Here is a 57,671-nt window from a genome sequence, read left to right as displayed (position 1 = left end):
GAGACGCTGCCCGCGCTGATGAAGGGCCTGTGGTGGGCCCACATCGCGTGGATGTTCAACGAGGAGCAGACCTCGCAGGAGAAGTACGCGCCGGATCTGCTCAAGGACCCGGCGATCCGCCGGATCTCGCGCGACTTCGTGTACTGGACGATCCTCTCCCTGGCGATTCCGCCGATCGTGGGCGGTCTGGTGACGATGTCGTGGTGGGGCGCGTTCACCGCGTTCTTCTGGGGCTCGCTGGTGCGGGTCGCGCTGCTGCACCACGTGACGTGGTCGATCAACTCCATCTGCCACGCGGTGGGCAAGCGCCCGTTCAAGTCCCGTGACCGCTCCGGGAACGTGTGGTGGCTGGCGGTCCTGTCGTGCGGCGAGTCCTGGCACAACCTGCACCACGCCGACCCGACCTCGGCCCGGCACGGTGTGATGCGCGGCCAGATCGACTCCAGCGCGCGGATCATCCGCTGGTGCGAGCAGCTGGGCTGGGCGTACGACGTGCGCTGGCCCACCGAGGACCGCCTCGACGCCAAGCGCAGCGAGCCCGGCGCCCCCTCCCGGCGGGCCGAGAAGGCCCACGAGGAGAGCGCCCGTAAGGACAGGGCCACCGAGGCGGCATGATGGAGGACGTGGCGACCGACTCCAGCACCACCCGCGCGACCAGCAGTAACGGCTCGGCGGGCACCGAACGACCCCGGCGGACCCGACGTACCCGGATGACGGGCGCGGAGCGCCGGGAGCAGTTGCTGGACATCGGCCGCACGCTCTTCGCCGAGAAGGGCTTCGAAGGCACCTCGGTGGAGGAGATCGCGGCGAAGGCCGGCGTCTCCAAGCCGGTGGTGTACGAGCACTTCGGCGGCAAGGAGGGGCTGTACGCGGTGGTGGTCGACCGGGAGATGCGCTCGCTCCTGGACGGGGTGACGGGTGCGCTGACGGCCGGGCACCCGCGCGAGCTCCTGGAGCAGGCGGCGTTCGCGCTGCTCGACTACATCGAGAAGTACACGGACGGGTTCCGCATCCTGGTGCGGGACTCGCCCGTGGCGCAGTCGACGGGCACCTTCGCCTCGCTGATCTCCGACATCGCGACCCAGGTCGAGGACATCCTGGGCCTGGAGTTCAAGGCCCGCGGCTTCGACCCGAAGCTCGCCCCGCTGTACGCGCAGGCGCTGGTCGGAATGGTCGCGCTGACCGGGCAGTGGTGGCTGGACGCGCGCAAGCCGAAGAAGGCGGAGGTCGCCGCGCACCTGGTGAACCTGGCGTGGCACGGCCTGGACGGGCTGGAGCAGAAGCCCCGGCTGATAGGGCACCGCAGAAGCTGAGCGGGCGGAGCATAAAGATCTCGAATGGGCCGCGAGTTCTCTCGCGGCCCATTTTCCTCTTCAACCACACGAGTATCGGCTGTAGGCTTCACGCACATTCCCGGGGGGGATTCGAGCATTCCTTCGTGAGCGGCCCTGCGCGCCTCGACGCACCTCTCGACGCGCCGCGTGCGGGCCCCGCGAGGACTGTTCCCGCGTACGTGCGCTTTTCCGTGTGTTCCGCGCCGCATTCCTCCCGGTTCCACCCGCATATTCCCTGGGGGGAATTTTGTCTTCTGTGCGCACCTCGCGCCCGGGCCGTCTCGCGGCCTGCACCGCCCTCGCGCTCTCGGCCGGCATGCTCCTTTCCGGTACGGCCTCGGCCGACGAGGCGCCGAAGGCGCCGCACACGGCCGTGAAGCCGGCCGGGCCCCGCCTCACCACGCTGCCGTCGCTGTCGCTGCCGCAGCACGCCAAGCGGTCCGCCGCCGCCGCGGCCACCCCGCTCAAGCCCCGTCTGGACCTCGACAAGGACGGCTCGGGCGACCTGCTCTACCGGGCGATCAACGGCAAGACCTACATGGAGACGGGCAAGCTGAGCCAGGAGTTCGCCAACTCCTTCGGCGCGTACAAGGACCTGGTCGCCCCGGGCGACCTGGACGGCGACGGCTCCCCCGAGCTGCTGACCGTCTCCCCCACCGGGACCCTGTCGCTGTACGCGGGCGCGGGCACCGGCGGCGCGTCGTACGCCACCTGGACCGGCCAGGGCTGGAACGCGTACAACAAGCTCTTCGCCCCCGGTGACGTCAACGGCGACGGCAAGTACGACCTGCTGGCCCGCACGCCCGGCGGCGAGCTGTACCTGTACCTGGGCAACGGCAGCGCCACCGGCGACCCGTTCGCCTCCAAGGTCAGGGTCGGCGGCGGCTGGCAGGCCTACGACCAGCTGGTCGGCGCCAACGACATGAACGGCGACGGCGTCGGTGACGTCCTGGGCCGCACCCCCGGCGGCGACCTGTACTTCTACGCGGGCACCGGCAGCGCCGCCGACCCGCTGAAGTCGCGCGTGCGGGTCGGCGGCGGCTGGGACTCGTACAACCAGATCGTGCCCCTGGACGACACCGACAACGACGGTCTCGCCGACATCGCCACGCGCAGCCCCGGCGGCAGGCTCTACCTGTACCTCGCCGACGGCAAGGGCAACTTCAAGGACCGCATCACCGGCGGCCCGCAGTGGAACAGCTCCGTGGTGTTCGCCTCGCAGGGCGGCACCCCCGCGTACGGCAAGGGCGACCTGATGGGCCGGGACGCCAAGGGCACGCTGTACTACTACTACTCCCTGAACAACGGCACGCTGAGCGCCCGCCAGCAGGTGAGCGGCGAGGGCGGCTGGCTCGGCGCCCGCATGGGCTACGCGTCGTCCCTGGACGCCGACAACGACCCCGAGCTGTTCGAGGTCTACGAGAACAACCTGTACGCCGACAACGCCTACATCAGCGGCGGCTGGGGCGGCTACAACCTGGTCGTGGGCCCCGGCGACCTCAACAACGACGGCAAGGGCGACCTGCTCACCCGTGACGGCTCCGGCACCCTGTGGCTCCAGCGCGGCAACGGCGAGGCCACCGGTTTCGCCTCCCGCCTGAAGGTCGGCGGCGGCTGGAACGCGTACAACCGGATCGTCGGCGCGGGCGACCTCACCGGGGACGGCCTGACCGACATCGTCGCGCGCACCGGCGACGGCAAGCTGTACCTGTACGCGGGCACCGGCTCCTCCGCGTCCCCGTTCCGCGCGCGCGTCTACGTCGGCCCCGGCTGGCAGCAGTTCCGGAACATCGCGGCCCCCGGCGACCTCGACGGGGACGGCCGGACGGACCTGATCGCCACCAACTCCCGCGGCGAGGCGTTCCGTTACAGCTCCAACGGCTACGGCGGCTTCAAGTCCCGCGTGAAGCTGGGCGACGGCTGGAACACCTACAACGACCTGTTCTAGGAGTCCCGCCTCCGGTTCCCCGCGTCCCCGAGGGGGCGCGGGGAACCGGCGTTTGCGGGCGGCTACCCGGGCTCCGGGACCTCCGGCCGGCCGCCCGGGGCGGCGGACGTCAGCGGTCCTTCCTGCGGGCGACCGCGAAGATCCGGCGGAAGGGGAAGACCGTGCCGTGCGGGCCCGGCGGGTAGGCCCGGCGCAGCAGGTCGCGGTATTCGGCGAGGAAGGCCTCGGTGGCCTCCTCGTCGTCGGCGAGGGCGGTCAGGGCCGGGCGCAGGGCGGTGCCCTTGACCCAGTCCAGGACCGGGTCCTCGCCCGGCAGCAGCTGGGAGTACGTCGTCTCCCACACGTCCGCCTCGCAGCCCAGGCCGGTCAGGCGCAGCAGGTACTCGGCGGGGCTGAGGATGTGCACGTACCGGCGCCCGTGCTCACCGAGGCGTCCGCGCCAGCGCGGCGACTCGCAGAGATCGCCGAGCAGGGCGTGGCTGGGCGAGGTGAAGTTGCCGGGGACCTGGAAGGCGAGGGTGCCGCCGGGGGTGAGGCCCTCGATCCAGCAGGCGAAGGACTCGGGGTGGTTGGGGACCCACTGGAGGGCCGCGTTGGAGACGATCAGGTCGTACGGCTCCTCGGGGGTCCAGTGGGCGAGGTCGGCCGGGCGGAAGTCCAGCCAGCCGCCGCCCGGGGTGGTGCCCGCGTGGTCCTTGTCGGCCTGGGCGAGCATCTCGGGCGAGAGGTCGAAGCCGGTGACGCGGGCGTCGGGCCAGCGGTCGGCGAGCAGCGCGGTGACGTTGCCCGGGCCGCAGCCGAGGTCCGCGATCCGGACGGGCGGACGGGTGCCGGGCGCCGGGAGCGCGCCGGGGGTGCGCTGGGCGCCCACGCGGGGGGCGGCGGGCCCGCCGGCGACGGCCGTGTCGGCGGCGGCCGCGCCGGCGGAGCCCGGCAGCGCCGGGATCCTCGTGAGCAGGTCGAGGAACGGGCGGGTGCGGTGGCCGGAATGGTGCAGGTACTGCTGCGGATCCCAGACGGGAGCGGGCAGCGGGGCGGACGTCCGTGGGGACGCCCCGGTGGACTCCCGGGTCGGCGTCTCTACGGACTCCGGGACGAAATCGGAATGCATGTTCGAGCCCCCTTGCAGGTGCGGCTGACCGAAACGGAACAGGGTCCCGGGCCCTCCATGCCCAATGGTGGGGCTTTATATATCTTGACGTCAAGAGACTTCACGTCGACAGACCCTCTACACTGATCGACATGGAGGACGAGGTCGACCGACTGGTCTCAGCATGGCGCCGCGAGCGCCCGGACCTCGACGTGGAGCCCCTGGAGGTGCTCAGCCGCGTCAGCAGGCTGGCGCGCCACCTCGACCGGGCGCGCAGACTCGCCTTCTCCGAGCACCAGCTGGAGCCCTGGGAGTTCGACGTCCTGACGTCGCTGCGGCGCGCGGGCGCGCCCTACCAGCTCTCCCCCGGGCAGCTGCTCACCCAGACGCTGGTCACCTCGGGCACCATGACCAACCGGATCGACCGCCTCGCCAAGAAGGGCCTGGTCGAGCGGCTCCCGGACCCCAGCGACCGGCGCGGGGTGCTGGTGCGCCTGACCCCCGAGGGGCGCGACCGGGCGGACCAGGCACTGGCCGGGCTCCTGGAGCAGGAGCGGGCGATCCTGGCCCAGCTGTCGCGCACCCAGCGGGGGGAACTCGCGGCGCTGCTACGCCAGTTGACCGCCCCGTTCGACAACGTCCCCGGCTAGGTCGGCCGGGCCGACCCCGGCCCGGCGCGCCAGGGCGACGGCGGCGAGGGTGGAGTGCACCCCGAGCTTGCCCAGCACGTTCTGCATGTGCGTACGGACCGTGTGCGGGGAGAGGAAGAGGCGTTCGGCGACGGCCTTGCGGCCGAGTCCCGCGACCATGCAGCGCAGCACCTCCCGCTCGCGCGGGGTCAGCGACTCCACCAGCCGCTCGCTCTCGGTGCGGTGCTTGCGGGCGGCGGTGAGCTCGCGCAGGACGCCGGTGAGCAGCGCGGGCGGCAGATGCGTCTCGTCCCGCAGCACCCCTCTGATCACCGCGAGCAGTCGCTGGAGCGAACAGTCCTTGGCCACCCAGCCGGACGCCCCCGCCTGGAGGGCGAGCGCGGCGCGGCGCGGGTCGTCCTTCTCGGCGAGCACCACCGTCCGTACGGCGGGCTGGCCCGAGCGGACCCCGGCGACCAGCGAGATGCCGTCCACCAGGCCGTCGGCGCCGCCGCCGTCCGGCACGGCCCGGGCGACCGGCGCCCCGGCGAGCGCGCCGAGGTCGGCGTCGACGAGCATCACGTCGAAGCGGCGGCCCTCGGAGGCCCCGCGCTCCAGACAGCGCAGCGCCGCCGGGCCGCTGCCGGCGGCCGCGACGTCGACGTCGGGCTCGGCCGCCAGCGCGGCGGCCAGCGACTCCGCGAAGATTCGGTGGTCATCCACCACGAGAACCCGGATACGAACCACAGACACCCCCATGCGTCGGGGAACGGACCGGTCGGGGCACGGCGCCCGGAAGGGATCAGAGCGCAGTCGCGCGGCCGCCGCCGTGGACTGACCGATACCCCACCCCGGGCGTCGTACCCGACTGTCTCGCCCCCTGATCAACACCGGCCCCCACCGGTGCTGTGCTTCAGAGTAGGGCCGTGGGCCGGGAGCGGAAGGCAATTTGCAGAACTGATTGACCGGGTTGTTTAGGGTGTGACGCATGTTTCGTTTTGAGACGGAAGTGGACAAGGCGCGACGCATTCTGCTGGGTCAGCGACTCAAGGACACCAATACGGAACGCTCTTCGGCGCTGCGGGCCCTGCGCGGCACCCCGCACGAGAAGGAACGCCCGCTCCACGTCTGGGCGGTGGACGGCAGGGGCGACCTGGCGGGCGGTCTCACCGGCCGCGTCTGGGCCGCCTGGCTCATGGTGGACCTGCTGTGGGTGGACCCCGCCCACCGGGGCACGGGCCTGGGCGCCGAACTCCTCGCCCGCGCCGAGGAGTCGGCCCGCAACGACCACTCCTGCGCCCACGCGCGCGTGGAGACGTGGGACTTCCAGGCGCCGGGGTTCTATCGCCGGCAGGGGTACGAGGTGGTGGGCGAGGTGCCCGACTATCCGCCGGGCGTCACGGAGTTCATCCTCACCAAGCGGCTCCGATAGCCGCGCCACCACCCGCCGGTCGCGTACGTCCCCAGTCGGCCGCCGCGAGCCGGGGCGCGCCCCCTCCTCGTCAGCTCCTGCGGCGCGCCCCCGCCGACGGGAGCGCCTCGAAGACCCGGGGCGCGGTGTACCCGGCCGCCGCGAAGGCCTCCTCGACCGCCTTGGTGACCGTGCCGGCCTCGGCCGCCTCGGCGAGGACGACCGCGGACCCGCCGAAGCCGCCGCCCGTCATCCGCGCGCCCAGCGCCCCGGCCGCCACCGACGCGGCCACGACCAGGTCCAACTCGGCGCAGGAGACCCGCAGGTCGTCGCGGAGCGAGGCGTGTCCCTCGGTGAGGACCGGGCCGACCGCGCGCGGATCGCCCGCCGCCAGGTGCGCCGCGACCCGCTCCACCCGCTCGTTGTCGCTCACCACATGGCGTACGCACCGGCGGACGGTTTCGGAGTCGATCCTGGCCAGCGCGGCGTCGAGGCGCGCGTACGGAATCTCGCGCAGGGTCCGCACTCCGAGCGCCCGCGCACCCGCCTCGCAGGCGGCGCGCCGAGCGGCGTACGCGCCGTCTCCGAGCGCGTGCTTCACCCGGGTGTCGACGACGAGGAGCGCCAGTCCGTGCGCGGCGAGGTCGAAGGGGACCTGACGCAGCGAGAGGTCCCTGGTGTCGAGGTGGAGCGCATGGCCCTCGACGCAGCAGGCGGACGCGGTCTGGTCCATGATCCCGCAGGGGACGCCCACGAAGGCGTTCTCGGCGCGCTGGGCGATCCGCGCCAGGTCGGCCCGGCCGAGCCCCAGTCCGTACAGGTCGTTCAGGGCGAGGGCGGTGACGACCTCCAGGGCCGCCGACGAGGAGAGTCCCGCGCCGGTCGGCACCGTGGAGGAGAGGTGGATGTCGGCCCCGGTGACCGGGTGGCCCGCCTCGCGCAGCGCCCAGACCACCCCCGCCGGGTACGCGGCCCAGCCGCCGCCCCCCAGGGGCTCCAGGGCGTCCGCGTCGAGCTGGACGACCCCGCCGTCCACGTCGGCCGAGTGCAGCCTGAGCACCCCGTCGGTGCGCCGCGAGACCGCCGCGACGGCCGTGTGCGGCAGCGCCAGCGGCATCACGAAGCCGTCGTTGAAGTCCGTGTACTCCCCGATCAGGTTGACCCGCCCCGGCGCCTCCCAGACCCCCTCGGGCTCCGTGCCGTACAGCGCGCGGAACCGCTCCGCCACCTCAGTCATCGACGCCCTCCAGGCCCTTGAGCCGCCGGGCGAAGTCCCAGGCGTCCGCGACGATGTGGGCCAGGTCCGCGCGGGAGGGCTGCCAGCCGAGCCGCTCGTGGGCGCGGGCGGCGGAGGCCACCAGGACCGCCGGGTCGCCCGGCCGCCGCCCGGCCGTGACCTCCGGCACCGGATGCCCGGTGACCTTCCGTACGGTCTCGACGACCTCGCGGACGGAGAAGCCGTTGCCGTTGCCGAGGTTGCAGATCAGGTGCTCGCCCGGGGAGGCCGCCGCCAGCGCGAGCAGATGCGCCTCGGCGAGGTCGGCGACATGGATGTAGTCGCGCACACAGGTGCCGTCCGGCGTCGGGTAGTCGTCGCCGAACACCGAGATCGACTCCCGCTCGCCGAGGGCGACCTGGAGCAGCAGCGGGATCAGGTGCGACTCGGGGTCGTGGCGCTCGCCCGAGCTGCCGTAGGCCCCGGCCACGTTGAAGTACCGCAGCGAGACGGCCGCGAGGCCGTGGGCGGCGGCCTCCCCGCTGATCATGTGGTCGACGGCGAGCTTGGAGGCGCCGTAGGGGCTGGTGGGGGCGGTGGGGTCGGCCTCGGTGAGCAGCGCGGAGGCCGGTTCGCCGTAGGTGGCGGCGGTGGAGGAGAACACCAGCGTGCGCACGCCCGCGGTCCGCATGGCGTCCAGCAGGGCCATGGTGCCGCCGACGTTGTTCGACCAGTACTTCTCCGGGTGCGCCACCGACTCCCCGACCTGGGAGAACGCCGCGAAGTGCAGCACGGCGTCATAGGAGGCGTCGAGCCGGCGGGACGCCTCCTGGACGCGGCCCTCGACGAAGTCCGCGCCCTCGGGGACGGCCTCCCGGAAGCCCGTCGAGAGGTCGTCGAGGACGGTCACCGCGTGACCGGCCTCCAGCAGATGGCGCGCCACCACGCTGCCGACATAGCCGGCGCCGCCGGTGACCAGGTACTTCCCGCTCATGTGCTCGCTACCTCTCGCAGTCGCCGGGCCGCGGCCTCCGGCGGCACGTCGTTGATGAACACGCTCATGCCCGACTCCGAACCCGCGAGGAACTTCAGCTTGCCGGAAGTACGGCGGACGGTGAAAAGCTCCAGGTGCAGGGCGAAGTCCCGCCGGTCGGCGGAGCCGGAGAACGGGGCCTGGTGCCAGGCCGAGATGTACGGGGTGGGCGGTTCCGCCTCCCCGAAGATCCGGTCGAAGCGCCGCAGGAGTTCCAGATAGACCCGGGGGAACTCGGTGCGCGCCGCCTCCCCCAGCTCCCGCAGGTCGGGGACGCGGACGCGCGGATAGAGGTGCACCTCGTACGGCCAGTGCGCGGCGTACGGCACGAAGGCGACCCAGTGCTCGGCCTCCAGGACGACCCGGGCGCCCTCGGCGAGCTCGCGCGCCACCAGGTCGTCGAAGAGGTTGCGCCCGCCGGTGCGCTCGCGGTGCTCGGCCAGCGAGCGGAGCATCAGGGCGGTGCGGGGGGTGGTGAAGGGGTAGCCGTAGATCTGGCCGTGCGGGTGGCCGAGGGTGACGCCGATCTCGGCGCCCCGGTTCTCGAAGCAGAACACCTGCTCCACCTGCGGGAGTTCGGCGAGCTCCGCGGTCCGGTCGGTCCAGGCCTCCAGGACCAGCGCGGCCTGCTCCTCGGTGAGGTCGGCGAAGGAGGCGTCGTGGTCGGGGGTGAAGCAGACGACCTCGCAGCGGCCGGAGTCCCCGGCGAGGGAGGGGAAGCGGTTCTCGAAGACGGCCACGTCGTACCCGGCGGCCGGGATCTCGCTGTGCCGTCCGTCGCGCGAGGGGCACAGCGGGCAGTCGTCGGCGGGCGGGTGGTAGGTGCGGCCCTGGCGGTGGGAGGCGATGGCCACCGCGTCGCCGAGCAGGGGGTCGCGGCGGATCTCGGAGGCCGTGGAGACGGGATCGAGCGGCCGGGTGTCGGTCTCGTCCCGTACGACGTCGTCCCGCAAGTCGTAGTAGAGCAGCTCGCGGCCGTCGGCGAGCCGGGTCGACGTCTTCTTCACCTGCACCTCCACCTTCAAACAGAACCAAACATAAAGAACCACGAGCCAACACCATCAGTCAATGGGCGCGACGAAGACGGACCCTTTCGGCGCGGCCCACGGCCCGCGCGGACCGGCCCGGACACGGCTGTGGGCGCGACCGCCACGCGGTCGCGCCCACAACGTCCACGGCACCTGCGGCGCCTGTAGTGCCTACGGAGAAGAGCCCCCCGGATCAGCCCGCCGGGGGCACCGCCCGGTCGAGCAGCCCGGTGCGGGCGGCCAGCGCGGCCGCCTCCAGACGGGAGCCGACGCCCAGCTTCATGAGGACCCGCTGGACATGGGTGCGCGCGGTGGAGGGGGCGATGCCCATGCCCGCCGCGATCAGCCGGGTGTCCTCCCCGTCCGCGACCCTGACCAGCACCTCGATCTCGCGCGGGGTGAGCATCTGGAGCAGCCGCTGGCCCTCGTCGTCCGGCTGCGCGGCCGGGTTGAGCAGCTCCGCGAAGGCCCCCTGGAGCAGCTGCGGCGCCACCGCCGCCTCCCCCGCGCGCGCCTTGACCATGGCGCGCTCCACGCCTTCGATGCGCTCGTCGTGCCGTACGTACCCGGAAGCGCCCGCGGCGAAGGCGGCGGCGATCCCGCGCGGGCTCGGGACCGGCCCGAGCACCACCACGGCCACCTGCGGCCGCTCGCGCTTGATCCTGACGATCGGGTCGAACACCCCCGGCTCGGCGGGCGCGGCCGTACCGAGCAGACACACCTCCGGCGCCCGCGCCACCACCAGCTCGGCCGCCCCGGCGACCGGGGCCGCGGCGGCGAGCACCCGGTGCCCGCGGAGCTTGAGTGCCGAGGCGAGCGCCTCCGCGAGCAGGCGGTGGTCGTCGACCACCATGAGCCGCACGCCCATCGAGCAACCCCCCATCCCCCGGGGCACGTTGCCAACTGCCCTGGCCCGGCCCTCCCTGCCCCGGCAAGCTACACGCTTGTTCGACGTCGCGCGCCCCCTACCGGTGAGAAGACGCCCGGATTGCCGAAATCCCCGGCATTCAGGACTACTTGGCGAAGGAGTGTGTCCGCGCAGGTGAACGCGGCGGCCCCGGCCGCGGAGGGTGCTCCGCGGCCGGGGCCGCCGTGGTGGAGAAGTTGACGCCGCGCGCGAGGCCGGCGCCGCCGCCTCAGCCGGTGCCGAGGCCGATCAGCAGGTACTTCGTCTCGCTGGTCACCGTGCTCGGCTTCATGACCGAGGTGGCCGACATGAAGAGCTTGCCCTGGTTGTAGCGGATCTCGCCGTACTCGGGACCGAACTGCGAGAGCGCGCTGCGCACCGAGGTGTCCGCCGGGTTCTCCAGCAGGACCGTCTGCTTGAAGCTGCCGCCGTCGATGCTCACGATCTGGCTGCCCTTGTCGTACGGGGGCTTCTTGAACGCGATGACGTTGTTGCCGTCCATCCGCAGCGGGTACAGCGAGGAGCCGTCGCCCGCGTCGGCCTTGCCGGGCACGGGCTGCCCGGTGGCCAGGTCGAACGCCATGATCTCGTTGGTGCGGCCGGAGTAGCCGCTGCCGCCCGCGCCGTCGTGCTGCTCGGTCGGGACGTACAGCTTGCCGCCGCCCGCCGCGACCGAGGTGCACTTCTCCACGTCGGTGGAGTCGCAGTCGGCGGCGTACTTGTCGCCCGGCGCCGGGATGCGGGCCAGCAGCTTGCCGGTCTTGTCGTCGATGGAGAAGAAGTCCGAGATCCCGCTGCCGTCGCCCGCGGTGTCACCGACGTCGGCGGCCACCACCAGCGGCTTGGACGAGACGATGTGCGCGTACTGGACACCGGCCGGCATCTTGTACGAGGACAGCGGCGCGCCCGTCTTCGGGTTCAGCGGCTGGACGGTGACCGTGGGGTTGTCGTAGTCACCGCACTTGCGGACCGCGACCAGCGCCTCACCGCCGCCGTAACCGGCGTCCTTGCACTGGTCGGTGGTGACCTTCGGCTGCCACAACAGCTTGCCGGTGGCCAGGTCCCAGGCGGAGCCGCCGGAGGTGCCACCGGTGGCGACCGTGCCGGCGCCGATGGTGACCTCCTCGTACATGGTCTTGCGGTCGCCCTCCTTGACGGAGTTCGTCCAGGCCAGCTTGCCGGTGGTCAGGTCGAGCACGGCGACCTCGGTGCAGCGCGCGTACTTCTCGCCGGAGGCCTTGGGGCCCTCGTAGACGATCGCCGTCTTGCTGTCGGAGGTGATGTGCCGGGTGGCCGCGCAGACCGCGCCGGGCAGCGGGGTCTTCCACAGCTGGGTGCCCTTGGCGGGGTCGTAGCCGACGACCTCGTTGACGCCCGACTTGGCGTACACCTTGTCGGTCAGCCAGGAGCCGTCGACGTGGACCAGGTCGCTCACCTTGGGCTGCGGCACCTGGAAGAGCACCTTGGAGGTGACGTTGGCGGGGGGCTGCTCCTTGCCGCCGCCCCCGGTCGAGCCGCCCTCCTTGCCGCCGTTGGCGCCCTGCGTGGAGCCGGACTTGGACTCGTCCTTCTTGTCGCCGTCCTTGCTCTTGGCGTACCAGAGGCCGCCGCCGACGATCAGCGCGACCGCGACGACCGCCGAGATGATGATCGTCGTCTGGGCGCTGGGCTTCCTGCCGCCGCCGGGGCCGCCCGGGGCGCCCTGCGGCGCCATGGGCTGGGCGGGAGGCTGGCCCGGATAGCCGTAGCCCTGCTGCGGCTGGCCCGGGTAGCCGTAGCCCGGCTGGCCGGGGGGCGGGGTCTGCGGATAGCCGTACGCGGACGGCTGCCCGGGCGCGGGGGCCTGCGGGTAGCCGTACGCCGGGGCCGCGGGGGCCGTCGGCGGCTGGGCCGGCGGCGCGGGCGGCATCGCCGGGGGCGGCGGCGTGGGGGCGCCGAAACCGCCCGCCGGGGGCTCCTGCGGGGCGCCGAACCCCGGGACCGGGGGCTGCGGCGGCTCGCCCGGCGGCTGTTGGGGCGGCTGGGGAGGCTGGCTCATGACGTACGTACCTCTGCGGAAGGGAAGGGGACGGAAGCGGGCGCGTTCATCAGTTGCCGAACCCCATCAGGGCCTTCTCCTTGGTGTCGCCCTTGGGGCTGGAGACGCGGCCGTTGAGGATGAAGAGCCGGCCGTCGCGGTAGGCCACGTGCTTGGAGAAGAAGCCGTTCTCGATGGAGGCGGTGGACGCCGGGTTCTGGAGCACGATCTTCGGCTGGCCCGCGCCGGCCACCTCCGCGACCGCGCCGCCCTGCTCGGTGGTGGGCGCGATGTAGGCGAGGACCTTGCCGTTCTCGGCGTTCAGCGGCAGCATCGTGCGGTCGCTGCCCGCGCTCGAACGCCACTTCTCTTTGCCGGTGTTGAGGTCGAACGCCACGACCGCGTTGGTGCGCCCGAAGGTGTCGCCGGAGCTGCGCTTGGGCTCGGTCGGCAGATACAGCGTGTTGGCGTCGGCGGCGGCGCCCAGGCAGCCCTGGAGGTCACGGTCCATGATCGCCCAGCCGCACTCCGGCTGGAAGCTGTCCTTGCTGACCAGCTCGGAGCGGAGCGAACCGTCGGGCTTGTACGTCGAGATGTTGTACTGCTTCTTGTCCTTGTTGGTCACGTAGACCACCAGCGGGTCGACCGAGAAGACCCGGGCGACCTTCCAGCCCTTGGGGAACTGCTTGGTCCACTTGGGCTTGCCGGTGGTGGCGTCCAGCTCCTGGATCTGGTCGACCGCGAGCGTGTCGCCGCCGACCGTGCAGCTGCCCGCGGCGATCAGCCGGGAGCCGCCCGCGAAGGCGTCCGCACGGCAGTTGCCGTTGCGCTCCTGGCCGAAGATCTTCTTGCCGTCGAGGACCGAGAACCCGCTGACGCCGCCCATCCGGGCCACCGCCACGGTGTTGCCGCTGATCGCCAGGTCGAAGCTGGTCATGATGTCGAAGGCGTTCTCCGACGGGACCGCCACCTTCCAGCCCGCCTTGCCGGCCGCGAGGTCGACCTGCTGGAGCTGGTTGCACTTGGCGTTCTTGGTGTTGTTCTCCTGCACACCGAGGACGATCTTGCCGTCGGCGGTGGTCTGGTGCGGCGCTCCGCACAGCGGGGCGCTCAGCGGCACGCTCCACTTCTGCTTGCCGTCCGTCACCGAATAGCCGGTGACTTCCTTGTACATCGCCTTGACGACGGTGTCCCCGATCACCCAGGGGCCGGACTGCTCGGCGCCGTTCTGGGTCAGCTGGGTGGCGTTCTCCTGGAGCCAGACCTTCGCCTCGCCGTCCTTGCGGCCCGCGTTGAGGTCGTCGTTCCCGGTGCGGCCGTCGCCCTTGCCGTCACCCTTGCCGTCGCCCTGGTCGGTCGTGGGCGAGCCGCTGGGCTGCGCGCTCTGGCTCGCCTTCGCCTCGGACTTCTTGTCGCCGTCCCCGCCCTTGGTGGCGAAGTACACGCCGCCGCCGACCACGAGCAGACCGGCCACGGCCGCCGCCACGATCACGGCGGGCTTGCCCTTGAAGGGGTTGCGTCCCCCGCCCGGCGGCTCCGGCATCGGGGCGCCCGGGTACTGGGGCTGCGTCGGGTAACCGCCGTACGGGCCCGCCTGCTGGCCGTAGGGGCCGGGCTGCTGGCCGTACGGACCGGGCTGGCCGCCGGGCGCCTGCGGGTAGCCGTAGCCGGGCTGCGTCGGGGGCTGCGGGTAGCCGTAGCCGGGAGCCGGGGCGGGGCCGCCCTGCGGCGGGGCGGGCGGCATCGCGGGCGGCGGGCCCGCGGGCGGCGGCGGCGTCTGCGGCGGCTGGGCGGGCGGGGTGGGCGTCCCGGCGGGCGGGTTGCTGGGTGCCCCGAAGCCCCCCTGCGGCGGCTGCTGGCTGGGCGGCTGGGTCACAGCGTGTCTCCCCCTTCGTGCGGACCGCTGCCCGAACGGACTCCCCCGCGTTTCCGGAGCGGAATCGGACATGGTCCCGCACAGTTTGCGTCAGTCGAGCGGGGCTTCTTTGTATCACCCGAACCCCCTCGAACAGGGGGCCGGTCCGTCCCTGTTCCCAAGGGCGGACCGGCCTGTGATGCGCCTGTTATGGAGTTTGCACGTGCTCTTTACGACTCGTCACCCGTCCTCACGAGCCCCACGCGTCCCACCCGCCCCTAGGCGTCCTCGGCCAGTTCCAGCCAACGCATCTCCAGTTCGTCGCGCTCGCCGATGAGGGCGCGCAGCTCCGCGTCGAGCTTGGCGACCTTCTCGAAGTCGGTCGCGTTGTCGGCGATCTGGGCGTGCAGACTGCTCTCCCGGTCGGAGATCTTGTTCAGCTGCCGCTCGATGCGCTGGAGTTCCTTCTTCGCGGCCCGGGAGTCGGCGGACGAGGCCGCGCCCGAGGGCCTGGCGGCGGCCGGGGCGGGGACCGGGGCCGCCTCCTCGATCATCCGCCTGCGCCGCTCCAGGTACTCGTCGATGCCGCGCGGCAGCATCCGCAGGGCGGCGTCGCCGAGCAGCGCCCACACCCGGTCGGTGGTGCGCTCGATGAAGAACCGGTCGTGCGAGATGACGACCATCGAGCCGGGCCAGCCGTCGAGCAGGTCCTCCAGCTGGGTCAGCGTCTCGATGTCGAGGTCGTTGGTGGGCTCGTCGAGGAAGAGGACGTTCGGCTCGTCCATCAGCAGCCGCAGCAGCTGGAGCCTGCGCCGCTCACCACCGGACAGGTCCCCGACCGGCGTCCACTGCTTCTCCTTGCCGAACCCGAACTGCTCGCACAGCTGCCCGGCCGTCATCTCCCGGCCCGTGCCGAGGTCGACCCGGTCACGGATCTGCTGCACGGCCTCCAGGACGCGCAGTTCTGCGGGCAGTTCGGTGACGTCCTGCGAAAGATAGGCGAGCCGCACGGTCTTGCCGACCTTGATCTGTCCGGCCGCGGGCTGCGCCTCGCCGTCGGTACGGGCCGCGTCCGCCAGCGCGCGCAGGAGCGAGGTCTTGCCGGCGCCGTTCACCCCGACCAGGCCGATGCGGTCGCCCGGGCCGAGTTGCCAGGTCAGGTGCTTGAGCAGCACCTTGGGCCCGGCCTGCACGGTCACGTCCTCCAGGTCGAAGACGGTCTTGCCGAGCCGCGCGCCCGCGAACTTCATCAGCTCCGAGGTGTCGCGCGGCGGCGGCACGTCCGCGATCAGCTCGTTGGCGGCCTCGATGCGGTAGCGGGGCTTGGAGGTGCGGGCGGGGGCGCCGCGCCGCAGCCAGGCCAGCTCCTTGCGCATCAGGTTCTGCCGCTTGGCCTCCTCGGTCGCGGCGATCCGCTCCCGCTCGGCGCGGGCGAACACGTAGTCGCTGTAGCCGCCCTCGTACTCGTAGACGCTGCCGCGCTGGACGTCCCACATCCGGGTGCAGACCTGGTCCAGGAACCAGCGGTCGTGGGTGACGCAGACCAGCGCCGAGCGCCGGGCCCGCAGATGGGCGGCCAGCCAGGCGATGCCCTCCACGTCCAGGTGGTTGGTGGGCTCGTCCAGGATGATCAGGTCCGGGTCGGCGATGAGCAGCTTGGCGAGCGCGATACGGCGGCGCTCACCGCCGGAGAGGGGGCCGATGACCGTGTCCAGGCCGCTCTCGAAGCCGGGCAGGCCGAGGCCGCCGAAGAGGCCGGTGAGCACGTCACGGATCTTGGCGTTGCCCGCCCACTCGTGGTCGGCGAGGTCGCCGATCACCTCGTGGCGGACGGTGGCCTTCGGGTCCAGCGAGTCGTGCTGGGTGAGCACGCCGAGGCGGAGGCCGCCGACGTGGGTGACGCGGCCGGTGTCGGCCTCCTCCAGCTGCGCGAGCATCCGGATGAGGGTGGTCTTGCCGTCTCCGTTGCGGCCGACCACCCCGATCCGGTCCCCTTCGGAGACGCCGAGGGAGACGCCGTCGAGCAGGGCGCGGGTGCCGTATACCTTGCTGACTGCCTCGACATTGACCAGGTTGACGGCCATTTCACTCCTGAACAGGGGGCTTGGATCGTCCCCCAGGGTACTTCCCGGCGACCCGCACTCCGTGCGGTGCGGGTGCGCCCCGAAGGGGCGCGGGGAGTTCGCACTGCGTGCGGTGCGGTGTGCGCCCTGAAGGGGCGCGGGGAACTGCGCGAACGGCCCCCACCGGGCCGCGGACGGAGAACGACCTCTTGCGGGTGCAGACCGTGCGTGGCTGGTCGCGCAGTTCCCCGCGCCCCTTGGGGGCCGTGCCTCGGGCAGCCACGACCGTCGCCCGGGGCGGGGAGGCCCCGTGTTCAGGCCGGGACGACCGTTGCCCCGGGGGCCGGGGACGTTGCCGGGCGGGCGGTGCGGCAGGTGCCCGAGCTTCGCAGCGCTTCCGCGATCCTCGCGGCCGACGCCGCGTCCTCGGCCAGGAACGCCGTGGTCGGGCCGGAGCCCGAGACCAGGGCCGCCAGGGCCCCCGCCGCCGTGCCCGCCGCCAGCGTCTGCGTCAGGGACGGGCGCAGGGACAGGGCCGCGTCCTGGAGGTCGTTGGAGAGCGCGCCCGCCAACGCGAACGGGTCGCCCGCGCGCAGCGCGGCGAGCAGCGCCGGGTCCGCCTCCGGCGGCGCCGCGTCCGGAGTGAGGCGGTCGAACTCGCGGTACACCGCCGGGGTGGACAGCCCCCCGTCCGCCGCCGCGAACACCCAGTGGAAGGTGCCCCCGACCTCCAGCACGGACAGCCTCTCGCCGCGGCCCGTGCCCAGCGCCGCCCCGCCGACCAGGCTGAACGGCACGTCGCTGCCGAGCTCGGCGCAGATGTCGAGCAGCTCCTCGCGGGACGCGCCCGTACCCCACAGCGCGTCGCACGCCACCAGCGCCGCCGCGCCGTCCGCGCTGCCGCCGGCCATGCCGCCCGCGACGGGGATGTCCTTGGCGATGTGCAGGTGGACGTCGGGCGCAAGCCCGTACCGCGCGGCCAGCAGCTCGGCCGCCCGCGCCGCCAGGTTCGTACGGTCCAGGGGGACCTTGTCCGCGTCCGGGCCGGAGCAGGTGACGCGCAGCCCGTCGGCGGGCGCGGCCGTGACCTCGTCGTAGAGGCCGACCGCGAGGAACACGTTGGCGAGGTCGTGGAAGCCGTCGGGGCGGGCCGGGCCCACCGCGAGCTGGACGTTGACCTTGGCGGGGACCCGGACCGTCACGGCCTGCGCCGCCGGTACCGTCACGGCCCTCGGCGCCGTCACGGCCTGGCCTCCGCGATCCGGGCGAACTCCTCCACCGTCAGCGCCTCGCCGCGCGCCTGCGGCGAGATCCCGGCCGCGACCAGCGCCTGCTCGGCGGCGGGCGCGGAGCCCGCCCAGCCGGCGAGCGCGGCCCGCAGGGTCTTGCGGCGCTGGGCGAAGGCCGCGTCGACGACCGCGAAGACCTCCGCCTTGGTGGCGGTGGTCCGCACCGGCTCGGTGCGCCGGACCAGCGCGACCAGGCCGGAGTCGACGTTGGGGGCGGGCCAGAAGACGTTGCGGCCGATGGACCCGGCGCGCTTGACCTCCGCGTACCAGTTGGCCTTCACCGACGGCACGCCGTACACCTTGTTGCCGGGCCTGGCCGCGAGCCGGTCCGCGACCTCCGCCTGGACCATGACCAGGGTGCGCTCGATCGTGGGGAAGCGGTCCAGCATGTGCAGCAGCACGGGCACCGCGACGTTGTACGGCAGGTTCGCGACCAGGGCGGTCGGGGCGGGGCCGGGCAGCTCCTGGACCAGCATCGCGTCGGAGTGGACCAGCGCGAAGCGGTCCTTCCTCGCGGGCAGCCGGGCCTCGATGGTGGCGGGCAGCGCGCCCGCGAGCACGTCGTCGATCTCGACGGCCGTCACCCGGTCCGCCGCCTCCAGGAGCGCCAGGGTCAGCGAGCCGAGGCCGGGCCCGACCTCCACCACCACGTCGTCGGGCCGCACCTGCGCCGTCCGCACGATCCGGCGGACCGTATTGGCGTCGATGACGAAGTTCTGGCCGCGCTGCTTGGTGGGGCGTACGCCCAGCGCTGCGGCCAGTTCACGGATGTCGGCGGGGCCGAGGAGGGCATCGGGCTCAGTGGTGCTCACCGATACAGCCTACGGCCGCAGTGCGGCCACGGACTCGCCCCCCGCTGCACGTAGAGCTTCTTCGCCCGGAACGTCTGCTCGGCGGCGCTGGCGTGCTGCGGGAGGCCGCTGCCGCCGAGCGCGTGCCAGGTGCGGCCGTCGAACTGGTAGAGCCCGCCGTAGTTCCCCGTCGGGTCGACCGCGCCGGGGCGCCCGCCGGACTCGCAGTGGGCCAGTGCGCGCCAGTCGAGGTGGTCGGCGCCGCCGGCCGAGACGGGCAGCGGCTTGGTGCCGACCCGGACGCTCTGGGCGACCGGCGGGCGCACCACGTGCTCGGACACCTTCCGCGGCTTCTGCCGCACCCCGTCGACGGTCCGCAGCGCGTAGGTGACCTTGCGGAAGCCGCGCTGGCCCGGCCGGTCGACGACCTCGGTCCCGGCGAAGAGCGAGTCGTCCCTGGTCCTGACGACCCGGTACGGGATGGGCTCCTCGCGGACCACACGGCTGCCCGTGATCCGCATGACGGTGATCGTCTGGCCGTCGCGGGGGAAGGCGGAGGGCGGCACGGAGGTGGTGTCCTGGTCGCGCAGCGAGATCCCGGCCTCCTCGACGGCCTCGGCGACCGTCGCCGCGTTGGTGCGGATCGTGCGCTCGCGGCCGTCGGCGAGGAAGGTGACCTGGCGCTCGGTGCGCACGTCCAGGCCCATGCCGGTGCGGCCGATCGCCGAGGAGCGCGAGGCCGACAGATACGCGCCCTCGGCGCGCACCCCGAGCTGGCGCAGGGCCCCGTCCACGGTCTGCGCGGTGGTCCACACCTGGCGGCGCTGGCCGTCGAGGGAGAGGGCGACGGGGCGGCCGTAGCGGACGACGACCTCGTCGCCGCCGGTCAGCGCCTCGTACCGGCCGGGCGCGACGATGTCGTGGTCCCCGACGGCGACGTGCTGGTCCGCGAGGAGTTCGTCGACGTCGTCCGCGAAGGTGTGCAGGGTGCGCGGGACGCCGTCGACGGTGAGCCGTACGGCCTTGTCGTTGACGAGGAAGGCGGTCGTCCCGCCCGCGAGGAAGGCGACCACCAGCGCCTGCGGGATGAGCCGCCGCAGGGCCTCGGGGCCGGCGCCGAACAAGGCCCCGCCGCGGCGGCGGCGCCGGGCGGCCCGTCGCGCCCCGGCCCGCGGTCCCTCCTGCGGCCCGGCGCCCCGGCGCGGCCGGGGCACCTCGGCCGCCTGCGTCTCGAAGGCGTCGTACGGCGGCTCGGCGGGCGGCGGCGCGTCCTGCGCGTACGGCGGCTCGGCCGTTCTCGTCGCCGCGCGGCGGCCGCCGCGTGCGGCACGGTGACTGCCCTGCGAATTGCTCACGGCGCTCCAGAGTTCCGGCCTGTCGTCCCGTCGGGGGCGGGACATTAGCGGAGCCTTCGTCACCGTCCAAAGCGATTCGACTACGGAGCGTCGCCGCGCTACCCTGCACTCGCCCACCCGGGGCACCCGGGCCGTTATCCGTCAGTAATCGAAGGCGCGCGCCGTGTTCTCCGCGACCGCCGCGGCCAGCACGTCCTCGTGGACCGCCTTCACCGCCGCCATGGCGCGCACCGTAATCGGAATGAGATACGGCGCGTTGGGCCGTCCGCGGTACGGCGCCGGGGTGAGAAAGGGCGCGTCCGTCTCCACCAGAACGAGTTCGAGCGGGGCGACCGCGAGCGCGTCGCGCAGCGGCTGGGCGTTCTTGAACGTCATGTTCCCGGCGAAGGACATGAAGTAGCCCGCCCGCGCGCAGAGTTCCGCCATTTCCGCGTCCCCGGAATAGCAATGGAAGACGGTGCGCTCCGGGGCGCCCTCTTCCCGCAGAATGCGCAGCACGTCCGCGTGCGCCTCGCGATCGTGGATGACGAGCGCCTTGCCGTGCCGTTTGGCGATCTCGATGTGCGCCCGGAAGGACCGCTCCTGGGCGGCCATGCCGTCGGCGCCGGTGCGGAAGTAGTCCAGACCCGTCTCGCCGACGGCCTTGACGTGCGGGAGGGCGGCGAGCCGGTCGATCTCGGCGAGCGCGTCGTCGAGGGCGGCGTCACCGCCGGGCTGCCGCGCCCCCTGGCGCGACCAGCCGTCGGGGTCGCCCAGGACGATCCTGGGCGCCTCGTTCGGGTGCAGGGCGACGGCGGCGTGCACGTTCTCGTACGCCTCGGCCGTCTCCGCCGCCCACCGGGAGCCCTTGAGGTCGCAGCCCACCTGGACCACCGTGGTCACCCCGACGGCCGCGGCCCGGGTCAGGGCCTCCTCGACCGTCGTGGACTGCATGTCCAGGTGGGTGTGCGAGTCGGCCACCGCCACACCGAGCGGTTCGGGCAGGGGCGGCGGGGCATCCTTGGCGGCACTCATGGGGCCGATCCTATGAAAGGCCCCGGCCCGTCACTTCTTGTGGTGGTGCTGGAAGGGGTGCAGGAGGTCCGACAGGTGCCAGTGGTGGCCGGCCTCGGGCTCGGCCGCGGCCGTGGCGCCCGGCGCGGCCGCCGGGGTGTCCGGCTCCGGGTCGCCCCCGGACCCCACGGGCCCGGCCGGCGCCTGGTGGGTCGACTGGTGGGCGAGCCACTGCTGCACGCTGGAGACCCGGCCGGCGCGCAGGGTGCGCACGACGTGCCCGCCGCAGTTCATGCAGGTGGGCTGGGACAGCGGGGAGGGAACCCGCTCCCCGTCGGCCTTGTAGACCACGAACGACTGCCCCTTGCCGTCCACGTGGTGCTCTATCTCGTACGCCTGCTCCCAGCCATATCCACACCTCATGCACGCGAAGGCGTAAGCCTCGTGCGCCGTGGTCTCAGCGATCTCACTCATCTGCCGGCTCCCTTGTCCGCTGGACAAGCTCTTGCGAGCGCTCCTTGCGAGCGGAGGCGGGAAAGCGCCCCCGATCCATGGGACGCCTTTCGCCGCCGAAACGCATCAGGGGCTGTCGAGTGTTGGTGCCGATTTGGCCTTTCCTAGGCAAAAGCCCCGGTGCGCGGCCTGCGCTTTACTTTTTACGATAGTCCTTTGCCGTTCTCCGGTGCCTGTCGTGCCGCGTTCTTTGCCGCCACGACGGCGTCGAACACCTCGCGCTTGGGCAGGCCCGCGTCGAGAGCCACGGCGGCGATCGCCTCCTTGCGCCGCTCGCCCGCCTCCTCGCGCACCAGCACCCTGCGCACCAGCTCCTCGGCGTCCAGCTCGGCGGGGCCGGTCTCGGCCGCGCCCTCGACCACCACGGTGATCTCGCCGCGCACCCCCTCGGCGGCCCAGGCGGCGAGGTCGCCGAGGCTGCCGCGCTTGACCTCCTCGTACGTCTTGGTCAGCTCCCGGCAGACGGCGGCGCGGCGCTCGGCGCCGAAGACCTCGGCCATCGCGGCGAGCGTGTCGTCGAGGCGGTGCGGGGCCTCGAAGTAGACGAGGGTGCGGCGCTCGCCGGCCACCTCGCGCAGCCGGCCGAGCCGCTCGCCCGCCTTGCGCGGCAGGAAGCCCTCGAAGCAGAACCGGTCGACGGGCAGCCCGGACAGGGCGAGCGCGGTCAGCACCGCCGAGGGGCCGGGCACGGCCGTGACCTTGATGTCCTTCTCCACGGCGGCCGCCACGAGCCGGTAGCCGGGGTCGGAGACCGAGGGCATCCCGGCGTCGGTGACGAGCAGCACGCGCGCGCCGCCCTCCAGCGCCTCGACGAGTTCGGGCGTCCGGGCGGACTCGTTGCCCTCGAAGTAGGAGACGACCCGCCCCGAGGTGTGGATGCCCAGCGCCCGGGTCAGGCCGCGCAGCCGCCGGGTGTCCTCGGCGGCGACGACGTCGGCCCGCTCCAGCTCGGCGGCGAGGCGCGGCGGCGCGTCCGCGATGTCGCCGATGGGGGTGCCTGCGAGTACGAGTGTTCCGGTCACCCCGCCATCCTCCCAGCCTCCGGGCTCCGCCGTTCGCCCGGACCGGATCGGGCCCGGCCACGGGACTCGCACAGGCCCTTTCCCTACGATGGCGCGGTGACCAGTACTGCGCCGCAGACCCTTGAGGGCCATGACGCCGAAGATCCGCCGCCCGGCTGGCAGGACCGGCTGCGCCGCTTCGGCTACGCGGCCCGGCCGAGAACCGGCCTGCGCGAGCGGCTGGTGCCGCCCTACACCCGGCCGTCCGGCCGGCTCTGGGCGGTCCTGAACGTCCCCCCGGCGACCGCCGGGCGCCTGGTGCGCTGGTCGGGCTGGGGCGGCCCGCTGCTGGTCACGCTGGTGGCGGGGGTGCTGCGGTTCTGGCGGCTCGGCAGCCCGGACGCGGTGATATTCGACGAGACGTACTACGCCAAGGACGCCTGGGCGCTGATCAACCGCGGCTACGAGGGCGCCTGGCCCAAGGACGTCGACAAGGCGATCATCAAGGACCCCTCGTCGGTGCCGATCCCCACCGACCCGGGCTACGTGGTGCATCCGCCGGTCGGCAAGTACCTCATCGGCATCGGTGAGAAGTGGTTCGACTTCACCCCGTTCGGCTGGCGCTTCATGATGGCGGTGCTCGGCACGCTCTCGGTGCTGATGCTCTGCCGGATCGGGCGGCGGCTGTTCCGCTCGACGTTCCTGGGCTGCCTGGCGGGCGCGCTGCTCGCGGTGGACGGGCTGCACTTCGTGATGAGCCGCATGGCCCTGCTCGACCTGGTGGTCATGTTCTTCGTGCTCGCGGCCTTCGGCTGTCTGCTGATCGACCGGGACCGGGCGCGCGCCCGGCTCGCGGCGGCGCTCCCCGAGGGCGAGGGGGGCGACCTGCGCCCGGACACGGCCGTGGCGGAGGGCCTGCGCCTGGGGTGGCGCCCGTGGCGGATCGCGGCCGGGGTGATGCTGGGGCTGGCCTGCGGCACCAAGTGGAACGGCCTGTACGTCCTGGTGTTCTTCTGCGTCATGGCGGTGCTGTGGGACGCGGGCGCCCGCCGTACCGCGGGCGCGGTGCGGCCGTACCGCGCGGTGCTCCGCCGGGACGCCCTCCCCGCCTTCCTCTCCACGGTCCCGGTGGCGGTGGTGACGTATCTGGCCTCCTGGACCGGCTGGTTCATGACCGACAAGGGCTACTTCCGCACCTGGGCGCACGGCCGCGACGGGCTCTCCCCCGACCACGTCAAGCTGCCGCTGCTGGGCAGGGTGAGCCTGCCGCAGTTCGACATGGGCTGGATGCCGGAGTCGCTGCGCAGCCTGTGGCACTACGAGTCCGAGGTCTACAGCTTCCACGTCAACCTCACCGACCAGCACACCTACCAGTCCAACCCGTGGAGCTGGATCGTCCTGGGCCGCCCGGTCTCGTACTTCTACGAGAGCCCCTCCCCCGGCACCGACGGCTGCCCCTCCTCCACCACCGGCAAGTGCGCCCGCGAGGTGCTGGCGCTCGGCACGCCGCTGCTGTGGTGGGCGGCGTGCTTCGCGCTCCTGTACGTGCTGTGGCGCTGGGCGTTCCGGCGCGACTGGCGGGCGGGCGCGATCGTCTGCGGCGTCGCGGCGGGCTATCTGCCCTGGTTCCTCTACCAGGAGCGGACGATCTTCTTCTTCTACGCGGTCGTCTTCGTGCCGTTCCTGTGCCTGGCGGTGGCGATGATGATCGGCGCGATCCTCGGGCCCCCGGGCTCGGACGAGCGGCGCCGTGCGGTGGGAGCGATCGGCGCGGGCGTGCTGGTGCTGCTGATCGTCTGGAACTTCATCTACTTCTGGCCGCTGTACACGGGCACGTCGATTCCGCTCGATTCCTGGCGGAATCGGATGTGGCTGGATACGTGGGTGTGAGCCGCTGAGCGGGGTCCCGGTCCGGTAACGGGTGGGGCCGGTGTCACTGCTGTCACGTAATGTTCCTCCCAAGCAAACTCTTGAACACGTTCAAGAGACTCCTGGGGAGGGGCTGCGAGATGCGCAGTGGAGCCAAGGCCGCCATCGTCGGCGGTGTGTTCGTGGTCGTCGGCACCGGTGTGGTGTACGGCGGTTACCAGATGGTGGCCGGGGACAGCTCGTCCTCCGGTTCGCATACGCGGGCGGCGCCGGTACGGACCGGCCCGCCCAGCACCGACGAGATCACCAAGACCGCCCGGGCGTTCTTCGACGCCTGGACCACGGGGGACGCGGCGGCGGCCTCGGCCCTGACCAACAACAACGCCGCCGCCCAGACCGTGCTCACCGCCTTCCACGACGAGGCGCACGTGGGCAAGGTGACGATCACGCCGGGGGCGGCCACGGGGGCGACCGTTCCGTACACGGTGAAGGCGGAGGTCTCCTACGAGGGGAAGACCGCGCCGCTCGACTACAGCTCCCGGCTCACCGTTGTGCGGGGCGTGAGCACCGGCAAGGCGCTGGTGGACTGGCAGCCGGCCGTCGTCCACCCGAAGCTGAAGCCGGGCGGGAAGCTGGTGACGGGGGCCGCCAAGAACCCCGAGATCGAGGCCGTGGACCACCGGGGGCGGGTGCTGACCAAGGAGAAGTACCCCTCGCTCGGGTTCGTCCTGGACGCGCTGCGGCAGAAGTACGGCGACAAGGTCAACGGCACACCGGGCGTGGAGACCTGGATCGAGGGCGGCGCCGAGGGCACCCCGAACCAGACGCTGCTCACCCTGGCCAAGGGCAAGCCCGGCAAGCTGACGACGACGCTCGACGCGGACGTCCAGGCGGCGGCCGAGCAGGCCGTGAAGCAGTTCGCCGAGTCGTCGGTGGTGGCGATCGAGCCGACGAGCGGGGAGATCCGGGCCGTCGCGGACAACCGCAGGGACGGGTTCCCCGCCTCCCTCCAGGCGTCCGTGGCCCCCGGCTCCACCATGAAGATCGTCACCGGCGCGATGATCATCGCGAACGGCGTGGGCGGGGCGGACCAGCCGGCCGAGTGCCCGGCGACGGTTCCGTGGGAGGGCTACGTCTTCCACAACCTGAACGACTTCACCATCGCGCACGGCACCCTGACCGACGCGTTCGCGCGGTCCTGCAACACCGCCTTCATCAAGCCGGTCAGGCCCCTCGCCGACAAGCGCATCGCCGGCACCGCGCTCGGCCAGACCGCCCGGGACTACTTCGGGCTCGGCCAGAACAACTGGAAGCTCGGCGGTGTGAAGTCCTTCGACGGCCGCGTCCCGGACTCCTCCGGCGTGGAGACCGCCGCCTCCTACATAGGCCAGGGCAAGGTCCAGATGAGCCCGCTCGACATGGCGTCCGTCTCGGCCACCGTCATCGCGGGCGGGTTCCACCAGCCGGTGATCGTGCCGAAGTCCCTGGACGACCGGGAACTGGCCACCGCCAAGCCCCTGCCCGGCCCGGTCGCCTCGCAGTTGCAGCAGATGATGCACGCGGCGACCACCGGCAGCGGGACGGCCGTCAAGGCGATGGCGGGGGTGCCGGGGCCCAAGGGCGCCAAGACCGGCTCGGCCGAGGTGGACCAACAGGGCACCTCCAACAGCTGGTTCACCGGGTACGGCAACGGGCTCGCCGCTGCGGCCCTCGTCCAGTCCGGCGGCCACGGCGGGGACGCGGCGGGGCCGATCGTGGCGCGGGTGCTGCGGGCGGGGTGAGCGGGGAGGGGCCCGGGGGGCGCCCCGGGGCGGGGGCGCCGACCCCGTGCGGGCGGGTCCCGATGCGGGCGGCAACCCGACGCGGGCGGGGGGCGCGAGGCCGGGGCGCGGGCACGGAGCACGGGGCGCAGAGGCCCGGCGCAGAGACCGAAGCCCGGGGCACGGGGCACGGGGCACAGAGCCGGGGCGCGGAGCCCGGGGCGTGGGGAAACGCCCTCGCACGCGGCCTGGGGCTCCTACTAGCCTGCGGGGGCATGAGCGCTCAAGAATCCCCCGCCCACCCCCGGTTCGCCGAGGCGCTGCGCGCCCTCGGGCTCGACGTGGAGGTACGCCGCTTCCCGGACGCCACCAGGACCGCCGCCGAGGCGGCCGCCGCCATCGGCTGCGATGTCAGCGAGATCGTGAAGTCGCTGGTCTTCGAGGCGGACGGGGTCCCGGTGATCGTCCTGATGGACGGCTCGTCACGGGTGGACGTGGAACTCGTACGGCGTGAGCTGGGCGCGCGGAAGGTGCGGCGGGCCGGGGCCGAACTCGTCCGGGAGACCACCGGTTACGCGATCGGAGGCGTCCCGCCCTTCGGCCATGTGCGCCGCACCCGGGTCCTCGCCGACCGCGCGCTCCTCGACCACGCGGTGGTCTGGGCGGCGGCCGGCACGCCCCACACCGTCTTCCCGCTCGACCCCAAGACGCTCATCGAGTACGCGGGCGGGGCGCTGGTCGACGTACGCGAGCGCACGGCGTGAGCCTGGCGGTCGCGCTGGCCGTCCTGCTCGCCGCCGTCACCCACGCGTCCTGGAACGCGATGGCGCACACGATCAGGGACCAGCTCATCGCGTTCACCCTCATCGGCGGCGGGGCCACGGTGATCGGCGCGGTGCTCGCGGTGTTCGCCCCGCTGCCCGCGTCCGGCGCCTGGCCGTACCTCGCCGCGTCGGCGGCGCTGCACACCGGCTACCAGACCCTGCTCATGCGGTCGTTCACCCTGGGCGACTTCGGCCAGATGTACCCGATCGCCCGGGGGACGGCGCCGCTGGTGGTGACCGTGCTGGCGGTGGTGTTCGTCGGCGAGAGCCTCAACGCGTGGCAGGCGGCCGGGGTGGCGGTCGCCTCGGCGGGGCTGGTCGGGGTCGCCCTGTGGGGCATCCGGGGCTCGGGCGCGCGCCCGCACTGGCCGGCGCTGCTGGCCGCGCTGGCGACGGGGCTGTCCATCGCGGCGTACACGGTGGTGGACGGGGTCGGCGTCCGCGCGTCCGGTACGCCGCTCGGCTACATCGCGTGGCTGATGATCCTGGAGGGGCTGCTGATCCCCGGGTACGCGCTGTACCGCCGCCGCGGTGAACTGCTGGAGCAGGTGCGGCCGTACGCCGTTCGTGGCCTGCTGGGGGCGGCGCTGTCCATGACGGCGTACGGCCTGGTCCTGTGGGCCCAGACCCGCGCGCCCCTGGCGCCCGTGGCGGCCCTGCGCGAGTCGAGCATCATCGTGGGGGCGGCGATCGGGGCGGTGTTCTTCAAGGAGCGGTTCGGGGGGGTGCGGATCGTGGCGGCGGGGGTGTTGGTGGTGGGGATCGGGCTGATGCTGCGAGCGGGCTGACCCCGGGCTGCCCCCACCCCGCCCCTTCCCTAAACCCTCCGGGGGCGGAAGGGGACGAAGACACGTTCCCGGGGACTAGGCCCCCGAACCCCGTGCGGGACTACGCCCCCGAACCCCGTGCGGGGCTACGCCCCCGGGCCCCGTGCGGCCCGCGCCCCCGGGCCCCGTGCGGGGCTACGCCCCCAACCCCCTCGCGGGGGCCGCGCCCCCAATTCCCCCTCGCGGGGCCTGCGGCCCCTGCACCCCGCTTCTTCCGTCTGCGGACCGTGCTGGGTTGCTCGCGCAGTTCCCCGCGCCCCTAGGCAGCCAGGGGCGCGGGGAACTGCGCGCTCAGCCACCCACCACCCGCAGACAACCACCGGGCCCTGAAGGGGCGCGAGGAACGGCGCGAGCAACCCACCACCGGCCCGCAGACAACCACCCGGCCCTGAAGGGGCGCGGGGAACTGCGCGACCAGCCACGGCGCACCCGCAGACGAACCCCCGGCCAAAAGGGCCCCCAGGGAAGATCCGCCCCCCGCCCCCGCGTTCAATGGACCGAGACGCGTCGGCCCCGGCCCCGGCGCCGGCAGGGACAGGAGCGGAACCGTGGACGCGCAGGGATCGACGGACCCGGGGTACGAACCCGTCCGGGACGCCTTCCTCCGGAACTTCACCCACCGCGGCGACCGCGGCGCCGCCGTGGCCGTCTACCGGCACGGCCGGAAGGTCGTCGACCTGTGGGGCGGGACCAAGGACGTCGACGGGCACGCGCCCTGGGCCGTCGACACCGCCCAGATCGTCCGCTCGGCCACCAAGGGCGTCGCCGCGGCCGTCCCCCTCCTCCTCCACCAGCGGGGCCAGCTGGACCTGGACGCGCCGGTCTCCACGTACTGGCCGGAGTTCAAGGCGCACGGCAAGGACCGTGCCCTCGTCCGCCACCTCCTCTCCCACCGCGCCGGCGTCCCCGCCCTCGACCGGCCCCTCACCCCGGCCGAGGCCGCCGACGGCGTGTCGGGGGCGGACGCGGTCGCCGGGCAGGCGCCGTTCTGGGAGCCGGGGACGGGGCACGGCTACCACGCCCAGACGTACAGCTGGCTGCTGGGCGAGCTGGTGCGCCGCGTCACCGGCCGCACCATCGGCCGCTGGGTCGCCGAGGAGATCGCCCGGCCGCTGGGCGCCGACCTCTGGATCGGGCTGCCGGCGGAGGAAGCCCCGAGGGTGGGGCGCGTAGGGCCCGTGGAGGCGCCCAGCGCTCCCGGCGGCATCACCCTGCGCCCCAAGCCCGCCGTCGCCGCCGCCTACGCCGACCCGGACTCCCTCACCCGCCGTGCCTTCGGCGCCATCGACCCGCTCCCGGACGAGAACGACCCGGACTACCGCGCCGCCGAACTCCCCGCCTCGGCGGGCATCTCGACCGCCCGCGGCCTCGCCCGCTTCTACGCCGCCACCCTCGGGGAGGTCGACGGGCGGCGGCTCTTCGCGCCCGCCACCGTCGCCCTCGCCCGTACCGAGGAGTCGAGCGGCCCGGACCGCGTCCTGGTCGTCAACACCCGCTTCGGGCTGGGGTACATGCTGCACGGCCCCGCGTCCCCGCTCCTGGGCCCCGGCTCGTTCGGGCATCCGGGCCGCGGCGGTTCCCTGGGGTTCGCCGACCCGGAGTCCGGCATCGCCTTCGGCTACGTCACCAACGGCCACCAGAAGGGCGTCACCGCCGACCCGCGCGCCCAGGCCCTGGTGCGCGCGGTCCGGGAGGCCATCACCCCGTAGGCCGGTTACGCCTTGGCCGCCGCCGCCCGGGGGTCGAAGCCGAACGGCAGCTCCAGGCGGTGCGAGCGCATCAGTTCGTCGTCCGCCAGGACCTCCACCGTCGGGCCGTCCGCCGCGATCGTGCCCCCGCTGAGGATCACCGAACGGCCGCACAGCTCAAGGGCGTACGGCAGGTCGTGCGTGACCATCAGGACGGTGACGTCCAGCGCCCGCAGGATGTCGGCCAGTTCGCGCCGCGACGCCGGGTCGAGGTTGGACGAGGGCTCGTCCAGGACCAGGATCTCCGGCTCCATCGCGAGCACCGTCGCCACCGCGACCCGGCGGCGCTGGCCGAAGGAGAGGTGGTGCGGCGGCCGGTCGGCGTACTCCGCCATCCCCACCCGCTCCAGCGCCGTACGCACCCGTGCCTCGAGCTCCGCCCCGCGCATCCCGGACGCCGCCGGGCCGAACGCCACGTCCTCGCGGACGGTCGGCATGAACAGCTGGTCGTCGGGGTCCTGGAAGACGATGCCGACCCGGCGCCGGATCTCGGCGAGGTTGCGCTTCTCCACGGGCAGCCCGGCCACCCTCACCGAGCCCGCGCCGCCGACGAGGATGCCGTTGAGGTGCAGGACGAGGGTGGTCTTGCCCGCGCCGTTGGGGCCGAGCAGCGCGACCCGCTCACCGCGCCGCACCGTCAGGTCGACCCCGAACAGGGCCTGGTGGCCGTCGGGGTAGGCGAAGGCCAGCCCGCTCACCTCCAGGGAGGCGGGAGGAGCAGAAGGACCGGAAGAGGTCACCGACGTGTTCACAGAGTCCACCCCAACAGACAGATCACCAGAGCCGACGCGGGAAGCGCCGCCGCGTAACGCCATTGCGCGCCGGTCGCCGTCACCTCGTCGATGACCGGCATGGAACCCGCGTATCCGCGGCTGACCATGGCCAGATGGACGCGCTCGCCGCGTTCGTAGGAGCGGATGAAGAGCGCGCCCGCCGACTTGGCGAGGACGCTCCACGCCTTCAGTCCCCTCGCCTCGAAACCGCGCGAGCGGCGGGCGATCGACATCCGGCGCATCTCGTCGGTGATCACGTCACCGTAGCGGATCATGAAGGACGCGATCTGGACCAGCAGGGACGGCAGCCGGAGCCGCTGGAGGCCGAGGAGCAGGGCCCGCAGGTCCGTGGTGGACGCCAGGATCACCGAGGCGGCGACCCCGAGCGTGCCCTTGGCCAGGACGTTCCAGGCGCCCCACAGCCCGTTCACGCTCATCGACACACCCAGCACGTGCACCTGCTCGCCCGGCACCACGAACGGCATCAGCACGGCGAACGTGACGAACGGGATCTCGATCAGCAGCCGCTTGAGCAGGGAGGGCGCCGGGATCCGGGCGGTGGCCGCGACCGAGGCGAGCAGCACCGCGTACAGCCCGAAGGCCCAGACGGCCTCGCGCGGGGTGGAGACGACCACGATGACGAAGAGGAAGACGGCCGCGATCTTGCAGTGGGGGGGCAGGTCGTGGACCGGCGAGGCGCCCTGCCGGTAGAGCTTGTGCGCGTGGCCCGCGCCCATGTCAGACCTTCTCCGTCTCGGGGACGGAGGTGGGCGTGGCCTCGGCGGCGGTGCCGCGGCGGCGGCGCACGGCCCAGAAGATCCCGCTGCCGACGCCGATCGTCACCCCGACGCCGATCATGCCCGCGAGGCCGGTGGCCACCCGGTCGTCGCCGATGTCCTTGACGGAGTAGCCCGCGAGCGGCGAGTCCTCGGTGGCGTGCTTCTTCTCCTGGGTGTCGATGCCCTTGTCGTGGGCGACCTTCTCCAGGCCGTCGGGCGAGGCGGAGGCGTAGAAGGAGAAGAAACCGGCCAGCAGGAGGGCGGCGACGGCGAAGGCGGCGCGGACCTTGTGCGTGGACCGGGCCCCGCTGGGTACGGGCTCGGGAGCGGGGGCGTCGACCAGTTGGTCGCCGATCCGCAACTTCAGCGGGGCGTGCAGGCCGCGGGCCCCGTGGACGAGGTCGGGCCGTACGGCGATGACCGCGCCCACGGTGAGCGCGGTGATGGCCGCCTCGCCGATGCCGATGAGGACGTGCACGCCGACCATCGCGGTGAGCACCTTGCCGAGCGGGACGTCGGTGGTGCCGCCGGCCGCGTAGATCGCGGTGAAGGCGAGGGCGGCGGCCGGGACGGAGAGGAGGGCGGCGACGAAGGTGGCCGCGGTGACGGAGCTCCGCCTGCGGGGCAGCACCTTCACCAGGCCGCGGAAGACGGTGTACGCCACGACCGTCGTCACGATCGCCATGTCGGTGATGTTGACGCCGAGCGCGGTGAGGCCGCCGTCGGCGAAGAGGATGCCCTGCATGAGGAGCACGACGGAGACGCAGAGGACGCCGGTGTACGGGCCGACGAGTATCGCCGCGAGCGCGCCGCCGAGGAGATGGCCGCTGGTGCCGGCGGCCACGGGGAAGTTCAGCATCTGGACGGCGAAGATGAACGCCGCGACGAGACCGGCGAGCGGGGCCGTCTTCTCGTCGAGTTCACGTCGGGCCCCGCGCAGGCTGACCGCGATGGCGGCCGCCGCGCCGACTCCGGCTACCGCGGAGACGGGGGCGTTGATGAATCCGTCGGGGACATGCATGGGTGCTCTCCGCTGGGCCTGGATGGCTGGAACCATTCGAGTGAACCGCTCGATGATAGTCGTGCACCTGCGAACGGGTCGCAAGAGCGCACGCGCGAGATTTACCCACCGTTCTCACGCCCGGCACGCCCCCGAAAATATGGGACATTTGATGATGAAGCACCCGAGTGGTTGCACAGAGTGAGTGTGAGGAGCGACTGATGTCCCCCGCCGTCGAGGAACACGCCCGCGCGAGGATCGTCTCGGACGCCCCGCACCACCGACCGGTTCCGGTCGCTTTGCGCTACGACCCCGCCGCGGACCCCCTGACCGTGCGCTTCGCCTTTCCCGGGGGCAGCGAGTGGGTCTTCCCGCGCTCGCTCCTGGAGGCCGGGCTGCGCCGGCCGGCCCGCCGCGGCGACATCGTCGTCTGGCCCTGCGGACGGGCCCAGACCGTCGTGGAGCTGCACTCCCCGGACGGAGTAGCGGTGGTCCAGTTCGACAGCTCGCCCCTGGTCCGCTTTCTGCGGCACACCTACAGCGTGACGCCCGCGCCGAGCGGACGGCCGTAGTCGCCCCGGCGTAGCCGGACGTACGCAACGCAAGAGCCGGCCCCTACGCGTGATGCGTAGGGGCCGGCTCGCCGCACGGTCCCGTCCCCACAGGCCGTGGGCGTTGCGGGGGTTTCGCGGGTCAGACGCGCGTCAGCTCGCGGTCCTCGTCGCCGTCGGACGCCTTCGCCGCGTGGGCCTTGAGGCCCTCACCCTCGACGTCGACGTTGGGCAGGATCTTGTTGAGCCAGCCCGGCAGCCACCAGGCCTTCGCGCCGAGCAGGGCGAGCACCGCCGGGACGATGGCCATCCGGACCACGAAGGCGTCGAAGAAGACCGCGATCGCCAGGGCGAAACCGATCATCTTGATCATCTGGTCGCTGGCCCCGATAAAGCCGGAGAAGACCGCGATCATGATGACCGCGGCGGCCGTGACCACCCGGGCGCCGTGCCGGAAACCGGTCACGATCGCCTGGCCGGGACGCTCGCCGTGGACGAACGCCTCGCGCATCCGGGTGACGAGGAAGACCTCGTAGTCCATGGCCAGACCGAAGACCACGCCCACCATGAAGATCGGCATCATCGACATGATCGGACCGGGGTTCTCCACCCCGAAGAGCCCGCCGAGCCAGCCCCACTGGAAGACCGCGACGACCGCGCCGAGGGCGGCGACCACCGAGAGCAGGAAGCCGAGGGCCGCCTTGAGCGGGACCAGGACCGAGCGGAAGACCACCATCAGGAGCAGGAAGGCCAGGCCCACCACGAGCGCCAGATAGGGCAGCAGCGCGTCGTTCATGCGCTGGGAGAAGTCGATGTTCATCGCGGTCGCGCCGGTGACCAGGACCTCGGCCTTGGTCTCGGACTTGATGTCCTTGCCCGCGTCCCGGATCGACTGGACCAGGTCCTCGGTCTCCGTGGAGGACGGCTTGGACTTCGGGATGACCGTGATGGTCGCGGTGTCGCCCGCCTTGTTCAGGGCGGGCGCCATGACCTCGGCGACGTCGGGCAGCTTCTTGATGGTGGCGGAGGTGCGGTCGGCCGCGGCCTGCGCACCGCCGGACGCCCCGGCGCCGTCCACGACGATCATCAGCGGGCCGTTGAAGCCCGGGCCGAAGCCGTCGGAGAGCGTGTCGTAGGCGCGGCGCTGGGTCGTCGAGGTCGGCTGCGAGCCGTCGTCGGGCAGACCCATCTCCAGGGAGGCGGCCGGGATGGCGACCGCGCCGAGCCCGATCACACCGGCGAGCAGCACCCAGATCGGCCTGCGCAGCACGAAGCTGGACCAGCGGGTGCCCATGTTCGGCTTGGCCTCGGTGGTCGGCTCGGCCGTGGCCGCGTCCATCTTCTTGCGGGTGCGGCGCCCGAAGACGCGCTTGCCCGCGAAGCCGAGCACCGCCGGGATGAGGGTGAGCGCGATCAGGACCGCGATCACGACCGTACCGGCCGCGGCCACGCCCATCTTGGTGAGCATCGGGATGTTGACGACCGCGAGGCCGCACAGCGCGATGACGACGGTCAGACCGGCGAAGACGACCGCGGAACCGGCCGTTCCGACGGCCCGGCCGATGGCCTCCTCGCGCTCGCGGCCCTCGCGGAGCTCGGCCCGGTAGCGCGAGACGATGAAGAGCGCGTAGTCGATGCCGACCGCGAGGCCGATCATCGAGGCCAGCGTCGAGGTGGTGTTGCCGAGGTCCAGGACGTTGGCGAGCGCGGTGATGGTCGAGACGCCGATGCCGACGCCGATGATGGCGGTGATCAGCGGAAGGCCTGCCGCGATCAGCGAACCGAAGGTGATCATCAGCACGAGGCCGGCGATCACCACACCGATGATCTCGCCGGAGCCCGTCTCGGGCTTGGCCTGGAGCGCGTCACCGCCGATCTCGACGGTGAGTCCGGCCTTCTGCGCGGCCTTGCCGGAGTCCTCCAGCGCCTCGCGGTCGCTGTCCTCCAGGGCCATGCCGTTGACCTTGTACTTCACGGATATGTACGCGGTCGAGCCGTCCTTGGAGACGGCGTTGGCCTGGTACGGGTCGGTCACCGAGGCGACCTGCTTCGAGCCCTTGGGCAGCTCGGCGACGACCTTGTTCACCTCGGCCTTGCCGGCCGGGTCGTTCATGCTCTTGCCGGCCGGGGCCTTGAAGACGATACGGGCGGTGGCGCCGTCGGCGCTGCCTCCCGGGAAGCGCTCTTCCAGCAGGTCGAAGGCCTTCTGGGCCTCGGTGCCGGGCATCGAGAAGGAGCTGGCGGAAGGAGTGGAGGCGGACGCGGCGCCGAATCCGGCGAGGAACAGCAGCGCCACCCACACCAGGGCGACATAGCGGCGGCGCCGGAAGGCGAACCTGCCGAGTCGGTAGAGGAACGTGGCCACGAGGGCGTACTCCCGGTCGGTCGTTGGCTTACAGGGCGTGGATAACCAGCCCGACGACGAGAGCGGCGTACGTCAGGTGGGGCAGGTTGGTGGGGAGCTAGACGGGATCGCCGAGGGCGGGGAGGACCACGGCGTCGATGTAGTTTCCGAGGAAGGCCTTGTCGATCGGCCGGTCCTCGACGAGCTGCCGGGCGACGAAGGCGCCGACCAGCATGTGCACGACGTAGGGGAGCGCGGGACAGTCCGCGCGGACCTCGCCGCGGTCCACCGCGCGCCGCAGCACCTGGTCGAGACCGGTGATCTCCGGCTCGATCAGCACCTCGCGCAGCGCCTGGTGGAGATCGGGGTTGTCGTGGACGGCGCGCATCAGACCCCGCATCAGGGCGGAGTCCTTCTCCAGCTTGCAGTCGTCCTCAAGACCGACCAGCTCGTGGAAGTCGCGGCGCAGCGAGCCGGTGTCGATCTCGTGGAGAGCGACCGGCTTGTTGTGCCGCAGCGCCCGCGCGACCAGCTCCGGCTTGTTCCCCCACTGACGGTAGAGGGTCGCCTTGCTGGAGCGGGTACGGGCGGCGACGGCGTCCATCGTCAGGGCGTCGTAGCCGACCTCGCGCAGCAGGTCGAGCACCGACTCGTACAGCTCCGCCTCACGCTCGGCGGTGAGCCTGCTTGCCATCTTCTCGACCTCCCATCCGAACGAAACGGTTTCGTACGCACACGAGAATATCGCTGCCCCTGATCGAAACGAAACCGTTTCGCTTGTGTTCTGTGCCACAACTGTGAGGGCTCCATAAGTTGCCGCGCCCCCGTGGCGCGGAAAGCATTGACGCGTGAGCGACGCACCCGAGGACGACCAGCAGCCGGCGCCCGTCAGCGACGGCGCCTACCTCCGCTTCCCCCATCTGCACGACGACTTGCTCTGCTTCGCCGCCGAGGACGACCTGTGGGTGGCGCCCCTCGTCCCCGCCGGCCACCGCCCGTCGCGGGCCTGGCGGATCACCGTGGACCGCACCAAGGTCAGCCACCCCCGGTTCTCCCCCGACGGCTCCCGGATCGCGTACACGACCTGGCGCAGCCTGGACCCGGAGATCCATCTGGCCCCGGTCGACGGCGGCCCGGCCCGGCGGCTGACCTACTGGGGCTCGCCCGACACCCGGGTCTGCGGCTGGACCCCGGACGGCCACATCCTGGCCGTCTCCTCCCACGGCCAGCCCTTCTCGTACTTCTCCTGGGCCTACAGCGTCCCCACCGACGGCTCCCCGGGCGGACGGCTGCCCTGGGGTCCGGTCTCCGACATCGCCTGCGCCGACCTCGACGGCGAGCGCCGCACCCTGCTGCTCACCGGCAAGCCGCCGCACGAGCCCGCCGCCTGGAAGCGCTACCGGGGCGGCGCCATGGGCCGGCTGTGGCTGCACGGCGAGCGCCTCCTGCCGGACATCGGCGGCCACCTCGACTCGGTGATGTTCGTCGGGGACCGGATCGCCTTCCTCTCCGACCACCAGGGCGTCGGCAACCTCTACTCCTGCCGGCCCGACGGGTCCGACCTGCGCCGCCACACCGACCACGACGAGTACTACGCCCGGCACGCCTCCTCGGACGGGCGCCGGGTGGTCTACCAGTGCGCGGGCGACCTGTGGATCGTGGACGCGCTCACCCCCGACTCCGTCCCGCGCCGCCTGGACGTGCGCCTGGGCGGCCCGCGCGCCGGACGGCGTACGTACCAGGTGCCGGCCGCCAGCCATATCGACGCGCTCTCGGTCGACACCACCGGCCGGGCCAGCGCAGTCGTGGTGCGCGGCAGCCTGTACTGGCTCACCCACCGCGACGGCCCGGCCCGCACCATCACCGACACCGCGGGGGTCCGCGTCCGCCTGCCCGAGATGCTCGGCACCGGCGGCCAGGTGGCGTACGTGACGGACGCGGACGGCGAGGACGCGGTCGAGATCGCGTACCTGCCCCGGGCCAGCGGCGACCGCGAGCCCAGGCGGCTGGCCTCCGGCGAGCTCGGCCGGGTCCAGGAGCTGATCGCGGACGCGGAGGGCGAACGCCTGGCGATCGCCTCGCACGACGGCCGGCTGCTGCTGATCGACGTCACCGAGGAGTCCGACGGCGAGGTCACCGAGCTGATCCGCTCGATCAACGGACCCGTGCGCGACCTGGCGTTCTCCCCGGACGGCTGCTGGCTGACCTGGTCCCACCCGGGCATCGGCCGCTCACTGCGCCAGATCAAGATGGCCCGGATCGCCGGTCCCGGTGCCCGGGTGATCGTGGACGTCACCAACGGCCGCTTCGAGGACGAGAACCCGGTCTTCACCCGGGACGGGCGCTATCTGGCGTTCCTGTCCTGGCGCGGCTTCGACCCGGTCTACGACGTCCACACCGGCGACCTGTCCTTCCCGCTGGGCTGCCGCCCGTATCTGGTCCCGCTCTCCTCGGCCACCCCCTCGCCCTTCGCGCTGCTGCCCGACGGGCGCCCGGCGGCGGGCGGGCTCGACCCGCTGGAGGAGTCGGGCGACGGCACGGTCACGGTGGAGGTGGAGGGCCTGGAGAGCAGGGTCACGCCGTTCCCGGTGGCCGCCTCCAAGTACTCGGCGCTGCACCCGGTCTCCGGCGGCGGTCTGGTGTGGCTGCGCTGGCCGATCTCGGGGGCGCTGGGCGAGACCTTCGCCAATCCGGCGGACACCTCCGGGCGCCCGACCCTGGAGCACTTCGACATCACCAAGGCGCGCAAGACCGAACTCGTCGACCACCTCGACTGGTTCGCGGTGAGCGGCGACGGCAGCCGGCTGGTGGTCGTCGACGAGGGCGACCTGCGGGCCGTGCCCGCCACCGAGTCCGGGGACACCGACTCCACCATCTACCTCGACCTGCGCCGGATCCTGCACGAGGTGGACCCGCCCTCGGAGTGGCGCCAGGCCTTCGACGAGGCGGGCCGGATCATCCGCGCCTACTTCTGGGAGCCGCACATGTGCGGCATCGACTGGAAGGCGGTCCTCGACCAGTACCGCCCGCTGGTCGAACGGGTCGCCTCCCCCGACGAGTTCGCCGACCTGCTGCGGGAGGTGCTGGGCGAGCTGGGCACCTCGCACGCCTACGTCTCGGCCGCCCGCAGGAACGAGGGCCCGCCCCACTACCAGCGCCCCCAGGGCCTCCTCGGCGCCAACCTCGTCCACCGCGAGGAGGGCTGGATGGTCCGGCGCATCCTGCCCGGCGACTCCTCCGACTCCAAGGCCCGCTCCCCGCTGGCCGGCACCGGCATCCGCGAGGGCGCGGTGCTCACCCATGTCGACGGCCGCCCGGTGGATCCGGTGGCGGGCCCCTACCCGCTGCTCGCGGGCTCGGGCGGCACCACCGTCGAACTCACCTTCCGGCCCGCCGAGGGCGGCGGCCGCTCCCGCCGGGTCGCGGTGGTCCCGCTGGTGGACGAGCGCCCGCTCCGGTACCAGGACTGGGTGGCCAAGCGCCGTGCGGTGGTACGGGAGCTGAGCGGCGGCAAGTGCGGCTACCTCCACATCCCGGACATGGGCGGCTCGGGCTGGGCCCAGTTCAACCGGGACCTGCGCCTGGAGATGTCCCGCCCGGCGCTGATCGTCGATGTACGGGGCAACGCGGGCGGACACATCAGCGAGCTGGTGATCGAGAAGCTCACCCGCAAGATCATCGGCTGGGACCTGACCCGGGACGCCCAGCCCGTGAGCTACGCCTCCAACGCGCCCCGGGGCCCGGTGGTGGCCCTGGCCGACGAGGCGACCTCCTCCGACGGCGACATGATCACCGCCGCCTTTCGGCTGCTCGGCCTCGGCCCGGTAGTCGGCCAGCGCACCTGGGGCGGGGTGGTCGGGATGACCGGCCGCCACACGCTGGGGGACGGCACGGTGATCACGGTGCCGATGAACGCGGCCTGGTTCGACGACTACCAGTGGTCCATCGAGAACCACGGCGTCGACCCGGACCTGGAGATCCTGCGGACCCCGCTGGACTGGGCGGAGGGCCGGCACGCCCAGCTCGACGACGCGGTACGCCTCGCACTGGACCTCCTGCACGGCACCCCCGCGGCGACACCCCCCGGCTACACGGCAGCCCCGGACAGGCGCCGCCCCGACCTGCCACCACGGTGAGCCCTGCCGGCCGGCGACGCCCCGGTCACGGGTCGCCGACGGCTGGTCACACAGTCCCCGCGCCCTTGAAACGCCGCTGCCCGGCATCCCCTGAGCGCCCCGGAGGGGCGCATCCAGGGGCGCGGGGAACTGCGCGACCAGCCACCCACCGGCCCGCAGGTGAAATCCCGGCCCGACAAGGGGCGCGGGGAACTGCGCGAGCAACCCTCCACCGGCCCGCGGAAGAAATCCGGACCCACTAAGGGGCGCGGGGAACGGCGCGAGCAACCCACCACAACCCGCAGACGAAGAACGCCCCGATCAGGACTCGCCCGCCAGACGGCGGTCCATGGCCAGGGACAGCTCCGCCTCCACCACCTGCCCGGCCAGAGGCCGCAACCGGGACAGATCCTCGTCCGGGGCGTGCGTCCGCAGCAGCTCGACGAAGAGCGCGGCCAGCGCGTCCGCGTGGGCGCGCACCTCCCGCCCCGCCGCGAGCACCGCCGCCAGCGGCACCCCCTCCCGCACCAGCGCGGCCGAGACGTCGAGCAGCCGCCGGCTGATGTGGACGATCTCCTCGCCGTCGACCGCGAGATAGCCGAGGTCGAGCGCGGCCGCCAGGTTCTCCGGGGTCACCTCGCCCGCGAAGTGGTCGGCGAGGGCCTCCGGTGTCAGCCGGACCGGGGTCTCCTCGGTCGGCTCGACCAGCCCGAGCGCCTCCCCCGCGTCCCGCCCGGACTCGAAGGCGGCGGTCAGGTCCGCGATGCCGGAGAGGGTGTGGCCGCGCTCCAGCAGGGCGGCGACGGTGTGCAGCCGGGCGAGGTGGCGCTCGTCGTACCAGGCGATCCGGCCCTCGCGCCGCGGCGGCGGGATGAGGCCGCGCTCGCGGTAGAACCGCAGCGTGCGTACGGTGATGCCGGCCTTGGCGGCCAGCTCCTCCATGCGGTACTCCCGGGGCCCGCCCGCGGCGCCGCCCCCGTCCCCGCTCCCCACTCCTGCGTCTGCCACGTCGGCCAGCCTATGTTGTACCGCCGGTAACTTTCCCCCGCTCACCCCTACCGCTCGGTATGCCGCTGCTCTACTCTCCCAACTGTGCCAGTGATTACTGGCAGAGTTTCGCGTCATTCAGACTCTCCGCACAGACGTCCTGCATGGAGGCGGTGGCATGGTCCAGCACGAGCGCGAGCCCGAGCACGTACGGGTGGCGGTGATCGGGTCCGGATTCGGCGGGCTCGGGGCCGCGGTCCGGCTGCGGCGGGAGGGCATCACCGACTTCGTCGTCCTGGAGCGGGCGGGCTCGGTCGGCGGGACCTGGCGGGACAACAGCTATCCCGGGTGCGCCTGCGACGTACCGTCGCACCTGTACTCCTTCTCCTTCGCGCCCAACCCCGACTGGCCGCGCACCTTCTCCGGGCAGGAGCACATCCGGGCCTATCTGGAGCACGTCGCCGACACCTTCCGGCTGCGCCCGCACATCCGCCTCGACCACGAGGTCACGCTGATGCGCTGGGACGGCGAGCAGCTGTACTGGGTGGTCGAGTGCGCGAACGGCAGCGTCCTGCACGCCGACGTCGTCGTCTCCGCGACCGGGCCGCTCTCCGACCCCAAGATCCCCGACATCCCCGGCCTGGACACCTTCCCCGGCAAGGTCTTCCACTCCGCCCGCTGGGACCACGACTACGACCTGAGCGGCAAGCGCGTCGCCATGATCGGGACGGGTGCCTCCGCCATCCAGATCGTCCCGGCCGTCCAGCCGAAGGTGCGCGCCCTCACCCTCTTCCAGCGCACCCCGCCGTGGGTCATGCCGCGGATGGACCGGGCCATCACCGCACCCGAGCGCTGGCTGCACCGCCGGCTGCCGTTCACCGGCGCCGCGCGCCGCGGACTGCTGTGGGGCATCCGGGAGTTGCAGGTCAGCGCCTTCACCAAACGGCCGAACGAGCTGGGCCTCGTCGAGTCGCTGGCCAAGCGCAACATGGCGCGGGCCATCAAGGACCCGGCCCTGCGCGCCAAGCTGACGCCCGACTACCGCATCGGCTGCAAGCGCATCCTGCTGTCCAGCGAGTACTACCCGGCGCTCGCCAAGCCCAATGTGGACCTCGTCGCCTCCGGGCTCAGCCAGGTGCGCGGCTCCACCCTGGTCGCCGCCGACGGGACCGAGACCGAGGCCGACGCGATCATCTTCGGCACCGGGTTCCACGTCACGGACATGCCGATCGCCGACCGCGTCATCGGCGCGGAGGGGCACACGCTCGCGGAGGCGTGGAAGGGCGGCATGGAGTCGCTGCGCGGCGCCACGGCCGCCGGCTTCCCCAACTGGATGACGATCATCGGGCCCAACACGGGCCTCGGGAACTCCTCGATGATCCTGATGATCGAGTCGCAGCTCAGCTACATGGCCGACTACCTGCGGCAGTTGGACGTCCTGGGCGGACGCGTGGCGCTCGCCGCCCGGCCCTCCGCCGTCGGCGCCTGGAACCGGCGCGTGCAGGAGCGCATGAAGCGGACCGTGTGGAACACCGGCGGCTGCACCAGCTGGTACCTGGACGCCAGTGGCCGCAACACCACCATCTGGCCCGGTACGACCGGCGAGTTCCGCAGGGCGACCCGCGGGGTCGACCTCGCGGAGTACGAGGTGGTCCGCGCCGGAGCCGCCGAACCGGCCCCCGCCGCACCCGTCAGCGCCCAGGAGCCGGACGCGAGCCCGAACGCCCCCGAGGCGGTGGCCTCGTGAGACGCCCCGCGCACGTCACCTCGGGCCCCTTCGCCCCGCCCGAGCCCGCCCGTACGCTCACCGCCGTCTCCGCCGACGGCGCCCGGCTGCACGTCGAGGTGCACGGCCCCGAGGGCGCCCCGGCCGTCGTCCTCGCCCACGGCTGGACCTGCTCGACCGCCTTCTGGGCCGCGCAGATACGCGCCCTGGCCGGGGACCACCGGGTCGTCGTCTACGACCAGCGCGGCCACGGCCGTACGGCCGCGAGCCCGATGTGCTCCGCCGAGGCGCTCGCCGACGACCTGGAGGCGGTGCTGGGAGCCACCCTCGCGCCGGGCGAGAAGGCGGTGCTCGCCGGGCACTCCATGGGCGGGATGACGCTGATGGCCGCGGCCGGCCGGCCGGCCCTGCGCGAGCACGCGGCGGCGGTGCTGCTCTGCTCCACCGGCAGCTCGCGCCTGGTCGCCGAGTCGCTGGTGGTGCCGCTGCGGCCGGGCCGGCTGCGCACCCGCCTCACCGCGGCCGTCCTCGGCTCCAGGGCCCCGCTCGGCCCCGTCACACCGGTGGCGAAGAAGGTCCTGCGGTACGCGACGATGGGCCCGGGGGCCGCCCCGGACCGCATAGAGGCGTGCGCCAGGATCGTGCACGGCTGCGCCCGGGGCCCCCGGTACGCCTGGTCGCAGGTGCTGGCCGGGCTGGAGATCGACGCCCGGATACGGGAGTTGACGGTGCCCACCGCCGTGGTGGCGGGCACGGCCGACCGGCTCACCCCGCCGGTGCACGCCCGCCGGATAGCGGCGGCGCTGCCCGACTGCGTGGGCCTCACCGAACTCACCGGCATCGGCCACATGACGCCGATGGAGGCCCCCGAGGTCATCACGGAACGCCTGCGTGAACTGGTCCGTACGTATGTGAGCGTCGAGGAGGAAGTGGCATGAGCAGGGTGAGCCTGGAGGGGCAGGTCGCGGTCGTCACAGGCGCGGCCCGGGGCGTCGGCGAGCTGCTGGCGCGCAAGCTGTCGGCGCGCGGCGCCAAGGTGGCCCTGGTCGGCCTGGAGCCGGACGAGCTGAAGCGGGTGGCCGCGCGGCTGCACACCGAGGCCGAGTCCTGGTTCGCGGACGTCACCGACCACGAGGCGATGGCGCGGGTCGCGGGCGAGGTCAAGGAGCGGTTCGGCAAGGTCGACATCGTGGTCGCCAACGCGGGTGTCGCCTCGGGCGGCCCGTTCGTCGACTCCGACCCCGACGCCTGGCGCCGGGTGATCGAGGTGAACCTGATCGGCGGCGCGGTCACCGCCCGCGCCTTCCTGCCCGTCCTGATGGAGAGCCGGGGCTACTTCCTCCAGATCGCCTCGCTCGCGGCGATCACCCCGGCGCCGATGATGTCGGCGTACTGCGCGTCCAAGTCGGGCGTGGAGGCCTTCGCGCACAGCCTGCGGGCCGAGGTGGGTCACAAGGGCGTACGGGTCGGGGTCGGGTATCTGTCCTGGACCGACACGGACATGGTGCGCGGCGCGGACCAGGACGCGGTGATGCGCGAGCTGCGGCAGCGGCTGCCGTGGCCGTCCAACCGCACGTATCCGCTGGGCCCGGCCGTCGACCGGATCGTGGCGGGTGTGGAGCGCCGTTCCTCGCACGTGTACGCGCAGTGGTGGCTGCGCGGGATGCAGTCGGTGCGCGGCTACCTGCCGGCCGTCATCGGTGCGGTGGGCCAGCGCGAGATGCGCCGTTTCGAGCCGCGGCTCGGGTCGGTGAGCCGGGGTCTGGTGGGCGCGGGAGGCGCCGCCGACGAGCAGGAACGCACCCTCCGTGACCTTCCGTAACTGATCGAAATGCGCCGTATGTCCTCGCGTGCCACGCTGGTCGAGGCCCGGCGGAGCCGAGGGAAAAGCCCCGGCACCCGGCCCCTCAACACCCTCGTAGGAGTGAACTCGATGGGCATCAAGGACCAGTTCCAGGACAAGGCGCAGCAGGCCCAGCAGAAGGGCAAGCAGGCGATGGGCGCCAAGAAGGACCAGCAGCAGGAGCGCGCCCGCCAGGCCCAGCAGAAGGGCCGCGAGCTGCCGGACGAGGCCCAGCGGGCCTCGCAGGCGCAGCAGGACAAGTTCGACATGGACTACGACGCCTAGTCGCACTCCTGTGAACGAGAGTGGCGCGTCCCGGGTCGCCCGGGACGCGCCACTTCTCCGTGCGGGCGCCGCCCTAGTTCCCGTACACGACGGTCACCGGGGCGTGGTCGCTCCACCGCTCCTCGTGGGTCGCGGCGCGCTCGACGTAGCCCTTGACCGCACGGGCCGCCAGGCCCGGTGTGGCGAGCTGGTAGTCGATGCGCCAGCCCGCGTCGTTGTCGAAGGCCCGGCCGCGGTAGGACCACCACGAGTACGGGCCCTCCTGGTCGGGGTGGAGGCCGCGCACCACGTCCACGTAGCCGCCGTCACCGGCGTCCAGGACGCGCGAGAGCCAGGCGCGCTCCTCCGGCAGGAAGCCGGCGTTCTTCCTGTTGGCCCGCCAGTTCTTGAGGTCGGCCTCGTGGTGGGCGATGTTCCAGTCGCCGCAGACGACGACCTCGCGCCCGTCGGCCGCGGCCCGGGCGCGGAGCTCCTTGAGGTAGGGCAGGAACTCGCCCATGAACCGGTACTTCTCGTCCTGCTTGGCGGTCCCGGCCTCACCCGACGGCAGATAGAGGCTGGCCACGGTGGTGCCGGGCAGGTCCGCCTCGACGTACCGGCCGCTGCCGTCGAACTCCGTACTGCCGAACCCGACCCGCACCCGCTCGGGCTCGCGGCGGGTGTAGAGCGAGACCCCGGCCCGGCCCTTGGCGGCGGCGGGGGCGTGCACCACGTGCCACCCCTCGGGCTCGCGCACCTCGGCGGTGAGCTGCTGCGGCTCGGCCCGCACCTCCTGGAGGCACACGACGTCGGCGTCGGAGCCGGCCAGCCACTCCAGGAACCCCTTCTTGGCGGCGGCGCGAAGCCCGTTTACATTCACAGTGGTAACAGTGAGCACCCGCGCACCCTACCCACCCGGTCACCGTGATCGTCTGCATAGAAGTACGCTCTACCGCATGCATATACGTACGCTCGGGTACGACCACCCGGATGCCGTCAAGCTCAACGACCAGGTGCAGCTCGAATACGCCGAGCGCTACGAGGACGAGGGCGACGCCACGCCCCTGGACGCCTCGATGTTCCGGCCGCCCCGCGGGCTCTACCTGATCGCGTACGACGAGCGGGACCGCCCGGTCGCCACCGGCGGCTGGCGCAGCCAGGACGAGAACGACGAGGGCTACTCGGACGGCGACGCCGAGCTCAAGCGCATGTACGTCGTACCGCAGGCGCGCGGCCTGGGTCTGGCCCGCCGCATCCTCGCCCTCCTGGAGGACGACGCCCGCGCCGCGGGCCGCACCCGGATGGTCCTGGAGACCGGCGACCGCCAGCCGGAGGCACTCGCCCTCTACGCCTCCAGCGGCTACGCGCCCTGCCCGAAGTTCGGCTACTACCGCCACTACCCGAGCAGCATCTGCTACGCCAAGTCCCTGCTGCCGTGAGGCCGCCGGGCCGCCCGGACGGGCGGCCACGGGCGGGCGCCCCTCCGGGGGCCGGAACGACGAAATCCCGGCCGGACGGTGACCGTCTGACCGGGATTTCGTACACCCTTCGCGGGTGAACCCGCAGTGGGTTGTTGTTGTGGACCTGAGGGGATTCGAACCCCTGACCCCCTCGATGCGAACGAGGTGCGCTACCGGACTGCGCCACAGGCCCTTGCAACGGGTGAAACATTAGCACCCCGACGGGGGTGCTTGGAAATCCGGTCCCCGCTGGTCAGCGAGACGGGCTTCACTCGTTGGCCGCGCGGGGGCGGTCGTCGTCCGCGTACTGGTCGAAGAGCGGGGTCCGCCCGCTCCCCGTCGACATGCGGCGGCGGGGCGCCGGAGGGGCCGGAACCGTCGGGTCCGCGGTGGAGGAGCGGGCCGAGGACCAGGTGTCGGGGGCGCCCAGGTCGATGCTGCCGGTGGCGCGCGGGGCGACGGGGGCCGTCACATACGTGGGGAGCGGCACCGGGACCGGCTCCCAGCTGTCGCCGCGCTCGGGGCCGCGCTCGCGCTGCTGGTCGACCCACTCGGCGTGGTCGGTCTGCTCCACCAGCGCGCGCCGGTCGGCCTCCTGCGGGGAGACGACCGGCTCGGGCTCGGGGGCCGGGTGGGGCTCCGGCTCGTCCTCGGGCTCCGCGGCGGCGGGCTGACGGCGCGGCTGGCGCTCGCGCAGCCGCTGCGCGGCGGCCTCGGCGCGGCGGCGGTCCATGACGAACGCGAACCTCCGCCGCTCCTGGGCGCGCAGATGCATGATGTACGCGCTGAGCAGGACGGCCGGGGCCGCGGGCGCCCACAGGAAGCCGAGGCCGCCCACCGCCGCCACCACCGCGCCCAGGGTGAAGGCCAGGAAGAGGACCACCGTCGTACGCCGGCGGCGCGCCAGGACCGCGCTGCGCCGGGCGCGCCGGGCCCGCTCTGCGGCGGCCGCGGAACGATCCTCACGCCGGCGCGCGTCACCCTGCCGCGCGCCCCCGGACCGCTCGTCACCACCGCGTCCGCTCCCGCGGCGCTCCTCGGGACGCGGGGCCTCGTGGGCGGGTTCGGCGGGATGCGGGACCTCGGCGCGCTCGGGGCGGGCCTCCTCGGGACGTGGCTCCTCGCGTTCGCCGCGCCGCTGCGCCCCGGCACCGGTCGGGTGCTGTCGCGGCACGGCGAGGTCCCGGACGTCGACGCCCTGGGCGGGGTCCCCGAGGAACTCCGTGGGCGCGTCCGGGTCGGCGTCGGGTGCGGGGTCGCCGGAACCTCGCTGCCTGAGCTCCCTGGCGTAACGGCGCTCCATGGCCGACCGTCCGGACAGCAGCCGGATGGCGGTGCTGAAGCGTTCCGTCGGACGGGCCTCGTTGAGCTCGTCCTGCCTGCGGAGCCACATCGGCACCAAGTAGGCGGCCCAGGCCCCGACGATGACTGCGTAGATGAGGCCGCTGCTGCTCACACCCCACACGGTAGAGGGACGGGCGCGAAGGGATACGCCAATTGAGCCGGTGTGTCGCACGATCTGGCTGATAAGACCGGCTTTTTTTGTGATTCTTCAGATCGGTTCGCGGTCATACCGGGACTGAATTCGAACGTCTATTTCATTTCTCGTGGTGCGCCCGACGTGCCTGCTTCCACCTGTGGAGCAGCCCCTCGGGCACCTCCTCCGCCGTCAGCGCGTACACCAGGTGGTCCCGCCATCCGCCGTCGATGTGGAGATAGCGCGGGCGCAGCCCCTCCTCGCGGAATCCGAGTTTCTCCACCACGCGCCGGCTCGGCCCGTTCTCCGGGCGAATGCAGACCTCCATGCGGTGCAGTCCGACCGTACGGAAGCAGTGGTCGGTGGCGAGCGCGACGGCGGTGGGCATGACACCGCGGCCCGCCACCTCGCGGTCGACCCAGTAGCCGACGTGCCCCGAGCACATCGAGCCCCAGGTGATCCCGGCGACCGTGAGCTGGCCGACCAGCCGGCCCTGGTACTCGATCACGAACGGCAGCATCCGGCCCGCGTTCGCCTCGGCGCGCAGGTGCCGGACCATCTGCCGGTAGGTGGGCCGCCGGGCGGCCGGGGCGCCGGGCGCGGGCGGCGGGATGGTCGCCTCCCAGGGCCGCAGCCACTCGCGGTTGCGCCGGTTGACCTCGCGCCAGGGGCGCTGGTCACGCAGCCTTATGGGACGGAGGAGGACATCGCCGTCCGTCAGCTCCACCGGCCATGAGGGAACGTTCAGCTCGGGCTCCCCACGGGTCTGGGGTGGTCGCCGCCCCGCAGCTGGTCGACGGCGTGTCGCAGCAGCCGCTCCAGGACGGCCAGTCCGTCGCGGACGCCGCCGGTGGAGCCCGGCAGGTTGACGATCAGGGTGCGGCCGCCCGCCACCCCGGCGAGCCCCCGCGAGAGCGCGGCGGTCGGGACCTTCGCCAGGCCCTCGGCGCGGATCGCCTCCGGGATGCCCGGGACCTCGTAGTCGAGGACGCGGCGGGTGGCGTCGGGGGTGCGGTCGGTGGGCGAGATGCCGGTGCCGCCGGTGGTGACGATCACGTCGTACCCGGCGGCCGTGCCCGCGCGCAGCGCCTGCTCCACCGGGTCGCCGTCCGGCACGACCAGCGGTCCGTCCACGGCGAAGCCGAGCCCCGCCAGGCCCTCGGCGAGGATCGGGCCGCCCCTGTCCGCGTACACCCCGGCCGAGGCGCGGTTGGAGGCGGTGACGACGAGCGCCGCGTACGGGGCGAGGAGTGCGGCGCCGAGGCCCGCGAAGTCGCCGGGGAAGGGGGGCGCGTTCTCCACCCCGGGGCGGCTCGGGGCGCCGCCGGCCGGCCTGGGGGACGTCCGGCCGGTGTCGTCCGGCGCGCTCACGCCGTGGCCCCGTCCGGCTCGGGGCGGGACCAGTCGCCGGACTTGCCGCCGGTCTTCGTCTCCACCCGTACGTCCGTGATGACGGCCGCCTTGTCCACGGCCTTCACCATGTCGACGACGGTCAGCGCGGCCACCGACACGGCGGTCAGCGCCTCCATCTCGACGCCCGTGCGGTCGGTCGTCCGCACCGTCGCCGCGATCTCCACCGCGTCGTCCGCGACCGTGAGGTCCAGCTTCACGCCGGACACCGCCAGCGGGTGGCAGAGCGGGATCAGGTCCGGGGTGCGCTTGGCGCCCATGATCCCGGCGATCCGGGCGGTCGCCAGGGCGTCGCCCTTGGGCACGCCCTCGCCGCGCAGCAGCTCGATCACGCGCGGCGAGACGCGTACACGGCCGCTCGCGCGCGCGGTGCGGGCCGTCACGTCCTTCTCGGAGACATCGACCATACGGGCCGCGCCCGCCTCGTCGATGTGCGTCAGCCTGCCTTGCGTACTCATGGTGTGGCGCTCCCGGTCCGGCCTGTGTGGGCAGACACGCTACCGCCACCGGGGCCCCGTCAGCCGAGCAGGACCACCTCCACTTCGGAGCCGGGCTCCACGGAGGTGACGTCCTCGGGGATGACGATCAGGCAGTCCGCCTGGGCCAGGGCCGCGATCAGATGCGATCCGGAGCCGCCGACGGGGGTGACGGCCTCCTGGTCCGGGTCGTGGCTCCCGCGCAGGAACTGGCGCCGGGCCGCCGGGGAGGTGAGCGCCTTGTCGCTCCTGAGCGCGGCACGCGCGCGTGGCCGGTGCACCTCCGGCAGGCCCATCAGGGTGCGGATGGCCGGGCGGACGAACAGCTCGAACGAGACGTACGCCGACACCGGGTTGCCGGGCAGGGCGAGCAGCGGGGTGTGGTCGGGGCCGATCGAGCCGAAGCCCTGGGGCTTGCCGGGCTGCATGGCGAGCTTGCGGAAGTCGATGCCGCTGCCCGGCTCGTCCTCGTCGCCGACCGAGGAGAGCGCCTCCTTGACGACGTCGTACGCCCCCACGCTGACGCCGCCCGTGGTCACCAGCAGATCGGCGCGGATCAGCTGGTCCTCGATGGTGGCGCGCAGGGTCTCGGCGTCGTCGGTGACCGCGCCCACCCGGTACGCGATGGCTCCCGCGTCGCGCGCGGCGGCGGCCAGGGCGAAGCTGTTGGAGTCGTAGATCTGGCCCTCGGCCAACTTCTCGCCGGGCTGGACCAGTTCGCTGCCGGTCGACAGGACGACCACGCGCGGGCGCGGGCGGACCTTCACCGTGCCCCGGCCGATCGCTGCGAGCAGGCCGATCTGGGGCGGGCCGAGCACGGTCCCGGCGGCCAGCGCGAGGTCGCCCGCCCGCACGTCGCTGCCCGCCGCGCGGACGTGGGCGCGGGCCTCGGCGGGCCGGTGGACCCGGACCTCGCCGCTCGCGCCCTCGGGGGCGCCGCTGGCGGCGCGCATGCCGGTGGCCGCGCCCCCGCCCGTACCGCCGTCGGTCCACTCGACCGGGACCACGGCCTCGGCGCCGGGCGGCAGCGGGGCGCCGGTCATGATCCGGGCGGCCTCGCCGGGGCCGACGGACAGGAGCGCGCCGCTGCCCGCGGCCACGTCGCCGATCACGGTCAGCACCGCGGGGAACTCCTCGCTGGCCCCCGCCACGTCCGCCACGCGCACCGCGTACCCGTCCATCGAGCTGTTGTCGAAGGGCGGCAGCGCGAGCGGCACCGTGACGTCCTCGACCAGGACGCAGCCCTGGGCGTCGGGCAGTTGCAGCTCGATGGGTTCGAGCGGCGCCACCGCGGCGAGGACGTCCTCCAGGTGCTCGTCGACCGACCAGATCGTGTTGCTCAAGGTGCCTGCATCTCCTCGGTCACGTAACTGCGAAGCCAGGCCTTGAAGTCGGGGCCCAGGTCTTCACGTTCGCACGCGAGTCTGACAATGGCACGCAGATAGTCGCCTCGGTCGCCGGTGTCATAGCGCCGGCCCTTGAAGACCACGCCGTGCACCGGGCCGCCGACCTTCTCGTCCGCGGCCAGCTGCTGGAGCGCGTCGGTGAGCTGGATCTCGCCGCCGCGGCCCGGCTCGGTCTGACGCAGTATCGCGAAGACCGCGGGGTCCAGGACGTACCGGCCGATGATGGCGAGGTTGCTCGGCGCGTCCGCCGGGTCGGGCTTCTCCACCAGGCCGGTGATCCGGACGACGTCGCCGTGGCCGGTGGGCTCCACGGCCGCGCAGCCGTAGAGGTGGATCTGGGAGGGCTCGACCTCCATCAGGGCGATCACGCTGCCGCCCTCGCGCTCCTGGATCTCCACCATCCGCGACAGCAGCGGGTCGCGCGCGTCGATGAGGTCGTCACCGAGGAGCACCGCGAAGGGCTGCTCGCCCACGTGCGGCGCGGCGCACAGCACCGCGTGGCCCAGGCCCCTGGGGTCGCCCTGGCGCACGTAGTGCATCGCGGCGAGGTCGCTGGACTCCCGGACCTTGGCGAGCCGGGCCTCGTCGCCCTTGCGGGAGAGGGCCTCCTCCAGCTCGTAGTTGCGGTCGAAGTGGTCCTCCAGGGGGCGCTTGTTGCGCCCCGTGATCATCAGTACGTCCGAGAGGCCCGCGGCGACCGCCTCCTCGACCACGTACTGGATCGCGGGCTTGTCGACGACCGGCAGCATCTCCTTGGGGGTGGCCTTGGTGGCCGGCAGGAAGCGGGTGCCGAGGCCTGCCGCCGGAATGACAGCCTTGGTGATCCGTGGGGGCGACTGAGTCATGCGCAGCACACTAACCGCTGCGTATGTGCGGAAGATTATCCTCCGGTTAATACGGCCTCATAAACAGGCATTTGAGGGGATTGTGAAAACACTGTGAGTGATGATGCAGCCGAAAAGGCCCTCTTGCGCGCGGAACTCCTGGGTGCACGGCGCCTCCTGACGCCGCAGGACGTCGAACGGGCGGGCGAGGAGCTGGCCCGCCGGGCGCTGGGGCTCCCGGAGCTCGCGACGGGCGGGACCGTCGCCGCGTACGTCTCGGTGGGGCGTGAGCCGGGGACGCGCGCGCTGCTCGACGCGCTGCGCACCCGTGGTGTGCGCGTCCTGCTGCCCGTACTGCAATCGGACAATGACCTGGACTGGGCCGAGTACGAGGGCGCGGACCGGCTCGAACCGGCCGGGCGGGGGCTCCTTGAGCCGTCGGGGGCCCGGCTGGGGCCCGCCGCCGTGCTGGAGGCGGGCGCCGTGCTGCTGCCCGGCCTCGCCGTGGACGCGCGCGGGATGCGCCTGGGCCGGGGCGGCGGCTCGTACGACCGGGTGCTCGCCCGGATCGCGGCGGCCGGGCACGATCCCGCGCGCGTGGTGCTGCTCTACGCGAACGAGGTGGTCGCGCGGGTCCCGGAGGAACCGCACGACCACCCCGTCCAGGTGGTGGTCACCCCGAAGGGCGTGACCCGCTTCCCGGTCTGAGGCCCGAAGGCCGCGACCGGGGGCGGAGGCTCACGGCTTCAGCGTCAGTGTGTCGACCGTCGAGGCGCCGACCGCCCTGGCGCTGAAGGACCAGTCCAGCTGCTCGCCCCTGGCCCACTTCCCGGTCTGGTCCGAGTAGTGCGCGCTGTAGGCGTGGCCGGAGGCGCCGGTGAGGTTGATCCACTTCGACTTGTCGAAGTCCTTCAGGTTCACCACCATGCGCATCGAGGGCACCCAGGTGACCGAGTAGTCGCCGCCGCCCGCGTTCCAGCCGGTCGCGTTGACCGCCGCCTCGCCGCCGCCCAGGTTCCACGGGCCGCGGTTGAGGAGGAACCGCACGATGCCGGGGCCGTCGGTGCCGAGCGTCTGGTTCTTCAGGATCAGCTGGTGCAGCTGCCCCCAGCTCCAGGTGCTGACGTCCTTGCCGAGCTTGGCCGTCAGCTCCCAGCGGGCGTCCTTCATCGCGCGCGCCAGCAGCTGGTCGCGGGTCTTGGTGGCCGGGTCCAGACGGCTCTTGGGCGTCTGCCACCACTCGTTCTTCTCGTCGTTGAAGATCCGCCGGACCACCTCGAACCAGCGGTCGCCGCCGTCGGGCTGCGCCGAGTCCGCGGCCCGCTGGCCGCACTCGCGCACCAGGCCGTTGAGGTCGTCCACCGGGCCGGAGCTGTCCGGCGGGCGCACGTTCAGGCACTCGCCCTCGACCCTGAGCTCCTTGGGGAGCTTGTTGCCGAAGGCCAGCTTGAGGACGTTGCGCCACACCGCGTTGAAGTAGGCGGCCGCCCCGGAGTCCGCCTCCTGGGTGTAGTCCCAGCCCTCCAGCAGCTTCTGCGCCTCGCGCACGGACGGGTCGGGGACGTCGATCTTCAGCAGCGCGGGCGTCAGCAGCGCGGCGATCTCGCTGCTGTTGTCCATCTGCATCTTCTGCATGTCCTCGGTGGAGACCTTGCCGCCGTCCTTGATCTTCGACTCGATGAGGTCGTTGATCCGCTGGCTGCGGGTGCCGTAGCCCCAGTCCCTGGTCAGCAGGTACGGGTACTTCTTCTCGTCCACCACGGCCTGGTTGGCGGTGACGATGTAGCCGCGCTTGGGGTTGAACTCGTACGGCAGCTGGTCGAAGGGGACGGGCGCCGGCTTCCAGTTGTACTTGGAGTCCCAGCCCGGGGCGGGCACGGAGCCGTCGTAGCCCTTGGCGCGGACCGGGATCCGCCCGGGCGCCTGGTAGCCGATGTTGCCCTTGGTGTCGGCGTAGATCATGTTCTGCGAGGGGACCTCGAAGTCCTTCGCCGCCGCCCGGAAGGACTTGAAGTCCTTGGCCCGGTCGAGCTCGAAGACGGCGTCCATGGACTTGCCGGGCTCCAGCGCGGTCCACTTCAGGGCCACCGCGTACCCCTCGCCCCGGTCCGGGGCGGAGGTGGCCACGGGGGCCTTCTTGCCGACCTTCTCCAGCTCGTCGTCGCGGTCGGAGACCAGCGGGCCGTTGTTGGTCTCGCGCACGGTGATCGTCTTGCTCTTGCCACCCGCGACCTTGATGACCTCCTCGCGCGTGGCGAGGGCCTTCTGCTGGTTGTCGTAGAGGTAGGTGCCGCCGGGGGCGATCTTCTCCAGGTACAGGTCGGTCACGTCGGCGCCGAGGTTGGTGAACCCCCAGGAGACGTCCTGGTTGTGGCCGATGACCACACCCGGCATGCCGGAGAAGGTGTAGCCGGCCACGTCGAAGCCGCAGGCCGCCGAGACCGTACGGCAGTGCAGGCCCATCTGGTACCAGAGCGAGGGCATCATCGGCGCCAGGTGCGGGTCGTTGGCGAGCAGCGGCATGCCGGTCGTCGTGTACGCGCCGGAGACGACCCAGGAGTTGGAGCCGATGCCGCTGCCGTTGGCGCCGAGGAAGGCCGGGATCTTGTCGAGGCTCTCGGAGAGGCGTGCGAGCTGCGTCTGCGCGCCCTGGGTGGCCTGCTGGACCGTCGACCCGGTCCCGCCGCCGGTGCCCGGCTCGCGGTTCGGGTCGTACTTGCCGGTGACCTTGCTGACCGAGCCGCCCTCGACGATCGGCCGGTGGGTGGCCGTCGGGTACGGCGGGTACAGGTCCTTGATCTGCTTGGGCGCGAGCCGGCTGGTCATCAGGGACCGGTCGATCTCGTCCTGCATGTTGCCGCGCAGGTCCCAGGCCATCGCCTTGAGCCAGGCCACCGAGTCGACCGGCGTCCACTTCTCGACCTTGTAGTCGTGGACGAAGTCCAGCGCCGCGTACTCGACGGAGATGTCCTTGGGGCCCTTGCCCTCCAGGTAGGCGTTGACACCGGCGGCGTACGCCTGGAGGTACTTCTTCGTCTGCGGTGACAGCTTGGTGTCGTACTCCCGCTGCGCGACCCGGCGCCAGCCGAGAGTGCGCAGGAAGGCGTCGGTCTCGACCTGGTCCTTGCCGAACATCTCCGACAGCCGGCCGGAGGTGACGTGGCGGCGGACGTCCATCTCCCAGAAGCGGTCCTGGGCCTGGACGAAGCCCTGGGCCATGAAGAGGTCGGTGTCGTTGTCCGCGTAGACCTGCGGCACCCCGTAGTCGTCGCGCTTGACCTCGACCGGGCCGCCGGTCAGACCCTTGAGCTGGAGCGACCCCGTGGTCTGCGGGAAGGAGGCGCGCACGGTGCTGATGCTCCAGTACGCGCCGAAACCGACACCCGCGACGAGCGCCAGCACCAGGACGATCAGGATCAGACGGGCACGGCGTCCCTTCTTCCTGACCTTCGTCTTGGCGGAAGGGGCGGTTGTGGTGGAGGGCATCGCTGTCCTTCGAGGGGCAGGGTGGTCCTAGTGCTGGAGCAACCATAGGCGCAGCGACCGACAGCCCCGGACGCGGTGTCTTGTATGAGCGTCAGCCCGTCCGGCAGACACCTTCTTGCGTAAAGAACTCGTCAAAGATTAGGTAAGGTAACGAAGTACCGTTGCCCGGAGGAACGTTTCCGCGTCGGTGCGTGAGGGCGCCTGACGGCGCGTGAGGGGAAGGATCGGCCACTGACTGTCCACCATCTCAACGAGCTCCTGCTCATCTGCTCGCTCGTCCTGCTCATCGCCGTCGCGGCCGTGCGCGTCTCCTCCCGCAGCGGGCTCCCCAGCCTGCTCCTGTACCTCGGGATCGGGATCGCCATAGGGCAGGACGGAATCTTCGACGTCCAGTTCGACAACGCCGAGATGACCCAGGTCATCGGCTATGCCGCACTGGTGGTGATCCTGGCCGAGGGCGGTCTGGGCACCAAGTGGAAAGAGATCCGCCCGGCGCTGCCCGCGGCGGTCGTGCTCTCGATCGTCGGCGTCGCGGTGAGCGTGGGGGTGACCGCGGCCGGTGCGCACTACCTGGTCGGGCTCGAATGGCGGCAGTCACTGATCATCGGCGCGGTAGTGTCCTCGACGGACGCCGCGGCCGTCTTCTCCGTCCTGCGCAAGGTCCCGCTGCCGTCCCGGATCACCGGCGTCCTGGAGGCCGAGTCGGGCTTCAACGACGCCCCGGTCGTCATCCTGGTCGTCGCCTTCTCCACCCCGGGCCCTGTGGAGTCCTGGTACGCCCTGCTCGGCAAGATCGCCCTCGAGCTGGCGATCGGCGCCGGGATCGGCCTCGCGGTCGGCTGGCTCGGCTCCTGGGGCCTGCGGCACGTGGCGCTGCCCGCGTCCGGCCTCTACCCGATCGCCGTGATGGCGATCGCCGTCACCGCGTACGCGGCGGGCGCCATGGCCCACGGCTCCGGCTTCCTCGCCGTCTACCTGGCCGCGATGATCCTCGGCAACGCCAAGCTGCCGCACTGGCCCGCCACCCGCGGCTTCGCCGACGGGCTCGGCTGGATCGCCCAGATCGGCATGTTCGTCCTGCTCGGCCTGCTCGTCACCCCGCACGAGCTGCCCGACGACTTCTGGCCCGCCGTGCTCATCGGCCTGGCCCTGACGATGGTGGCCCGGCCGCTGGCCGTACTGATCAGCGTGGCGCCGTTCCGTATGCCGTGGCAGGAGAAGGCCCTGATGTCCTGGGCGGGGCTGCGCGGCGCCGTGCCCATCATCCTGGCCACCATCCCCATGGTCTCCGGGATCGAGGGCAGCGAGCGCGTCTTCAACATCGTCTTCGTCCTGGTCGTCGTCTACACCCTCGTCCAGGGCCCGACGCTGCCCTGGCTCGCCAGGAAGCTGCGGATCTCGGACGTGGAGACCGCATCCGACCTCGGCATCGAGTCCGCGCCCCTGGAGCGGCTGCGCGGCCATCTGCTGTCGGTGGCCATCCCGCCGGAGTCGCGGATGCACGGCGTCGAGGTGCACGAGCTGCGGCTGCCCCCCGGCGCCGCGGTCACCCTGGTCGTCCGGGACGGCAAGAGCTTCGTCCCCGGGCCGACGACCGTCCTGCGGCGCGGCGACGAGCTCCTGGTGGTGGCGACCGACCCGGTGCGCGACGCGGCCGAGGCACGGCTGCGGGCGGTCGGGCAGGGCGGCAAGCTGGCCGGCTGGCTGGGGACGGGCGGGCCCGGCCCGCGCCCGGACCAGGGAACCAGGGGAACGACCGGACGAAGGTCGGGTTGAGACGAAGGTCCGGTTAATCAGAGGTGTGATCTCGATCATCCGCGCGCTTTCACAGGCGCGGAGTCGAATCCCCCTGTACCATGAAGGCACACCACTGATCGACCAACTCTGCCTGACGCAGAGCTGGCGCGACCGTATGGCGGTCGGAGGCTCCCCCAGGTGAGCCCCGGCATCTACCGCAGTTCCGCGCAAGAGGACAGCTCTCGGCGGCGCCCGTACCCACCCGGTACGAGGGGCGCGCTACCAGGCGGCAGAAAGGCAAGGGCCGTGGCATCCACGGTCACTTCCGAGCGTCGCCCGGGCTACGGGCAGCTCCTGCGCACTCCCGGCGCACTGACGTTCCTCCTGCCCGGCTTCGCCGCCCGGCAGCCCTTCGCGATGCTCACCATCAGCATCGTGCTCCTGGTCCAGCACACCACCGGCTCGTACGGCAGCGCCGGTGCCGTGGCCGCCGTCACCGGCGTCTCCATGGCCCTGTTCGCCCCCCAGAGCGGCAAGCTCGCCGACCGCCTCGGCCAGCGCGCGGTGCTGCTCCCCGGCGTCCTGGTGCACGCCGCCTCGGGCTCCGTGCTGATCTCGCTGGCACTGGCCGGCGCCCCTCTGTGGGCGCTGTTCCTGGCCGCCGTCCCCACCGGTGCCTCGGTGCCGCAGGTCGGGCCGATGGTCCGGGCCCGCTGGGCCGCCAAGCTCGACGGCTCGCCCCTGATGTCCACGGCCGCCGCCTTCGAGTCGGTGACCGACGAGTTCACCTTCGTCATCGGCCCCGTGCTCGCGACCGCGCTGTGCACCGGCGTCCACCCGGCCGCCGGACTGATCACCGAGGCAGCGCTCACCCTCGTCGGCGGCCTGCTCTTCGCCGCCCAGCACCGCACCCAGCCGGAGCCCAGCCGCTCCGGCGACGGTGACGCGCGCGTGGAGCACGTCTCCGCGCTCTCCATCCCCGGTGTGCGCGTCCTGGCCGTGTCCTTCCTCGGCATCGGCGCCGTCTTCGGCGGGATGCAGGTCTCGCTGACCGCGTTCTCCGAGGAGATCGGCAACCCCGGCGCCAACGGCCTGCTGTACGGGGTCTTCGCCGCGGGCAACATGCTGGCGGGCATCGCGTGCGGCGCCATCGCCTGGAAGTCCGCTCCCCGGACGCGGCTGATCGCCGGTTACACCGGTCTGACGCTGGCCGCCTCGGGCCTGTGGGCCCTGCACTCCGCGGTGCTGCTCGGCGGCCTCGGCCTGATCGTCGGCCTCTTCATCGCCCCGGCCCTGATCACCGGCTACACCCTGGTCGAGTCGCTGGTCCCGGCCTCCGCCCGGACCGAGGCCTTCACCTGGCTGACCGGCGCCGTGGCGCTGGGCCAGGCCGGCGCGGTCACCGTGGCGGGCCGGCTGGCCGACGCCCACGGCTCCAGCGCGGGCTTCCTGGTGCCCCTGGCGGGCACCGCGCTGGCCCTGGTCACGCTGGTCTCGCTGCGCTCGCGACTG

Annotated in this window: 49 protein-coding genes and 1 tRNA gene (2 of these 50 cut by a window edge); 20 read left to right on the top strand and 30 right to left on the bottom strand. The window is 72.7% G+C overall.

The window, feature by feature from the left end; all coding sequences use genetic code 11:
- The 3 genes from ABZ404_RS28865 to ABZ404_RS28855 all read left to right on the top strand — a co-directional run.
- Positions 1–615, top strand: partial view of a fatty acid desaturase gene (locus ABZ404_RS28865; RefSeq protein WP_358834657.1) — the 3' portion only. Its footprint begins 414 nt before the window's first position; only the last 615 of its 1,029 coding nucleotides appear in the window; its start codon lies beyond the left edge, outside the window; its stop codon occupies positions 613–615.
- Complete coding sequence (locus tag ABZ404_RS28860) at positions 612–1,313, top strand: TetR/AcrR family transcriptional regulator (RefSeq protein WP_358834656.1); 702 nt, start codon at positions 612–614, stop codon at positions 1,311–1,313. Before ABZ404_RS28865 ends, ABZ404_RS28860 begins: the two co-directional genes overlap by 4 nt.
- Positions 1,314–1,590: 277 nt before the next feature.
- Positions 1,591–3,282 (top strand): VCBS repeat-containing protein, encoded by a 1,692-nt coding sequence (locus tag ABZ404_RS28855; RefSeq protein ID WP_358834655.1) that lies wholly within the window; start codon positions 1,591–1,593, stop codon positions 3,280–3,282.
- A gap of 109 nt (positions 3,283–3,391) precedes the next feature.
- Here the strand turns inward: ABZ404_RS28855 and ABZ404_RS28850 are convergent, their stop codons facing one another.
- Positions 3,392–4,393, bottom strand: coding sequence for a methyltransferase domain-containing protein (locus ABZ404_RS28850; RefSeq protein WP_358991051.1), 1,002 nt, complete (start codon positions 4,391–4,393; stop codon positions 3,392–3,394).
- Positions 4,394–4,524: 131 nt separating this feature from the next.
- On the opposite strand from ABZ404_RS28850, the gene ABZ404_RS28845 reads away from it, so the two are divergent.
- Entirely contained in the window at positions 4,525–5,022 is a 498-nt protein-coding gene (locus ABZ404_RS28845) for a MarR family transcriptional regulator (RefSeq protein WP_358835919.1), read from the top strand.
- Here ABZ404_RS28845 and ABZ404_RS28840 read toward each other — a convergent pair.
- Entirely contained in the window at positions 4,981–5,760 is a 780-nt protein-coding gene (locus ABZ404_RS28840) for a response regulator transcription factor (RefSeq protein ID WP_358835920.1), read from the bottom strand. The two genes, ABZ404_RS28845 and ABZ404_RS28840, sit on opposite strands and share 42 nt — an antisense overlap.
- A gap of 229 nt (positions 5,761–5,989) precedes the next feature.
- Between ABZ404_RS28840 and ABZ404_RS28835 the strand changes: the two genes are divergently transcribed.
- Positions 5,990–6,433, top strand: coding sequence for a GNAT family N-acetyltransferase (locus ABZ404_RS28835; RefSeq protein WP_358835921.1), 444 nt, complete (start codon positions 5,990–5,992; stop codon positions 6,431–6,433).
- A gap of 70 nt (positions 6,434–6,503) precedes the next feature.
- Here the strand turns inward: ABZ404_RS28835 and galK are convergent, their stop codons facing one another.
- From galK to rsmI, 13 genes are all read right to left on the bottom strand, one after another.
- On the bottom strand, positions 6,504–7,649 hold the full coding sequence (galK, locus tag ABZ404_RS28830; RefSeq protein ID WP_358835922.1) for a galactokinase: 1,146 nt from the start codon (positions 7,647–7,649) through the stop codon (positions 6,504–6,506).
- A complete protein-coding gene (gene galE / locus ABZ404_RS28825) occupies positions 7,642–8,622 on the bottom strand; it encodes a UDP-glucose 4-epimerase GalE (protein ID WP_358835923.1) in 981 nt (326 codons plus the stop codon). The genes galK and galE overlap by 8 nt, the downstream gene beginning before the upstream one ends.
- Positions 8,619–9,668, bottom strand: coding sequence for a galactose-1-phosphate uridylyltransferase (gene galT / locus ABZ404_RS28820; protein WP_358835924.1), 1,050 nt, complete (start codon positions 9,666–9,668; stop codon positions 8,619–8,621). Before galT ends, galE begins: the two co-directional genes overlap by 4 nt.
- Before the next feature lie 214 nt (positions 9,669–9,882).
- Complete coding sequence (locus ABZ404_RS28815; protein ID WP_358835925.1) at positions 9,883–10,557, bottom strand: LuxR C-terminal-related transcriptional regulator; 675 nt, start codon at positions 10,555–10,557, stop codon at positions 9,883–9,885.
- A 268-nt stretch (positions 10,558–10,825) separates the two neighbouring features.
- Positions 10,826–12,634: a PQQ-binding-like beta-propeller repeat protein gene (locus ABZ404_RS28810; protein WP_358835926.1), complete on the bottom strand. Its 1,809-nt coding sequence runs from the start codon at positions 12,632–12,634 to the stop codon at positions 10,826–10,828.
- A gap of 49 nt (positions 12,635–12,683) precedes the next feature.
- Positions 12,684–14,489, bottom strand: coding sequence for a PQQ-binding-like beta-propeller repeat protein (locus ABZ404_RS28805; RefSeq protein ID WP_358835927.1), 1,806 nt, complete (start codon positions 14,487–14,489; stop codon positions 12,684–12,686).
- Positions 14,490–14,746: 257 nt separating this feature from the next.
- Positions 14,747–16,552 (bottom strand): ABC-F family ATP-binding cassette domain-containing protein, encoded by a 1,806-nt coding sequence (locus tag ABZ404_RS28800; RefSeq protein ID WP_358835928.1) that lies wholly within the window; start codon positions 16,550–16,552, stop codon positions 14,747–14,749.
- Between the two features lie 293 nt (positions 16,553–16,845).
- Positions 16,846–17,775, bottom strand: a complete 930-nt coding sequence (locus ABZ404_RS28795) for a 4-(cytidine 5'-diphospho)-2-C-methyl-D-erythritol kinase (protein ID WP_358837576.1) — start codon at positions 17,773–17,775, stop codon at positions 16,846–16,848.
- Complete coding sequence (gene rsmA / locus ABZ404_RS28790; RefSeq protein ID WP_358837577.1) at positions 17,772–18,632, bottom strand: 16S rRNA (adenine(1518)-N(6)/adenine(1519)-N(6))-dimethyltransferase RsmA; 861 nt, start codon at positions 18,630–18,632, stop codon at positions 17,772–17,774. Before rsmA ends, ABZ404_RS28795 begins: the two co-directional genes overlap by 4 nt.
- A complete protein-coding gene (locus ABZ404_RS28785) occupies positions 18,629–19,966 on the bottom strand; it encodes a ubiquitin-like domain-containing protein (protein WP_358991048.1) in 1,338 nt (445 codons plus the stop codon). The genes rsmA and ABZ404_RS28785 overlap by 4 nt, the downstream gene beginning before the upstream one ends.
- A gap of 141 nt (positions 19,967–20,107) precedes the next feature.
- Positions 20,108–20,980 (bottom strand): TatD family hydrolase, encoded by an 873-nt coding sequence (locus tag ABZ404_RS28780; RefSeq protein ID WP_358837101.1) that lies wholly within the window; start codon positions 20,978–20,980, stop codon positions 20,108–20,110.
- Positions 20,981–21,010: 30 nt separating this feature from the next.
- On the bottom strand, positions 21,011–21,433 hold the full coding sequence (locus ABZ404_RS28775) for a hypothetical protein (RefSeq protein WP_358837102.1): 423 nt from the start codon (positions 21,431–21,433) through the stop codon (positions 21,011–21,013).
- 182 nt (positions 21,434–21,615) lie between these two features.
- Positions 21,616–22,494: a 16S rRNA (cytidine(1402)-2'-O)-methyltransferase gene (rsmI, locus tag ABZ404_RS28770; RefSeq protein ID WP_358837103.1), complete on the bottom strand. Its 879-nt coding sequence runs from the start codon at positions 22,492–22,494 to the stop codon at positions 21,616–21,618.
- Positions 22,495–22,590: 96 nt separating this feature from the next.
- Here rsmI and ABZ404_RS28765 point away from each other — a divergent pair, with 96 nt between their 5' ends.
- The 5 genes from ABZ404_RS28765 to ABZ404_RS28745 all read left to right on the top strand — a co-directional run bounded on the left by ABZ404_RS28765 (position 22,591) and on the right by ABZ404_RS28745 (position 29,462).
- Entirely contained in the window at positions 22,591–24,363 is a 1,773-nt protein-coding gene (locus ABZ404_RS28765; protein ID WP_358837104.1) for a phospholipid carrier-dependent glycosyltransferase, read from the top strand.
- A 119-nt stretch (positions 24,364–24,482) separates the two neighbouring features.
- The gene (locus tag ABZ404_RS28760; RefSeq protein WP_358837105.1) at positions 24,483–26,123 is read left to right on the top strand and encodes a penicillin-binding transpeptidase domain-containing protein; all 1,641 of its coding nucleotides are present in this window, start codon (positions 24,483–24,485) and stop codon (positions 26,121–26,123) included.
- A 254-nt stretch (positions 26,124–26,377) separates the two neighbouring features.
- Complete coding sequence (locus ABZ404_RS28755; protein ID WP_358837855.1) at positions 26,378–26,866, top strand: YbaK/EbsC family protein; 489 nt, start codon at positions 26,378–26,380, stop codon at positions 26,864–26,866.
- Complete coding sequence (locus ABZ404_RS28750; protein ID WP_358837856.1) at positions 26,863–27,714, top strand: EamA family transporter; 852 nt, start codon at positions 26,863–26,865, stop codon at positions 27,712–27,714. The genes ABZ404_RS28755 and ABZ404_RS28750 overlap by 4 nt, the downstream gene beginning before the upstream one ends.
- A gap of 587 nt (positions 27,715–28,301) precedes the next feature.
- Entirely contained in the window at positions 28,302–29,462 is a 1,161-nt protein-coding gene (locus tag ABZ404_RS28745; protein WP_358837409.1) for a serine hydrolase domain-containing protein, read from the top strand.
- Positions 29,463–29,467: 5 nt separating this feature from the next.
- On the opposite strand, the gene ABZ404_RS28740 is transcribed toward ABZ404_RS28745, so the two are convergent.
- From ABZ404_RS28740 to ABZ404_RS28730, 3 genes are read right to left on the bottom strand one after another with little or no spacing between them, the layout of a single operon-like run.
- A complete protein-coding gene (locus ABZ404_RS28740) occupies positions 29,468–30,253 on the bottom strand; it encodes an ABC transporter ATP-binding protein (RefSeq protein WP_358837408.1) in 786 nt (261 codons plus the stop codon).
- Positions 30,250–31,011, bottom strand: coding sequence for a cobalt ECF transporter T component CbiQ (gene cbiQ, locus ABZ404_RS28735; protein WP_358837407.1), 762 nt, complete (start codon positions 31,009–31,011; stop codon positions 30,250–30,252). Before cbiQ ends, ABZ404_RS28740 begins: the two co-directional genes overlap by 4 nt.
- A gap of 1 nt (position 31,012) precedes the next feature.
- A complete protein-coding gene (locus tag ABZ404_RS28730) occupies positions 31,013–32,074 on the bottom strand; it encodes an energy-coupling factor ABC transporter permease (protein ID WP_358837406.1) in 1,062 nt (353 codons plus the stop codon).
- Between the two features lie 200 nt (positions 32,075–32,274).
- Here ABZ404_RS28730 and ABZ404_RS28725 point away from each other — a divergent pair, with 200 nt between their 5' ends.
- Entirely contained in the window at positions 32,275–32,625 is a 351-nt protein-coding gene (locus tag ABZ404_RS28725) for an SsgA family sporulation/cell division regulator (protein WP_358837405.1), read from the top strand.
- Between the two features lie 121 nt (positions 32,626–32,746).
- Here ABZ404_RS28725 and ABZ404_RS28720 read toward each other — a convergent pair whose 3' ends face one another.
- Both ABZ404_RS28720 and ABZ404_RS28715 read right to left on the bottom strand, forming a co-directional pair.
- Entirely contained in the window at positions 32,747–34,969 is a 2,223-nt protein-coding gene (locus ABZ404_RS28720; protein WP_358835803.1) for an MMPL family transporter, read from the bottom strand.
- A gap of 97 nt (positions 34,970–35,066) precedes the next feature.
- Entirely contained in the window at positions 35,067–35,642 is a 576-nt protein-coding gene (locus tag ABZ404_RS28715) for a TetR/AcrR family transcriptional regulator (RefSeq protein ID WP_358835802.1), read from the bottom strand.
- 154 nt (positions 35,643–35,796) lie between these two features.
- Between ABZ404_RS28715 and ABZ404_RS28710 the strand changes: the two genes are divergently transcribed.
- Positions 35,797–39,084 carry a S41 family peptidase gene (locus ABZ404_RS28710; protein ID WP_358835801.1) on the top strand — a complete coding sequence of 1,096 codons (3,288 nt, stop codon included), beginning with the start codon at positions 35,797–35,799 and terminating at the stop codon, positions 39,082–39,084.
- 300 nt (positions 39,085–39,384) lie between these two features.
- Here the strand turns inward: ABZ404_RS28710 and ABZ404_RS28705 are convergent, their stop codons facing one another.
- Entirely contained in the window at positions 39,385–40,005 is a 621-nt protein-coding gene (locus ABZ404_RS28705) for a MerR family transcriptional regulator (protein WP_358835804.1), read from the bottom strand.
- Between the two features lie 223 nt (positions 40,006–40,228).
- Between ABZ404_RS28705 and ABZ404_RS28700 the strand changes: the two genes are divergently transcribed.
- From ABZ404_RS28700 to ABZ404_RS28685, 4 genes are read left to right on the top strand one after another with little or no spacing between them, the layout of a single operon-like run.
- Complete coding sequence (locus tag ABZ404_RS28700) at positions 40,229–41,797, top strand: NAD(P)/FAD-dependent oxidoreductase (protein WP_358835800.1); 1,569 nt, start codon at positions 40,229–40,231, stop codon at positions 41,795–41,797.
- On the top strand, positions 41,794–42,714 hold the full coding sequence (locus ABZ404_RS28695) for an alpha/beta hydrolase (RefSeq protein ID WP_358835799.1): 921 nt from the start codon (positions 41,794–41,796) through the stop codon (positions 42,712–42,714). Before ABZ404_RS28700 ends, ABZ404_RS28695 begins: the two co-directional genes overlap by 4 nt.
- Positions 42,711–43,598 carry an SDR family oxidoreductase gene (locus tag ABZ404_RS28690; protein ID WP_358835798.1) on the top strand — a complete coding sequence of 296 codons (888 nt, stop codon included), beginning with the start codon at positions 42,711–42,713 and terminating at the stop codon, positions 43,596–43,598. The genes ABZ404_RS28695 and ABZ404_RS28690 overlap by 4 nt, the downstream gene beginning before the upstream one ends.
- Before the next feature lie 18 nt (positions 43,599–43,616).
- Positions 43,617–43,904, top strand: coding sequence for a hypothetical protein (locus ABZ404_RS28685; RefSeq protein WP_358835797.1), 288 nt, complete (start codon positions 43,617–43,619; stop codon positions 43,902–43,904).
- A 73-nt stretch (positions 43,905–43,977) separates the two neighbouring features.
- Here the strand turns inward: ABZ404_RS28685 and xth are convergent, their stop codons facing one another.
- Positions 43,978–44,781, bottom strand: coding sequence for an exodeoxyribonuclease III (gene xth, locus ABZ404_RS28680; RefSeq protein ID WP_358835796.1), 804 nt, complete (start codon positions 44,779–44,781; stop codon positions 43,978–43,980).
- A gap of 58 nt (positions 44,782–44,839) precedes the next feature.
- On the opposite strand from xth, the gene ABZ404_RS28675 reads away from it, so the two are divergent.
- The gene (locus ABZ404_RS28675; RefSeq protein ID WP_358835795.1) at positions 44,840–45,322 is read left to right on the top strand and encodes a GNAT family N-acetyltransferase; all 483 of its coding nucleotides are present in this window, start codon (positions 44,840–44,842) and stop codon (positions 45,320–45,322) included.
- Positions 45,323–45,462: 140 nt separating this feature from the next.
- Here the strand turns inward: ABZ404_RS28675 and ABZ404_RS28670 are convergent.
- The 7 genes from ABZ404_RS28670 to galU all read right to left on the bottom strand — a co-directional run bounded on the left by ABZ404_RS28670 (position 45,463) and on the right by galU (position 50,957).
- Positions 45,463–45,536: transfer RNA gene (locus ABZ404_RS28670), tRNA-Ala, on the bottom strand.
- Between the two features lie 75 nt (positions 45,537–45,611).
- Complete coding sequence (gene glpR, locus ABZ404_RS28665; protein WP_358991045.1) at positions 45,612–46,799, bottom strand: gephyrin-like molybdotransferase receptor GlpR; 1,188 nt, start codon at positions 46,797–46,799, stop codon at positions 45,612–45,614.
- Positions 46,800–46,941: 142 nt separating this feature from the next.
- The gene (locus tag ABZ404_RS28660; protein WP_358835839.1) at positions 46,942–47,547 is read right to left on the bottom strand and encodes a GNAT family protein; all 606 of its coding nucleotides are present in this window, start codon (positions 47,545–47,547) and stop codon (positions 46,942–46,944) included.
- 17 nt (positions 47,548–47,564) lie between these two features.
- Positions 47,565–48,122, bottom strand: coding sequence for a MogA/MoaB family molybdenum cofactor biosynthesis protein (locus ABZ404_RS28655; protein ID WP_358835842.1), 558 nt, complete (start codon positions 48,120–48,122; stop codon positions 47,565–47,567).
- Positions 48,123–48,187: 65 nt separating this feature from the next.
- On the bottom strand, positions 48,188–48,688 hold the full coding sequence (gene moaC, locus ABZ404_RS28650) for a cyclic pyranopterin monophosphate synthase MoaC (RefSeq protein ID WP_358835838.1): 501 nt from the start codon (positions 48,686–48,688) through the stop codon (positions 48,188–48,190).
- A gap of 59 nt (positions 48,689–48,747) precedes the next feature.
- A complete protein-coding gene (gene glp / locus ABZ404_RS28645) occupies positions 48,748–50,049 on the bottom strand; it encodes a gephyrin-like molybdotransferase Glp (protein ID WP_358835837.1) in 1,302 nt (433 codons plus the stop codon).
- The gene (gene galU, locus ABZ404_RS28640; protein WP_358835836.1) at positions 50,046–50,957 is read right to left on the bottom strand and encodes a UTP--glucose-1-phosphate uridylyltransferase GalU; all 912 of its coding nucleotides are present in this window, start codon (positions 50,955–50,957) and stop codon (positions 50,046–50,048) included. Before galU ends, glp begins: the two co-directional genes overlap by 4 nt.
- 93 nt (positions 50,958–51,050) lie before the next feature.
- Between galU and ABZ404_RS28635 the strand changes: the two genes are divergently transcribed.
- A complete protein-coding gene (locus ABZ404_RS28635) occupies positions 51,051–51,644 on the top strand; it encodes a 5-formyltetrahydrofolate cyclo-ligase (protein ID WP_358835835.1) in 594 nt (197 codons plus the stop codon).
- A gap of 30 nt (positions 51,645–51,674) precedes the next feature.
- Here the strand turns inward: ABZ404_RS28635 and ABZ404_RS28630 are convergent, their stop codons facing one another.
- The gene (locus tag ABZ404_RS28630; protein WP_358835834.1) at positions 51,675–54,422 is read right to left on the bottom strand and encodes a penicillin acylase family protein; all 2,748 of its coding nucleotides are present in this window, start codon (positions 54,420–54,422) and stop codon (positions 51,675–51,677) included.
- A 201-nt stretch (positions 54,423–54,623) separates the two neighbouring features.
- On the opposite strand from ABZ404_RS28630, the gene ABZ404_RS28625 reads away from it, so the two are divergent.
- Together ABZ404_RS28625 and ABZ404_RS28620 are read left to right on the top strand one after the other, a co-directional pair.
- Positions 54,624–56,198 (top strand): potassium/proton antiporter, encoded by a 1,575-nt coding sequence (locus ABZ404_RS28625; RefSeq protein WP_358835841.1) that lies wholly within the window; start codon positions 54,624–54,626, stop codon positions 56,196–56,198.
- A gap of 267 nt (positions 56,199–56,465) precedes the next feature.
- Positions 56,466–57,671 carry the 5' portion of an MFS transporter gene (locus ABZ404_RS28620; protein ID WP_358835833.1) on the top strand. The gene runs 72 nt beyond the window's last position, so 1,206 of the gene's 1,278 nt are visible here — the first part of the coding sequence; the start codon lies at positions 56,466–56,468; its stop codon lies beyond the right edge, outside the window.

It is taken from the genome of Streptomyces sp. NPDC005878, from assembly GCF_040629815.1.
GTDB lineage: Bacteria > Actinomycetota > Actinomycetes > Streptomycetales > Streptomycetaceae > Streptomyces.
This window is presented reverse-complemented; position numbering and strand designations above follow the sequence as displayed.

Excerpts from the sequence above, each read along its gene's own strand:
- ABZ404_RS28860 (WP_358834656.1), top strand. The coding sequence starts at position 612 with ATGATGGAGGACGTGGCGACCGACTCCAGCACCACCCGCGCGACCAGC.
- ABZ404_RS28850 (WP_358991051.1), bottom strand. The coding sequence starts at position 4,393 with ATGCATTCCGATTTCGTCCCGGAGTCCGTAGAGACGCCGACCCGGGAG.
- ABZ404_RS28845 (WP_358835919.1), top strand. The coding sequence starts at position 4,525 with ATGGAGGACGAGGTCGACCGACTGGTCTCAGCATGGCGCCGCGAGCGC.
- ABZ404_RS28840 (WP_358835920.1), bottom strand. The coding sequence starts at position 5,760 with ATGGGGGTGTCTGTGGTTCGTATCCGGGTTCTCGTGGTGGATGACCAC.
- ABZ404_RS28835 (WP_358835921.1), top strand. The coding sequence starts at position 5,990 with ATGTTTCGTTTTGAGACGGAAGTGGACAAGGCGCGACGCATTCTGCTG.
- galK (WP_358835922.1), bottom strand. The coding sequence starts at position 7,649 with ATGACTGAGGTGGCGGAGCGGTTCCGCGCGCTGTACGGCACGGAGCCC.
- galE (WP_358835923.1), bottom strand. The coding sequence starts at position 8,622 with ATGAGCGGGAAGTACCTGGTCACCGGCGGCGCCGGCTATGTCGGCAGC.
- ABZ404_RS28815 (WP_358835925.1), bottom strand. The coding sequence starts at position 10,557 with ATGGGCGTGCGGCTCATGGTGGTCGACGACCACCGCCTGCTCGCGGAG.
- ABZ404_RS28810 (WP_358835926.1), bottom strand. The coding sequence starts at position 12,634 with ATGAGCCAGCCTCCCCAGCCGCCCCAACAGCCGCCGGGCGAGCCGCCG.
- ABZ404_RS28800 (WP_358835928.1), bottom strand. The coding sequence starts at position 16,552 with ATGGCCGTCAACCTGGTCAATGTCGAGGCAGTCAGCAAGGTATACGGC.
- ABZ404_RS28780 (WP_358837101.1), bottom strand. The coding sequence starts at position 20,980 with ATGAGTGCCGCCAAGGATGCCCCGCCGCCCCTGCCCGAACCGCTCGGT.
- ABZ404_RS28775 (WP_358837102.1), bottom strand. The coding sequence starts at position 21,433 with ATGAGTGAGATCGCTGAGACCACGGCGCACGAGGCTTACGCCTTCGCG.
- ABZ404_RS28760 (WP_358837105.1), top strand. The coding sequence starts at position 24,483 with ATGCGCAGTGGAGCCAAGGCCGCCATCGTCGGCGGTGTGTTCGTGGTC.
- ABZ404_RS28755 (WP_358837855.1), top strand. The coding sequence starts at position 26,378 with ATGAGCGCTCAAGAATCCCCCGCCCACCCCCGGTTCGCCGAGGCGCTG.
- cbiQ (WP_358837407.1), bottom strand. The coding sequence starts at position 31,011 with ATGGGCGCGGGCCACGCGCACAAGCTCTACCGGCAGGGCGCCTCGCCG.
- ABZ404_RS28730 (WP_358837406.1), bottom strand. The coding sequence starts at position 32,074 with ATGCATGTCCCCGACGGATTCATCAACGCCCCCGTCTCCGCGGTAGCC.
- ABZ404_RS28725 (WP_358837405.1), top strand. The coding sequence starts at position 32,275 with ATGTCCCCCGCCGTCGAGGAACACGCCCGCGCGAGGATCGTCTCGGAC.
- ABZ404_RS28715 (WP_358835802.1), bottom strand. The coding sequence starts at position 35,642 with ATGGCAAGCAGGCTCACCGCCGAGCGTGAGGCGGAGCTGTACGAGTCG.
- ABZ404_RS28705 (WP_358835804.1), bottom strand. The coding sequence starts at position 40,005 with ATGGAGGAGCTGGCCGCCAAGGCCGGCATCACCGTACGCACGCTGCGG.
- ABZ404_RS28700 (WP_358835800.1), top strand. The coding sequence starts at position 40,229 with ATGGTCCAGCACGAGCGCGAGCCCGAGCACGTACGGGTGGCGGTGATC.
- ABZ404_RS28690 (WP_358835798.1), top strand. The coding sequence starts at position 42,711 with ATGAGCAGGGTGAGCCTGGAGGGGCAGGTCGCGGTCGTCACAGGCGCG.
- ABZ404_RS28685 (WP_358835797.1), top strand. The coding sequence starts at position 43,617 with ATGTCCTCGCGTGCCACGCTGGTCGAGGCCCGGCGGAGCCGAGGGAAA.
- ABZ404_RS28675 (WP_358835795.1), top strand. The coding sequence starts at position 44,840 with ATGCATATACGTACGCTCGGGTACGACCACCCGGATGCCGTCAAGCTC.
- moaC (WP_358835838.1), bottom strand. The coding sequence starts at position 48,688 with ATGAGTACGCAAGGCAGGCTGACGCACATCGACGAGGCGGGCGCGGCC.
- galU (WP_358835836.1), bottom strand. The coding sequence starts at position 50,957 with ATGACTCAGTCGCCCCCACGGATCACCAAGGCTGTCATTCCGGCGGCA.
- ABZ404_RS28630 (WP_358835834.1), bottom strand. The coding sequence starts at position 54,422 with ATGCCCTCCACCACAACCGCCCCTTCCGCCAAGACGAAGGTCAGGAAG.